This is a genomic window from Reyranella sp., assembly GCF_050185545.1.
Classification (GTDB): Bacteria; Pseudomonadota; Alphaproteobacteria; order Reyranellales; family Reyranellaceae; genus Reyranella.
Genome location: NZ_JBFWZI010000014.1, coordinates 7,343 through 64,727, shown reverse-complemented (window position 1 = coordinate 64,727; position 57,385 = coordinate 7,343). Strand labels below are relative to the sequence as shown.

Below are 57,385 nucleotides of genomic sequence, written 5' to 3'. Positions count from 1 at the left end.
CGAGCTCGGGCATGGGGCGACTTTCGTCGGCTCAGCCGTGCATGGTCAAGCCGCCCGATACGCTGATGGTCTGGCCGGTGATGAAGGAGGCGTCGTCGCTGGCCAGGAAGCAGACCACCCCGGGGATGTCCTCGGGCTGGCCGACCCGCTTCATCGGGATGGCACCGACCAGGGCCGCCTGAAACCGTTCGGCGCGCTCGCCGACGCCGGCGGCCGATGCCAGCAGGGGCGTATTGGTCGGGCCGGGGCAGACCGCGTTGAGGGTGATGCCGCGCCGCGCCACCTCGCGCGCCACCGTCTTGGTGAAGGCGATGATGCCGCCCTTGCAGGCCGAGTAGACCGCTTCCTGCGAGGAGCCGACGCGACCGGCGTCGGAGGCGATGTTGACGACCCTGCCGTGGCCGCGCGCCACCATGCCCTTCAGCACGAAATGACTCATGTTGAGCGGGCCGCGCAGGTTGATGTCTATGAGCTTGTCCCAGAGGTCCGGCGTAGTGTCTATGAAGTTGATGAAGGTGTCCCAGCCGGCGTTGTTGACCAGGATGTCGGTCGGGCCGATCTCGCTCTCGAAGGCGGCGATCGCCTTGCCGACGCCGGCGTAGTCGGCGATGTCGACGTCCGAGACGAACGCCCGGGCGCCGGCCTTCCGCACCTCCTCGGCGATTCGGTTGCCGCCCTCGAGGTTCTTGTCGAACACGCCGACATTGGCGCCGTAGCCGGCGAAGCGCCGGCAGATGGCGCCGCCGATGGCGCCGCCGCCGCCGGTGACGATGACGTTCTTGCCTTGCAGTCCACGCATCGCGCGCTCCGTCAGATGGGCGAGTAGGGGTCGAACCTGGGCTTGCGCTTCTCGAGATGCGAGGCGAGCCCTTCCTTCACCTCGGGGCCCAGGAAGCCCAGCATCTCGAGCGCCGTCGAGGCGTCGAAGGACGGTCCCATCATGCGCAGCCAGTTGTTGAGCGCGTACTTGGTGAAGCGGATCGAGGTCTGGGCACCTTCGGCGAGCTTGGTGGCGACCTCGAGCCCCTTGGCCTCGAGCTCGGAGTCCTCGACGCACAGCGAGACCAGGCCGATGCGCTCGGCCTCCTCGCCGTCGACCGCCTCGCACAGCAGCAGGTAATATTTGGCCTTGGCCATGCCGCAGAGCAGCGGCCACACGATCACCGCGTGGTCGCCCGCGGCGACACCGAGCCTCGTATGGCCATCGATGATCTTCGCCTTCTTCGAGGCAATCGACACGTCGGCCAGGATGCCGGCGACCAGGCCGGCGCCGACCGCGGGGCCACGCATGGTGCTGACGATCGGCTTGGAGCAGTTGATCACGTTGTAGACGATGTCGCGCGCTTCCTTCCAGGTCCGCAGCAGCGCGTTGTAGTCCTTCATGTTCTTTTCGATGATGTCGAAATCGCCGCCGGCCGAGAACACCTTGCCGCCGGCGCCCTGGATGATCACGCAATTGACCGTGTCGTCGCCGTCGATGTCGCGCCACACGTCGACCAGCTCGCGATGCATGATCGCGTCCGTGGCGTTGTATTTCTCGGGACGGTTCATGGTCACCCGCAGCACCTTGGGATGCGGGCGATCGAAGACCAGGCGCTGGTAGCGGTTTTGCCAATCTGACTTTGGTGGGGCGGACATCAGTTCCTCCATTGCCGCAGGAACCGATCTCTTCGTCTTCCGGACCGCGAGCGTCTCGCTCGCTCAAGCTTATGAGCGAGCGAGACGCTCGCGGTCCGGAAGAGGATGAGTTTCAGCTCCTCCGTTGCCGGAGGACCCTAGCCCGCTTCGCTGGCTGGGCTCAACGTCGCGTGTTGCCGGCGCTCCACTGGCCGGCATTGGCGAAACGCACCGCCTCTTCCGCCGCGCGAACCAGGGCGCGCGCCTTCTGCACGCTCTCCTGATACTCGGCCTCGAGGTCGGAGTCGGCGACGACGCCGACGCCCGCCTGCACGTACATCGTGTTGTCCTTCACCAGGCCGGTGCGCAGCAGGATGCAGGTGTCCATCGAGCCGTTGGCGGCGAAATAGCCGGCGCAGCCGGCATAGATGCCGCGGCGCACCGGCTCGACCTCGTCGATGATCTCCATGGCCCGGACCTTGGGGGCGCCCGACAGGGTCCCGGCCGGGAAGCCCGCCTTCAGGGCGTCGATCGCCTCCAGCCCGTCCTCCAGCTGGCCTTCGACGTGGCTGCTGATGTGCTGAACGTGGCTGTACTTCTCGATCGTGAACTGCTCGACCACGCGCACCGAGCCGATCCTGGCGACGCGGCCGACGTCGTTGCGCGCGAGGTCGAGCAGCATCAGGTGCTCGGCGCGCTCCTTGGGGTCGGCCAGCAGCTCCTCGGCCAGACGCTTGTCCTCGTCCGACGTGGCGCCGCGCGGCCGGGTGCCGGCGAGGGGGCGGATAGTGACGATGTTGTCGCGCAGGCGGACCAGGATCTCGGGACTCGAGCCCACGATGGAGAAGTCGCCGTAATCGAAGAAGATCAGGAACGGCGACGGATTGATGCGGCGCAGGGAGCGGTAGAGCGACAGCGGCGGCAGCTTGAAGGGAAGCGAGAAGCGCTGCGATGGCACGATCTGGAAGGCATCGCCCGCCCGGATGTACTCCTTGCAGGTCTCGACCATGCGCTTGAAATCGTCCTTCGACATGTTGGCCTGCGGCTCGGGCAGGCCGTCGAGGGCATCGGCGCTCTCGCGGCGGAACGGCAGCGATCGCTCGAAGTCGGACACCGCATCGGCCAGCCGCTCCTGCGCCGATTCGTAGGCCGCGCGCGCGCCGATCCCGTCCTGCGGCCATACCGGCGTGACCAGGGTCACGTTGTCCTCGAGGCGGTCGAAGATGCAGATCAGGGTCGGCCGCACCATGATCGCGTCGGGCAGGCCGATCGGATCGGGATTGGTGTCGGGCAGCCGTTCCATGTCGCGGACCATGTCGTAGCCCAGGAAGCCGAACAGGCCGGACGCCATCGGCGGCAGGCCGGGTGGCAGGTCCATCTGGCATTCGCGGATCAGCAGTCGCAAGGTCTCGAGCGGCCGCCCCTCGAGCGGCACGAAGGCGCGCGCGTCGCTGCGCGCCCGCCGGTTGATCTCGGCTTGTCCCTTGATGCAGCGCCAGATCACGTCCGGCTTGAAGCCGATGATGGAATAGCGGCCGCGGACCGAGCCGCCTTCGACCGATTCCAGCAGGAAGGAGTTGGCCCGCCCGTCGGCGAGCTTGAGATAGGCCGAGACCGGGGTCTCGAGATCGGCGACCAGCTTGGTCGAGACGAGCTGCGGCTTGCCGTCGCCATAGCACCGCTCGAAGGCGTCGAAGTCGGGCGAGATCGACATGGGCGCGCGCTTACTGCTGCTGCGGCCTGAACGCAGCCATGAAGGCAGGCTCGTCGACGGTGACGCCGAACTTGGCGCGCAGTGCACTGACCAGCTGCAGGATCAGGTCGTTGGCGACCATCGTGTCGAGTTGCTTGCCGAAGCGGTCGACCGCTTCCTTGTCCTTGGCGAGGTCGACCGGCTCGGTCTTGTCCAGGCGCACGATCACGCTGCCTTCGCCGGTGCGCACCGACTGGGTCTTGCCCGGCTCGAGCTTGAACAGCGCCTGAACGGCCGTCTGGTTGAGGTAGTTGCCCTGGTCGGCCTCGAAGCGCGTCACTGCGTTGGTGGTTCTGACTTCGAGCCCGAGGTCCTTGGCGATGGTCGCGAGGTCGGTGCCTGAATTGGCCTTCTCGACCGCCTCCTTGACCTTGGCCTCGGCGAGCTTGCGCCGCTCTTCTGCCTGCCAGGCATCCGTCACCTTGCCCTCGACCTCGGCGAGCGCCGGCACACGCGCCGGCGTGATGCGGTCCGTGCGCACGACGAAATATTCGCCCTTTTGCGTTTCCAGGAGCTCGCTTTCGGCGCTCTCGCGGGTCGAGAAAGCGGCCTGCACCAGCTCGGCCGCTGCCGCACCGATCACCACCTGCTTGCCCGACGCATCCTGGCCGCGCGAATCGACATTTTCGTAGGTCTTGACCTTGAGGCCGAGATCCTCGGCTGCAGCCTTCAGCGACTGCGTCTTGGACAGCAGGCGCTCGAAGTCGGTCACCAGCTTAATCAGGACATCGGGCGCCTGCTGCGCCTTGAGCTCGGCCTCGAGCTTGTCCTTGACCTCGTCGAACGACTGCGACGTGCCGGGCTCGATCTTGTTGACGCGCACCACGTGCCAGCCGAGCGGCGACTGGATGGGGGCCGGCGCCACGCCCTCGGGGATGCCGAAGACGCCGTCGGCCAGAGGGCCGGGCGGCAGGTCCTTCTTGGTGACCGTCCCCAGCTTGATCACGCCGTCGGTGGTGTCCAGGACCTCCTTGGCGGCGTCCTCCAGTGACTTGCCGCCCTTGACGCCGGCGATGACGGCCTTCGCCTTGTCCTCGCTGTCGGTCATGGCCTGGTCGACATCGCGCTTTTCGGGCGTGCCGAACTGGGCCGCGCGCGCGGCATACTCCTGCTTGAGCTGATCGGGCGTGATCGTGATCTGGGGCAGGATGTCGTCGACCGTGAGCAACACGTAGGAAAAGGCGCGAAACTCCGGGATCTGGAACCGGGTCTTGTTGGCCTCGAAATAGGTGTTGAGCTGGTCGGCCGTCGGCTTGGGCACGTCGGTAACGATCGCGTCGGGCACGTAGACTGTCTGGGCGACGCGCTTCTCGCCCTCCATCCTGAAGACGTCGTCGCGCAACGATTTCGGCGCGAGCCCCTCCGGCCGCACCACGCCGAACAGCTGGCTCGCCGCGATCTCGCGGCGTACGTCGATGACGTACTGAGCCTCGCTGATGCGCGCCTGCTGAAGGCGATTGCGGTAGAGCAGGGGATCGAACGCGCCGCCAGTTCCGGCGAATGCCGGATTGCGCGCGATTGCGGCGCGCACTTCGGCGTCGCTCACCACCAGGCCGAACTGCTGGATGGCGTAATCGAGCACCGTCCGCTGAATGACTTCTTCCAGGGCGCGGACGTGCAGGCCATAGCGCAAGGCCTGCTCGGGCTCCGGGCGCTGACCGGTCTGGCGCTGGATGGCTTCGAGCTGGCGATTGAACTGTTCGCGAACCTCGTTGATCGTCACTGGCGCGCCGCCGACCCAGCCGTACAACGGGATGTGCGTGCCGCCGACATGGGCTACTTCGACGCTGCGGCCGCCCATGCGCAACATGTCGCCGACACCCCACAGCCCGAAGCTGATGATCAGCATGCCGAAGAGAATGGTGAGGACGACGTACTTGGCGTACTTGCGGAAATTGTTCACGGTTTGCCGGGGCGGTTCGTTTGGGGCGCATGCCTAGCACCCGACCTGCGGACAGGCAACCAACGGCCCTTTGACCACTGCACCAGCGGCCGCTAGAGACGCCTCGTCTTTTCCTCCCCAGCCTTGCTGGGGAGGTGTCGCGTCTTACGCGGCGGAGGGGTCATGAGTCACGTGAGGAGGCTTGTGACCCCTCCGTCCGCGATGACGCGGACACCCAGCGAAGCTGGGGGAGGAGAATTGAAAAGGGAGAAACCATGGCGCGTTCGAGGCAACCCCTGATCGCCGGCAACTGGAAGATGAACGGTCTCAAGGCCGATGCCCTGGCGCTGGCAAAGGGCGTCGCGGATGGTGTGCGCCAGGCGGGCTGGCAGGATCGCGCCGTTCTGATCTGCCCGCCGGCCACCCTCCTGGCGGCCGTCGCCGACGCCGTGAAATCGAGCGGTGTCCTGGTCGGCGGCCAGAACTGCCATGCCAAGGCGAGCGGCGCCCACACCGGCGACGTCTCGGCCGAGATGCTGCGCGATTGCGGCGCCAGCCATGTGATCGTCGGTCATTCGGAGCGGCGGGCCGACTGCGGCGAGACGGACGGCATCGTCCGCGCCAAGGCCGAGGCGGCGTGGCGCGCCGGTCTGGTGCCGATCGTCTGCATCGGCGAGACGCTGGCCGAGCGCGAGGCGGGCAGGACGCTGGCCGTGCTCGAAGCCCAGCTGCGCGGCAGCGTGCCCTTGGGGGCGACCGCGGCCACTCTGGTCGTGGCCTATGAACCGGTATGGGCCATCGGCACGGGCAAGACTCCGACCACCCCGGAAGTTGCCGCAGCGCACGCGCATATTCGCCAGGTGCTGAGCAACCTCACGGCCGACGCCGGGTCGGTACGCCTCCTCTATGGCGGTTCGGTGAATGGCAGGAATGCCGCCGAGTTGCTGGCGGCAGGAGACGTCGATGGCGGCCTGGTCGGCGGCGCGAGCCTCAAGATCGATGAATTTTTGGCTATCGCCAAGGCCGCATAAAGCGGCTAGAAGCGCCGGCTTGCAGGCATCACCCTGCGATTCTGGACGGAAATGGACGCGGTAAGAGGCTTTCTGCACGATTGGCGGCTGGTGCTGCTGATCATCCATGTCGGCGTGACCGCCGCGATGATCGTCGTCATCCTGCTTCAGCGCAGCGAGGGCGGCGGTCTCGGCATGGGCCGCACGGATGCCCTGTTCTCGGTGCGTGGACAGGCCAATGTGCTGTCGCGCATGACGGCGATCTTCGCCGGCATCTTCTTCTTCCTGAGCCTGGTCATGGCCTGGAGCATGTCGGACCCCGGCAAGAACGCCCGCTCGATCATGGATCGCGTCCCGACGGCGCCTGCCGCACCCGCGCCGCCGCCGCAGCCGGCGGCGCCGACCCGCTAGAGCGATATCCGATTGAGGCGCGCCGGCGCGCCCCAATCGGGAAATGCGCGCCCTGGAGATGCTTGTTGCAGCAGGCACATTCCGGTCGGCTGTTCCAGCCGGGCGGAATGTGCTTTAGGAACATCACCCTTGTCGAGCCGTTCTCTCCGCCGAAGCTTCTCCGGCGGAGCGATATTCCCATGGCTGCGATCCATACGGTTTGGTAGGTTGTAGGCCCATGACGCGCTTTATTTTCATAACGGGCGGCGTGGTTTCCTCGCTTGGCAAGGGTCTTTCGTCAGCGGCGCTGGGCGCCCTGCTGCAGAGCCGCGGCTATCGGGTCCGGCTGCGCAAGCTCGATCCGTACCTCAACGTCGACCCTGGCACGATGAGCCCGTACCAGCATGGCGAGGTCTTCGTGACCGACGACGGGGCCGAGACCGATCTCGACCTCGGCCACTACGAGCGCTTCACCGGCGTCGATGCCCGGCAAAGCGACAACATCACGACCGGCCGCATCTATTCGACCGTGATCCAGCGCGAGCGTCGCGGAGACTATCTCGGTGCCACGGTGCAGGTGATCCCGCACGTCACCGATGCGATCAAGGAGTTCGTGCTGACCGACACGGCCGATGAGGATTTCGTCCTGGTCGAGATCGGCGGCACGGTGGGCGACATCGAAAGCCTGCCCTTCCTCGAAGCCATTCGCCAGATCGGCAACGAGCTCGGCCGCGAGCTCGTCATGTACGTGCACCTGACGCTGCTGCCGTGGGTGCCGACGGCGGGCGAGCTGAAGACCAAGCCAACCCAGCATTCGGTCAAGGAGCTGCTGAGCGTCGGCATCCAGCCCGACCTGCTGGTGTGCCGCAGCGGCGACAAGGAGATCCCGGCCAACGAGCGGCGCAAAATCGCCCTGTTCTGCAACGTGCGGACCGAGCGCGTGATCGAGGCACGCGACGTCGACACCATCTACCAGGTGCCAATTGCCTATCACGAGCAGGGGTTCGATCGCGAAGTCTGCCGATATTTCCGTCTCGAGGCCGACACCGAACCGAACCTCGACCGATGGCGCGGCATCGTCCGCTCGTGCCGAGAGCCCGAGGGCAAAGTGACGATCGCCGTGGTCGGCAAGTACACGGTCCTTCTCGACGCCTACAAGTCGCTGTCCGAGGCGCTGACCCACGGCGGCTTCGGCAGCAGCGTCAAGGTCGCGATGGAGTGGATCGATTCGGAGATCTTCGAGCGCGACGACGCGGTCAGCCATCTCGAGCACGTGAACGGCATCCTGGTGCCGGGCGGGTTCGGTGAACGCGGCACTGAGGGCAAGATCCACGCCGTTCAGTTCGCCCGCGAGCGCAACGTGCCGTTCCTCGGCATCTGCTTCGGCATGCAAATGGCGGTGATCGAGGCGGCGCGCAACCTGCTCGGCCTGGAAGGGGCGTCGTCGACCGAGTTCGGCCCCTGTGAGCATGCGGTGGTCGGACTGATGACCGAATGGATGAAGGGCAACGAACTCGAGAAGCGGGCGGCCAACGGCGACCTCGGCGGGACGATGCGGCTCGGCGCCTATCCGGCCCATCTGCGCCCCGGCACAAAGGTGCACGAGATCTACGACCAGGACGTGATCAGCGAACGCCATCGCCATCGCTACGAGGTCAATGTCAACTACAAGGACCGGCTGGAGCAGGTCGGCCTGCGCTTCTCGGGCATGTCACCCGACGGAATTCTGCCAGAGATCGTCGAGATACCCGATCATCCCTGGTTCATCGGGGTGCAGTATCACCCCGAGCTGAAATCCCGCCCGTTCGCCCCGCATCCGCTGTTCAGCTCGTTCGTCGGCGCTGCCAAGAAGCAGAGCCGCCTGGTGTAGGCTTGGGGCCGCATGGGCGGTGAATTACAATGGAACCTCACCCTGAGGAGCGGCCCGGAGGGCCGCGTCTCGATTCGGGCGACGCAACCTTCGCCCTTTGGTCGGCAACAGTGAGGGCGATGCGACACGGCTTTTCCAACGATCTCCTGTGCGGCCCATCCTTCGAGACGCCGCGCTATGCGCGGCCCCTCAGGACGAGGTTTCTACTTTGACGCCCTATGGAGCGCGCCGGCAGACCGGGTGCCGCCTGGGGGTCGTATTTCGGTCAAGTTTGTGGGCTGGAGTCGGGACTATGCATCGCCTGCTCGCTGTCGTCCTTCTCGCCGCCCTGACCGCCGCGCCGGGCGTCTGGGCCCAGCCTGCCGCGCAGTCGCCGCATGGCCGGGCAGAGCGGCGCGATCCGGTGTTCCTGCGCTTTCCCGAGATGGCGGAGCGCTACTGGGTCAACACCGAGACCAAAGCGGCGAATCACAAGGTGGTTGCCATCCCGATGCCGCGCCAGTGCGCGTTCGTCTATGCCGATGCCTACTCGAGAGGCCAGATGAGCGAGAGCGAGGTGCAGCAGGTCGCCCTCTCGAACTGCAACCGCAAGCTCGCCGAGCTGGGGCCGCTCGGCGAGAACTACGGTGTCGATTGTGGCTGCCAGGTCGTGATCAGCAACGAGACCTACGTCGTGCCGCGCAACGTGATGCCCGATGCCTCCTACGGTCCGGTCTCGATCTTCTATCGCGATGATCGCGGCAATGTTGCCCGGCTGAATGGCCTCGCGCGCTATGGCGCCCTGATCGGCCGCGACCGGTCGGTCACCTTCAAGGTCAACAACCCGCGCGGCGAGTCGGTCTGCGAGGGCACGTTCACCAACGAAGCACCGGGGAGCGGCCGCTTCTCGCTATCGTGCTTCGCCGGCAAGTTCTCGGGCAACGGCGGCTACCAGAGCAGGATGGGGGCCCCCAACGACCACATCGTGGGCCGCGGCCAGACCGGGCGCGGCCTGCCGATCGTGATGGTGATCGGCCTGCCGGCCCAGCTTGCGCTCAACACCTACGGCGGCATCTGACCATGCGACGCAGCACCGTTTCCGTGCTTGCCCTGGCGACGGTGCTGCCCGCTGTGGCGCTCGCCCAGAGCGCCAGCGAGGTCGAGCGCTGTTTCCAGAATCCGGCTGCCTGTCAGCGGGGAGGCGGCGGAACGCCCGCGCCGGCCCCGGCGGCACCCCCTGTCGTGGCGACCCGGCCGGCACAGCCGGCGGCTCCGGCGCCCGACTACGCGACGGTGCTGCAGAGCCCGGAGAGCGAGCGCAAGAAAATCCAGGAATCACTGCGGACGCTCGACAAGTACAATGGACCAATCGACGGCAATCTCCAGTCCGACGCCACGCGGAAGGCGATTGGCGACTGGCAGAAAGGTCGCGGGACCCCGCCGGTCGGCAAGCTGACTCCGCAGGAGGCGCAGCAGCTCAATGCCGAAGCGAGTCGGGCGCCGATCCGGCGCATCGAGCCGCCGACCCAGACCGCCACCCCAACGCCGCTTTCACCCGCGGCCCCATCGAACGCGGACGCACTGAAGTCGTTGCAGGCCAGGCTGGCCGAGCGGCGCAAGGCCGCCGAGCCCAAGGCCGAGGCGGCGAACCGCGCCCTGATGCGCGATCTCAAGGCCTACGTCGATGCCGACGGGAAAGGTATTGCCGGCGAGCAGTTCACGGCCTTCGCCAAGTGGTATGCCGACAACAAGGCGGCGGGCCGGACGATCGCCGACATCGCGCCGGCGGTCGACGACTACGGCGAGGCCAAGGCGGGTGCGGCCGTCGCGAGCGAGGTCAATTTCCAGACCAAGCAGGGCGACACGACCTTCGCACAGTGCCTCGTATTCGCCTGGGTGGAAGGCAACCCGCGCAAGAACCCGCAGGTCTTCTCCTGCGACGACGTCGCCGCCGTCGAGAAGTGGAAGACCGATCAGTCGCTGCGGAGCGCGTGGCGTTGAGTCATCCTCTTCCGGACCGCGGGCGTCCCGCCCGCTCATGAATCATGGGCGGGCGGGACGCCCGCGGTCCGGAAGAAAACTAAGCCAGCCGCTCCAAGTAACTCTCGAACACGCCGACATGGACGAAGGCGGGGTCGGCGGAGTTGGGCCACAGCTCCTCGGCGTTGAAGCGCACGTCGTAGGTCGGCTCGTCGGCGGCCGCGACGCCATGGGCGTGGGCGTCGGGGAAGGGGTAGGCGGGGGAGACGCCGACGACCACGCCGCTCTTGCCGCGAATGTATCCGGGCATGCGTACATGGCCCGGCACATAGTCGGAGCGCACGCGGACGCGGTTGCCGGGCTCGAGGCGTTGGCGACCAGCGACATTGCTGCGGCCGGAAGCGCTCGGCGAGGACAACGGGAACTGGCCCTGGGCGCGGCGCTCCAGCTCCTCGCGGGTCACGATTCCCTTCTCGACACACAGCGTCGCCAGGCTGGTCAAGGAGCGCTCGTAATAGCTCGCCGACAGGTAGTGCCGAGGCTCCATGCGTTCGATCGCATGGCGGTACTCGTCCATGTTGAAGATGCCGAGCTTCACGGCGAGCGAATAGAGCGCGTTGACCCGCTTCTCCCACGGTTCGTGAAAGGTCTGGGCCTTGAGCGAGTATCGGACCCGGCCGAAGCCCTGCTTGCCGCCGAGATCGTGCATGCCGTCCATTGAGTCTCTCCGGTTCTACAGGCGGGCGACGCCGATCATCGAATCCTTGGTGACCAGCCCGGCGAGCTTCTCCTCGGTCCAGCCTTCGGTCCCGGCCGGCCGGACGGGCAGCACCATGTAGCGTGTGTCCGCCGTCGTATCCCACACCCGAATTTCCATTTCAGGCGGCAGGTCGAGGCCCATCTCCTTCAGCACGGTGCGCGACTGGCGCACAACGCGTGCACGATACTCGAGATCCTTGTACCAGTCCGGCGGCAGGCCGATGATCGTGAAAGCAGTGCACGAGCACAGCGTACAGCAGATGACATTGTGCACCGTCGGCGTGTTCTCGAGCACCACCAGGTGACGATGGTGGGCCGGCATGGAGAGGCCGAGTTCGGCCACGGCATCGCGGCCGTTGCTCATCAGGCGCTGCTTGAAGGCGGGGTCGGTCCACGCCTTGGCGACGACGCGGGCGCCGTTCTCCGGCACCCATTGTTCCTCGGCCAGGTGCTTGAACTCCTCGACGAACTCACCGGCCTTCAGGCCGCGCTCCTCGAGCGCATCCTGGATGGCATCGACGCGGCGCTCGACGGAGGCGATCGTCTGCTGGACATGGGTTTGATCGGGCATGAGCCTCGCTCCCGCGATGGTCAGAGGGGTCTGGATGTTGGTTGGACTATAGAAAACTGCCACAGCGCCGTCACTTGCTCCCCATCCCCCGGCTCGCTAGACAAGCCGCGCCCCCAACAGGAGCCGTTTCCATGAGTGCCATTGCCGAAGTCCGCGCCCGTGAAATTCTCGACAGCCGGGGCAATCCGACGGTCGAGGTCGAGGTCGAGCTGGACAGTGGCGCCATGGGCCGGGCGGCCGTCCCGTCCGGCGCCTCGACCGGTGCGCACGAGGCGGTCGAACTGCGCGATGGCGACAAGACGCGTTATGGCGGCAAGGGCGTGCTCAAGGCGGTCCAGGCGGTGAACGGCGAGATCATGGATCTGCTGGCCGGTCTCGATGCCCTGGAGCAGATCAAGATCGACCGCGCCCTGATCGAGCTCGACGGTACGGCGAACAAGGGCCGGCTCGGCGCCAACGCCATCCTCGGCGCCTCGCTCGCGGTGGCCAAGGCGGCGGCGATGGAATGCGGGTTGCCGCTCTACCGCTACGTCGGCGGCAGCCAGGCCTCGGTCCTGCCGGTGCCGCTGATGAACATCATCAACGGCGGCGTCCATGCCGACAACCCGATCGACATCCAGGAATTCATGATCATGCCCGTGAAGGCGGATCGCTTCGCCGACGCCTTGCGCATGGGCTCGGAGGTCTTTCACGCCTTGCGCAGCCAGCTCCGCGAGGCTGGTCACAACACCAATGTCGGCGACGAGGGCGGCTTTGCCCCCAATCTCGCATCGGCCGACGAGGCCTTGTCTTTCATCATGAAGGCGATCGAGCGTGCCGGATACAAGCCGGGCGAGGATATCGTGCTGGCGCTCGATCCGGCCTCGACCGAGTTCTTCAGCGGCGGCAAGTACAAGCTGGTCGGCGAGAAGAAGGTGCTCGATGCCGGTGCCATGGTCGACTATTACGCCCAGCTGGTGCGGCACTATCCGATCGTGTCGATCGAGGACGGCATGGCCGAGGACGACATGGCCGGCTGGAAGATCATCACCGACCGCCTGGGCAAGAAGATTCAGCTGGTTGGCGACGACCTGTTCGTCACAAATCCGGAGCGGCTCGGCAAGGGCATCAAGGACGGGCTGGCCAACGCCATCCTGATCAAGGTCAACCAGATCGGAACGCTCACAGAGACCATGGAAGCGGTCTCGATGGCGCGCCATGCCGCCTACGGCGCCGTGATGTCGCATCGCTCGGGCGAGACCGAGGATTCGACGATCGCCGATCTCGCCGTCGCGACCAATTGCGGGCAGATCAAGACCGGCTCGCTGTCGCGATCCGATCGCCTCGCCAAGTACAACCAGCTGCTGCGCATCGAGGAGCAGCTCGGCACCCAGGCGCGCTACGCCGGCCGCTCGATCCTGCGCGGCGTGTAAGGGCTCATGTTCTTCCGGACCGCGGGCGTCTCGCCCGCTCAAGATCAGGATCATGAGCGGGCGAGACGCCCGCGGTCCGGAAGAGTATGAGATTCAGGGCTGAAAGGACGTCACGTCAAAGTGCGTGGCAAAGTCATCGAAGGCGGCGAGCACGGCGCGTGCTTCGGGCTCGACGATTGCGACGCTGATGTCCTGGCCGGCAAAGGCCTCGATGGCCTTTCGCGAGTCCCAGAGTGTCAGGACCCGGAGCTCGATCTTATTGTCGGCCTGGGCGCGCAGCAGATGGGCGCCGCGGAATCCCCCGAGGCGCCTCAGCGCCGGCACGACGGTCTCACCCAGGTGCCTGGCATAGGCGTCGGCATTGGCCGCGCCGATCGCCGCCCCGCGCCACATGCGACCAATCATGAAACACCTCGATGTTCCGTTTCTCCCGACAACGCCCGGGCGATGACGAGCCGCTGGATGTCGGACGTCCCCTCGTAGATCGAGCACACACGCACGTCGCGGTAAATGCGCTCGACCGGGAAGTCGTTGAGGTAGCCGTAGCCACCGTGGATCTGGATGGAGTCGGAACAGACCCGTTCCGCCATTTCCGAAGCGTGGAGCTTGGCCATCGAGGCTTCCTTGAGACAGGCCGTGCCGGCGTCGCGCAGGCGGGCGGCATGGAGCACCATCAGCTCGGCGGCCTGCAGCGACGTCGCCATGTCGGCCAGGCGGAAGGCGACAGCCTGGTGCTCGATGATCGGCTTGCCGAAGGTCCGCCGCTCCTTGGCATAGACCAGGGCCGCTTCGTAGGCGGCGCGGGCCATGCCGACCGACTGGGCCGCGACACCGATACGGCCGCACTCGAGGTTGGCGAGCGCGATCCGCAGGCCGTCGCCTTCCTCGCCGAGCATCTGATCCGGCGCGACCTCGCAATCCTCGAAGACGATCTGGCAGTGATCCGACGAGCGCTGGCCCATCGTGTGCTCGACCCGGGCCACCCGGTAACCCGGCACGCGCGTGGGCACGACGAAGGCCGAGATGCCGCTCTTGCCGGCAACGGGGTCGGTTACGGCGAATACTACGGCGAGATCGGCACTGGCCCCGGACGTGATGAACTGCTTGGTGCCCGATAGGACAAACCTGTTGCCGCGCCGATGGGCGCGCGTGGTGATGGCGGCGGCATCCGATCCCGCGCCCGGTTCGGTGAGGCAGAAGGCGCCGAGCTGCTCGCCGCGGGCGAGGGGACGCAGGTAGCGTTCCTTTTGCTCGGGTGTCCCATGCCGCAGGATGGTCTGGCAGACCAGCGAGTTGTGGACCTGGAAGGCAGTCGACGTGGCCCCGTCGGCAGCGGCAATCTCGATCACGGCGAGGGCATAGGAAACCTGGTCAACGCCCGCGCCATCGTACGCCGCAGGCACGGTCATGCCCAACAGGCCGAGCCCGGCCATCTGCTGGAAAGCCTCCCTTGGAAAGCGCGGGACACGGTCGCGATCGCCTGCCGTGGGAGCGAGCTCGCGCTGGGCGAACTGGCGCACCATGTCGCGCACCTGGCACTGGGATTCGCTCAACATGCCAACAGGCTAGGCGCCGGATGGTCGGGGGTATTGGCCAAAATTGCCGGTGCAGGTACGCTTTGGCGTGGCACGCATCGATCCCAGGAACGTCACCCGGTACTGGTGGGACCGGCACTTGCCGGGCCTCAGCCTGCTGCGCGCCGACTTCACCACCCACGAGTACCCGCCGCACACCCACCAGGCACTCGTCGTCGCGGTGACGGAGCAGGGCGGCTCGGTCATCAAGAGTCGGGGCCAGGTCGAGGACGCCGAGACCTCGCGCGTGTTCGTGTTCAATCCCGCCGAGCCGCATGCCGGATGGATGGGCCGTAGCGAGCGCTGGCAGTATCGCTCGCTCTACCTCACTCAACCCGCGCTCGACCGACTGGCCGAGAACCTCGATATCGAGTGCGTGCCGTATTTCACCAACAACGCCTTCGAAGATGCCGACCTGGTGAGCGGGTTTCTCGCCATGCATCGCGCGATCGAACAGGGGCGCGACGTCTTTCAGGAACGCGAGCTGCTCGTCGACACCTTCGGCTTGTTGTTTCGGCGCCATGGCAGCGGCGGCGGCCGGATCGCGCCGGCGCCGCGGGATCGGGCGCTCCTGTCGCGAACGACCGAACGCATGCGCTCCGACTATGCGCAGGATCTCCGTCTCGATGAGCTTGCGCGGGAGGTCGGCCTCTCGACGTTTCAGTTGATCGGCCTGTTCAAGCGCACCGTCGGCCTGACGCCGCACGCCTACCTGACCCAGGTCCGCCTGAGCGCAGCCTGCCGACATTTGCGGCACGCCCGGCCCATTGCCGAGGTGGCCGCCGTTGTCGGCTTCTACGATCAGAGCGCTCTCACCAAGCACTTCAAGCGCTGCTACGGGATCACGCCGCGCCAGTTCGCACGCGCTGCCGCAGCCTGACAATTTTCGCCAATACCGGCTGCGGGACGTCGGCTATCCGACTGTCATGCATCTCTATTGCCACGACCATCCCGAATCCTTGACCGTTCAAACCACGGTCGCCGCCGCCTGGCCGGGCAAGGTCGCGCTCGTCGATACACCGTTCTATCCCGGAGGGGGTGGACAGCTCGCCGACAAAGGCGTGCTGCGCTGGCACGGCGGTGAGGTGAAGGTCATCGGCTTCGAGGTCAGTGCCGGCAAGCTGTGGCACGTCCTCGACACCCAGGCCGAGCTCGACGGCGACGTCGAAGCTGCCGTGGATCCCGCCTTTCGCCGGACCATGCGCCAGCTCCACACGGGCACACACATTCTGAACGCCTTCGTCTTCCAGAGCTTCGACGGGGCGCTGGTGACAGGGGTGCAGATGGCGGACGATGGCACCGCGCGCATGGACTTCGATGTACCGGGAGCCGACAACGATCGGCTGCGGGCGCTCGAAGGGCCGATCAACGACGTGATCAGGCAGGATATCGCCGTGAGCTTTGCCTATGTGCCGATGGGGGAGGCGCAGGTCGAGCACGGGCTGATTCGCAGTCGCTCCGTTGCGCCACCACCGACACCCGATGGCAAGATCAGGATCGTCGAGATCGCCGGTCTCGATCGCCAGGCTTGCGGTGGTACCCATCTTGCCTCGACCGGCGCCTCGCCGCCGATCCGCATCCTGAAGGTCGACAACAAGGGCAGGCACAACCGGCGGGTCCGTATCGCGCTGGCACGGTGATTCATTGCTGGGAGTGCGCCACTCCGATGGCGCTCATGGGATGTGTAGTCACCGAAGAACGCCATCGGAGTGACGCGCTCCCAGCAGAGACCGCCCAAATCCGCTTGACGAGCTGACACCAGATGTTGCCTTATGGCCTCAGGAAATCAACATATGTTGTTGCGGCCGCGGCAAATTCTGGCTCCGATCATCTTCGCCACGGTGTTCGGGTACTTCGGCTATCACCTCGTGAACGGTGACCGGGGACTGCTGGCCATGGCGCACCTGCAACGCGAGGTCTTGATCGCCGAGCAGAATCTCGCCGAAGCCGAGGCGACACGGAAGATCTGGGAACGCCGTGTGGCCGCCCTGCGCAACCAGAGCCTCGATCCGGACATGCTCGACGAGCGCGCGCGCGTGCTTTTGAACTATGCGCGCAAGGACGACATCATCGTCTTCATTCCGACGCGCTGACACGTAATTCCGACACGCTGATACGTGCTCCCGACGTTCGCCTTGCGGCCGATCGAAAGAAACTGTCCGGCACGCCCGTCCGCTCGCAAACATTCGCTCAATTGCTGCGCCGCACTGTCCAACATTCTGGTTTTTCGTGTTGGATCAACCACATCGCCTTGCGCGATGCTATAAGCCCGAGCGTCATCAACGTGGGGGAATCGAATGGCGAAGCCGGCCACCAAGCCCAAGGTCGACACTGTCTCCGCCGGTTCGAAATCGCCAGGCAAGGCGCCCGGAAGCGGCGACAACAGCGTGAGTGCGGAGCAGCTCAAGGGCTTCTATCACGACATGCTGCTGATCCGGCGATTCGAGGAACGCGCCGGCCAGCTGTACGGCATGGGGCTGATCGGTGGTTTCTGCCACCTCTACATCGGTCAGGAAGCGGTGGTTGTTGGCATGCAATCCGCCATCGACAGCGGGGATGCGATCATCACGTCCTATCGCGACCACGGCCATATGCTGGCGGCCCGCATGGACCCGAAGGGCGTAATGGCCGAGCTGACCGGCCGGGGATCGGGTTACTCCAAGGGCAAGGGCGGCTCGATGCACATGTTCAGCCGGGAGAAGAACTTTTACGGCGGTCACGGCATCGTCGGCGCCCAGGTTCCGATCGGCACCGGCCTCGCTTTCGCACACAAATACAACGGCGACAAGAACGTCTCTCTGACCTATTTCGGCGACGGCAGCGCCAACCAGGGGCAGGTCTACGAAGCCATGAACATGGCGGCGCTGTGGAAACTGCCGGTCATCTACATCATCGAGAACAATCGTTATGGCATGGGCACCTCGGTCGAGCGCGCCTCGGCGACCACCGAGCTCTTTCGACACGGCGAAACCTTCGGCATTCCGGGTGAGCGGGTCGACGGCATGGACGTGCTGGCCGTCCGAGCGGCGGGCGAGAAAGCGGTCGAGCACGCCCGCAGCGGCGCCGGCCCCTACATCCTGGAAATGCAAACCTACCGCTATCGCGGCCATTCGATGAGCGATCCGGCGAAGTACCGGACCAAGGAAGAGGTCGACAAGTACCGCAACGAGCGCGACCCGATCGACCACGTGCGCAAGATGCTGCTCGACGACAAGCTCGCCGACGAAGGCGAGTTGAAGACGATCGACGCCGAGATCCGCAAGATCGTGAACGACGCCGCAGAGTTTGCCCAACACAGTCCCGAGCCGGATCCGTCGGAGCTTTGGGCCGACGTCCTGGTCGAGGCCTGATCACCATGTCCATTCCGGTTCTGATGCCCGCGCTGTCACCGACGATGACGGAGGGCAAGCTTGCCAAGTGGCACGTAAAAGTCGGCGATGCCGTCAAGTCCGGGCAGGTGATCTGCGAGATCGAGACCGACAAGGCGACCATGGAGGTCGAGGCAGTCGACGAAGGCACGGTCGCTCAAATCCTCGTCGAGGAAGGCGCCGAAGGCGTGGCCGTCAACACGCCGATCTGCGTCCTCGCCGCCGAAGGCGAGAGCGTCGCTGACGCGGCCAAGGCCGCTCCCGCTGCCCCGCCCAAGGCGGCGGCGCCCAAGGCAGAAGCACCCAAGGAGGCACCGCCTCCGGTTGCGGCTGCGGCGCCGCCTGCTCCTCACGTGGCCGCGCCGGCACCCGAGCCGGAGTGGAAGGGCGGCACCACCCAGATGACAGTGCGCGAAGCCTTGCGCGACGCCATGGCGGAAGAGATGCGCCGGGACGAGAAGGTCTTCCTCATGGGCGAGGAGGTCGCGCAGTACCAGGGCGCCTACAAAGTGAGCCAGGGCCTGCTCGACGAGTTCGGCGCGCGGCGAGTCATCGACACGCCGATCACCGAGCACGGCTTTGCCGGTTTGGGTGTCGGCGCGGCGTTCGGCGGCCTGAAGCCGATCGTCGAGTTCATGACCTTCAACTTCGCCATGCAGGCGATGGATCAGATCATCAATTCGGCCGCCAAGACGCACTACATGTCAGGCGGCCAGATGACCTGCCCGATCGTGTTCCGCGGCCCCAATGGCGCAGCCGCGCGCGTCGCCGCCCAGCATTCCCAGTGCTACGCCAGCTGGTATGCCCACGTGCCGGGCCTGCGCGTGCTGGCGCCGTGGAATGCCGCCGATGCCAAGGGCCTGCTCAAGGCGGCCATCCGCGATCCCAATCCGGTGATCTTCCTGGAGAACGAGATCCTCTACGGCCATTCGTTCGATGTGCCGGAGGATCCCGAGTTCATCCTGCCGATCGGCAAGGCCAAGATCGAACGGGCAGGGAAGGACGTCACCATCACGGCCTTCTCGATCATGGTCGGCAAGGCGCTCGCCGCTGCCGAGGAACTGGCCAAGCAGGGCATCGACGCCGAGGTCATCAACCTGCGCAGCCTGCGCCCGTTCGACACCGAAACGATCGTGGCCTCGGTCAAGAAGACCAATCGCCTGGTCTCGGTCGAGGAGGGATGGCCGTTCGCCGGCATAGGTTCGGAGCTCGCCGCGCAGATGATGGAGCAGGCCTTCGACTGGCTCGATGCACCGGTGAAACGCGTCCACGGGCTCGACGTGCCGCTGCCCTACGCCGCCAACCTCGAGCGCATGGCCCTGCCGCAGCCTGAGAACATCGTCGAGGCCGCGCGCGCGGTCTGCAATCGCTGACGCGGGGCCGACCATGTCCATCAACATCCTGATGCCCGCTCTGTCGCCGACCATGACCGAGGGCAAGCTTGCCAAGTGGCACGTGAAGGTCGGCGACGCGGTGAAGTCGGGACAGGTCATCTGCGAAATCGAGACCGACAAGGCCACCATGGAGGTCGAGGCTGTCGACGAAGGCAAAGTCGGCCAGATCGTCGTTCCCGAAGGTGCCGAAGGCGTGAAGGTGAATGCCGTCATCGCCATTCTGCTCGAGGAAGGCGAGAGCGAGGTTCCCAAGGGCGCGGCCGCACCGGCTCCGGCTGCCGCGGCAACGGCGCCGGCCGCCGCCAAGCCGGCTCCGCCTCCCGCGAGCGCGCCGGCAGCGGCCGCACCGGCGCCCAGGGCCGCACCGGCGCCAGCGGCCGGTTCGGCCAGTGCACCGGGCGGGGCACGCATCTTCGCCTCGCCGCTGGCCAAGCGCATCGCTGCCGAGAAGGGGCTGGACCTCGCGCGCATCAAGGGCAGTGGGCCGAACGGGCGCATTGTCAAAGCCGACGTCGAATCGGCCCAGCCTGCTGCCGCACCGCAACCCGTCGCCAAGCCTGCGGCGAAGCCGGCTATAGCACCGGCCGCGGCGCAGCCGGTGTTCACGGCGCCCGGCGACACGCGCGTGCCCCACACCTCGATCCGCAAGGTCATCGCGCGACGCATGCTCGAGTCGAAGCAGACCGTGCCGCATTTCTATCTCACGGTGGAACTCGAAATCGATGCGCTGCTGGCGGCACGCCAGGCGATCAATGCCGTGGTCGAGAAGAAGGGCACCAAGGTCTCGGTCAACGACATGCTCATCAAGGCCTGCGCCAAGGCCTTGCGCGACCATCCCGAATGCAACGCCTCGTGGACGGAAGACGAGATGATCCAGTATGGCGCCGTCGACATTTCCGTCGCCGTCGCCACCGATCGCGGCCTGATCACGCCGATCGTGCGCAACGCCGACATGAAGGGCCTGGCGCAGATAGCGACCGAGATGAAGGATCTCGCCGCACGCGCCAAGACAGGCAAGCTCAAGCTCGACGAGTTCCAGGGCGGCGGCTTCACGATCTCCAATCTCGGCATGTTCGGCATCAACGACTTCGCCGCCATCATCAATCCGCCGCAGGCGATGATCCTTGCTGTTGGCGCGGGCGGAGAGCGGGCGGTCGTGCGCAAGGGTCAGATCGTGGTGCGCAACATGATGAACTGCACGCTCGCGGTCGATCACCGCGTGGTCGACGGCGCGACGGGCGCGCAATGGCTGCAGACGCTGCGCGGCTATATCGAGCAGCCCGCGGCGATGCTGGCGTAGGAGCGCACGATGGCCGAGACGAACTTCGACATCATCGTGGTCGGTGGCGGGCCGGGCGGTTACGTCGCCGCGATCCGCGCCGCCCAGCTCGGTATGAAAACCGCTGTCGTCGAGCGCGAGCACATGGGCGGCATATGCCTCAACTGGGGCTGCATCCCGACCAAGGCCCTGCTGCGCACATCGGAAGTCTACAGCCTGATCAAGCATGCCGAGTCCTTCGGCCTGTCGGTCAAGGATGTCGCCTACGATCCGAAGAAGATCGTCGAACGCTCACGCAAGGTGGCGGGCCAGCTCAGCAACGGCGTCAAGGGACTGATGCGCAAGAACAAGATCACCGTGTTCGACGGCAGCGCCAAGCTCGCCGGCTCGGACGGTGGGCAGCGCAAGCTCGCCGTGGCGATGAACGACAAGAGCAACGTCACGCTCACCGCCAAGAACGTGATCCTGGCGACCGGCGCGCGTGCCCGCCAGCTTCCTGGCCTCGAGTCGGACGGCAAGCTGGTGTGGACCTACAAGGAAGCCATGGTGCCGCCGGACTTCCCCAAGTCTTTGCTGGTGATCGGCTCGGGCGCGATCGGCATCGAGTTCGCGAGCTTCTATCGCACCATGGGGTGCGAGGTGACGGTCGCCGAGGTCGTCGATCGCATCCTGCCGGTCGAGGACGAGGAGGTGTCGGCCTTCGCCAAGCGCGCCTTCGAGAAGCAGGGCATGAAGATCCTGACCGGCGCCACGGTCGGCAATCTCAAGAAGGCCAACGACAAGGTGACGGCCACCATCACCGCCGGCGGCAAGAGCCAGGAGATCACGGTCGATCGCGTGATCAGCGCTGTCGGCATCGTCGGCAACGTCGAGAATCTCGGCCTCGAAGACACCAAGGTCAAAGTCGAGAAGACCCACATCGTGATCGATGCCTGGGGCTTCACCGGCGAGCCCAATGTCTACGCCATCGGCGACGTGGCGGGCCCGCCGTGGCTGGCGCACAAGGCGATGCACGAGGGCGTGCTGGTGGTCGAGAAGATCGCCGGCGTCAAAGGCGTGCACCCGATGAACACCAACAACATCCCGGGCTGCACCTACTGCCAGCCCCAGGTCGCGAGCATCGGCCTCACCGAGGCCGCCGCCAAGGCCAAGGGCCTGCAGGTCAAGGTGGGAAAATTTCCCTTCATCGGCAACGGCAAGGCGATCGCTCTCGGCGAACCCGAGGGCTTCATCAAGACGGTGTTCGACGCCAGGACCGGCGAGCTGCTGGGTGCCCACATGATCGGCGCGGAGGTCACCGAACTGATCCAGGGCTACAGCGTCGCCAAGACGCTGGAGACGACCGAGGCCGAGCTGATGGCCACGGTGTTCCCGCATCCGACCCTGTCGGAAATGATGCACGAGTCGGTACTGGCAGCTTACGGCCGGACCCTCCATATCTAGGCAGTGATGGAAGGCTCTCTCGACAAGGTTCCGCTGAGCCGGGCCGAGCGCCATCCCGAGAAGGCGCACCGTCCGGACAATCCGATTCCACGCAAGCCGCCGTGGATCCGCGTTCGCGCGCCCAGTTCGCCCGAGTATGCCGAGACGCGGCGCCTGATGCGCCAGTACGGGCTCGCCACGGTGTGCGAGGAGGCGGCGTGCCCCAATATCGGCGAGTGCTGGAAGCAGAAGCACGCGACCTTCATGATCATGGGCGACACCTGCACGCGCGCCTGCGCCTTCTGCAATGTCGCCACCGGCAAGCCGGGCGCCCTCAATCCGCACGAGCCGGCAAATATTGCCGAGGCAGTCGGCAAACTCGGACTCGGCCATGTCGTGGTGACTTCGGTCGACCGTGACGATCTGCCCGACGGCGGGGCAGCGCATTTTGCCGCGGTCATCAGCGCCCTGCGCCAGGCGGCGCCCCACACGACCATCGAGGTGCTGACGCCCGATTTCCTGCGCAAGGACGGCGCGGTCGAGATCGTAGCCGCGGCGCGGCCGGACGTGTTCAACCACAATCTCGAGACCGTGCCACGTCTCTATCCGACCATCCGGCCCGGTGCGCGTTACTTCGCCTCCTTGCGCCTGCTCTCGCGCGTGAAGGAAATAGATCCGTCGAGCTTCACCAAGTCCGGCCTCATGGTCGGCCTGGGGGAATCGCGCGAGGAAATCCTGCAGGTGATGGACGATCTGCGCGCCGCCGACGTCGATTTCCTCACTGTCGGGCAGTATTTGCAGCCGACGCCCAAGCATGCGCCGCTGGATCGCTTCTGGGCACCGGACGAGTTCTATGAGCTGGCCGTGCTGGCGCGCGCCAAGGGCTTCCTCATGGTGTCCGCGTCACCGCTGACCCGGTCGAGCTATCACGCCGGCGACGATTTCGCGCGTCTGAGGGCCGCCCGCGTCGACCGTCTCAGGGGCTGACCGCGACGTGCTGACTCGCCATGCCGAGCGCAGGGTGGTGGCCTACGCGCCGCTGCAGCTGTTCGATCTGGTGGCCGACGTGCGCCGCTACCCCGAATTCCTGCCGTGGTGCCAGGCGGCGCGAGTGCGCAGCCGCAAGGATCAGACCGAGATTGCCGAGCTGGCGATCGGCTTCGGCCCCCTCCACGAGCGCTTCGTGTCGCGCGTCGAGCTGGCGCCGGATCGCGTGGACGGGCCGCGCATCGAGACGACCGGCATCGAGGGCCCGTTCCGCCGGCTGGCAAGCCGATGGACCTTTCATCCGCACGCCGACGGCACGGAGATCGAGTTCGAGCTCGAGTTCGAGTTCCGCTCGATGCTGCTGCAGCAGACAGTCAGGTTGCTGTTCGCCGAAGCCGTCCGCCGCATGGTAGCGGCCTTCGAAGCCCGCGCCGCGCAACTCTATGGCAGGCCTAGCGCTCGGCCAGTGCGGCCAGCATCGCAAGCGCCGTGAGGACGGAGACCCGGCGGATCGCGTCGCGGTCTCCCGGGAAGACGTGCCGCTCGACGACAGGATCGTGGCCCGCGCGCACCGCCGCCAAATGAACCAGCCCGACGGGCTTGTCGGGCGAGCCACCGCCGGGACCGGCTACACCCGTCACTGAAACGGCGATGTCGGCCGCGGAGCGGGCGAGGGCGCCTGCGGCCATGGCGCGCGCCACGGGCTCGCTCACCGCGCCATGTCCCAGCAGGGCGTCCCACGGGACGCCCAGCATCTCGCGCTTGGCTTCGTTGGCGTAGGTGACGAAAGCGCGCTCGACGACGTCGGACGAGCCGGCAATGGCCGTCAGCGTCGCGGCAATGAGGCCGCCCGTGCAGGATTCGGCAGTCACCACCTTGAGCCCGCGCCGGCGGCACGCCTGCAGCACGCGATCGGCCGCATCCCTCATTTCGTGATCGAACATCGTCCTTCCTCTTTAGTCTCTTCTGGACCGCGAGCGTTCATGGCTGGAAGAGCGCCACTCCGATGGCGCTCTTCCTGTTGATTGCAAATCCCATGAGCGCCATCGGAGTGGCGCGCTCCCAGCCATGAGCTCTCAGGGCCGTGCCTTCGGCATCTCTATCGTTGCGACAGCCTGAGCGGCAATGCCCTCGCGTCGGCCGGTAAAGCCCAGCCCCTCGGTGGTCGTCGCCTTGACGCTCACGCGGCCGGGCTCGACGCCAGTGATGCGGGCGATGGCGTCGACCATGGCCTGGCGATGCGGCCCGATGCGCGGCGCCTCGCAGATCAGGGTGACGTCGAGATGCACGATACGCCCGCCGGCTGCCTGCAGCAGTCCGACGGCGTGGTGCAGGAAGCGATCGGAGGACACGCCGCGCCACTGCGGATCGGATGGCGGGAAGTGCATGCCGATGTCGCCGGCGCCGATGGTGCCCAGAATGGCATCGGTGAGCGCATGAAGTGCAACGTCGGCGTCGGAATGGCCGACCAGTCCGCGGACGTGCGCGATGACCACTCCGCCCAGGGTCACCGACTCGCCGGGGCCGAAGCCATGAACATCGAAGCCGAAGGCCGTGCGGGTTTCCATGATCGAGGTCACATCGAGGTCGTCGGCGGTGGTGATCTTGCGATTGTCCTCGTGGCCTCGAACCATGACAACCCGCAGGCCGGCGCGTTCCGCCACTGCGGCGTCGTCGGTCAGCGCCGTGCCCTCGCTGGCGGCCAGCGTTGCCGCCGCGCGGTGTGCGTCGAGCAGGGGACGGAACCGGAAGACCTGGGGCGTTTGCGCACGCCACAGGCCGCCGCGCGGCACCGTGCCGGTGATGACTCCGCCGTCATCGGTGCGCTTCAACGTGTCAGCAAGTGGCACGCCGAGAACGGCGCCATCGACGACAGGATCACCCAGGGCGGCGAGGCAGGCTGCAATGTCAGCCGGCCTCACGAAGGGGCGGGCGGCATCGTGTACCGCCACGAGGTGGGGAGGGTCGTCGGCCAGGGCCTCGAGCCCGTTCAGTACGGAATGCTGGCGGCTGGCGCCACCCCGCACCGGCGGTGACAGGCCGAGATCACCGACGGCCGCCCCATAGCGGGCGTCGTCCTCATGGCCGATCACGACTTGCAGGCGGTCGATCCCCGGCACGTCGCGGAACGCCAGGACGGACCGGCGGAGCACGGATTCGCCCTCAAATAGGGCATATTGCTTGGGCAGTAGGCCGCCAAAGCGGGTGCCCCGGCCCCCGGCGACGATCAGAGCGGTACAGGTCAGCACGGATGCCTAGTTATCATCGGCGCATGTCTGGCGCACGGCGAACGCTTGCACCCGGGGCCGGGACCCGCTATTGCTCGATTAATTATTGTGCACTGCACAAGATGCCTACTTGTTGACCACACGACATGGACTGCACTCCTCGCCTACAGCCCATCGACATCGGCCCGGTTCGCCTGGAAGATCCCGTGATCCTGGCGCCGATGTCGGGTGTCACCGACATGCCGTTCCGCCGCCTCGTCAAGCAAGGCGGTGCGGGTCTGGTCGTGTCGGAGATGATCGCCTCGGCGGCCATGGTCCGCGAGAACCGCAAGACCCTCCTGATGGTGCAGAATTCGCCGGAGGAGTTTCCGATGGCGGTCCAACTCGCGGGCTGCGAGCCCGACACGATGGCCGAGGCGGCCAAGCTGAACGAGGATCGCGGTGCGGCCCTGATCGACATCAATTTCGGCTGCCCTGTAAAGAAGGTTGTGAACGGCCACGCCGGCTCCTCGCTGATGCGCGACGAGGTCCATGCCGCAAAGATCCTCGAGGCGACGGTGAAAGCGGTTAAGCTGCCGGTCACGCTGAAGATGCGCACCGGCTGGGACGAGAAAAGCCGCAATGCGCCCGGCTTGGCGCGCATCGCCGAGGCGTGCGGCATCAGGATGCTGACCGTGCATGGCCGCACGCGATGCCAGTTCTACGACGGCCACGCCGATTGGCAGTTCATCGCCAACGTCAAGGCTGCGACCCGCCTGCCGGTCATCGTCAATGGCGACATCGACAGCCTCGAGGCGGTTGACCAGGCGCTCACCCAGTCGGGAGCCGACGGCGTTATGATTGGGCGCGGCGCCTATGGACGCCCCTGGTTCCTCAATCAGGTGATCCACTATCTGCGCACTGGCCAGAGGACCGAGGATCCGACCCTGGCCGAGCAGTACGCGATCGTGCGCCAACATTTCGAGGCCATGCTGTCCCACTACGGCGAGGACACGGGCGTGCGCATGGCCCGCAAGCATCTGAGCTGGTATTCGAAGGGTCTGCCCGCATCGGCTGATTTCCGAGCCGCGGTGAATCGTGAAGCCGACGCGAACAGGGTGCGTGCCATGCTGGCCGCCTTCTTCCTGCCCGCGCTCGATCGGCAGGCGGCCTAGATGACCGTTCATCCCCTGAAGAGGACGGCAGCGCTGGGCGGACAGTTCCCGACCGCGATCCTCGACTCGCTGTCCGAAGCCGTCGTCGTCGTCGACGCCAGCGGACTGATCCACTACGCGAACCTCTCTGCCGAGCAGTTCTTCGGCGTCGGAAGGGCGCGCCTGATTGCCCATCCGCTCAGCGAGTTCATGCCGGAGGACGCGCCGCTGTTCTCGCTGCTGGAACAGGTGATCGCGACCGGCGGGGCGGTGGCGGAGAATGGCGTCACGCTCGTCTCGCCGCGCATCGGCAACCGGTTCTGCGCGCTCCGCCTGTCGCCGGTCGTCGACAGCGACGGCCTCGTCGCGGTGTCGCTGGTCGAGCAGACGATTGCCCGCAATATCGATCGTCAGATGTCGCACCGCAGTGCAGCACGCTCGGTGAGCGCGCTCGCGGCCATGCTGGCGCACGAGGTCAAGAACCCGCTGTCCGGCATTCGCGGCGCAGCCCAGCTGATCGAGCAGTCGGTCGCCGATTCCGAGCGCGAGCTGACCCGGCTGATCTGCGAGGAGACTGACCGTATCGTCGCCCTGGTCGACCGCATGGAGGCATTCGCCGACGGCCGGCCGATCGAGCGTGGCCCGATCAACATTCACCAAGTGCTGAACCACGTCCGCCGCATTGCCCAGAACGGCTTCGGCAAGGGCGTGCGCTTCATCGAGACCTACGATCCGTCGCTGCCGGATGTTCACGGCGACCGCGACCAGCTCATCCAGGTCTTCCTCAATCTGGTGAAGAACGCCTGCGAGGTGCCAGGTGACGGCGACAGGGAAATCGAGTTGTCCACAGCCTACCGGCACGGCCTGCGGCTGGCCGTGCCCGGCCAGCAGGCCAAGGTGAACCTGCCCCTGGTGGTGTCCGTCCGCGACAACGGCGGGGGCGTGCCCGAGGAGATCCGGGCCCACCTTTTTGACGCTTTTGTTACGAACAAACCGACCGGAACCGGCCTGGGTCTTGCTTTGGTGGCCAAGATCATCAACGACCACGGCGGGGCCATCGAGTTCGAGAGCGAGCCCGGCCGCACGGTATTCAGGGTCATGTTGCCGTTGCAGTTTCCCCAGGGCACGTCATGAGCACCCCCGCCACCATCCTGGTCGCCGACGACGACCGGGCGATCCGTACGGTTCTGCACCAGGCGCTCGGCCGGCAGGGCCACAATGTGCGCAGCACCGGCGCGGCCGCCACGCTTTGGCAATGGGTGCAGGAGGGGGAGGGGCAGCTCGTCATTACCGACGTGGTCATGCCGGACGAGAACGGCCTCGATCTGGTGCCCCGCATCCGCAAGCTCCGGCCCGACCTGCGCATCATCGTCATGAGCGCCCAGTCGACCTTGTTGACTGCCGTGCGCGCCAACGAGCGCGGCGCCTTCGAGTATCTGCCCAAGCCGTTCGACCTCAACGAGCTGATCTCGGTGGTGAATCGCGCTCTGTCGGCGCCGGCCGCCTCGATGGCGCGCACCCTCCAGCCCCAGGAGGAAGGCGAGCGCCTTCCCCTGATCGGCCGTTCCCCGGCGATGCAGGAGATCTACCGGGCACTGGCGCGCCTGATGTCGACCGATCTCACGGTGATGGTCACAGGCGAATCGGGTGCCGGCAAGGAGCTGGTGGCGCGCGCGCTGCACGACTACGGCAAGCGCCGCAAGGGCCCCTTCGTCGCCCTCAACATGGCGGCGATCCCGCGCGAGCTGATCGAGAGCGAGCTGTTCGGCCACGAGCGTGGCGCCTTCACCGGCGCCGTCCAGCGCTCGGCCGGCAAGTTCGAGCAGGCCTCCGGGGGAACGCTGTTCCTCGACGAGATCGGCGACATGCCGCCCGAGGCGCAGACCCGCCTGCTGCGCGTGCTCCAGGAAGGCGAGTACATGACGGTCGGCGGCCGCACGCCGATCAAGGCGAACGTGCGCATCGTCGCCGCCACCCATCGCGATCTGCGCCGCCTGATCAATCAGGGGCTGTTCCGCGAGGATCTGTTCTATCGGCTGAATGTCGTTCCGATCAGGCTACCGCCCCTGCGCGAGCGGCTCGACGACATTCCCGAGCTCGCCAACCACTACCTGCGGGCGGCCAGCGCCGACGGCCTGCCGGTCAAGGTGCTGTCGCCCGAGGCGATGGCACGGCTGAAGCAGCATCGCTGGCCGGGCAACGTGCGGGAGCTGGTCAACCTCGTCCGCCGGCTCTCGGCGCTCTATTCCGAGGAAGTCATCGGCGTCGAGACGGTCGAGGCCGAGCTGGCTGATGCGGTCGCCGCCGCCGATCCTGGTGCGCCAGCGAGCGACGTCAATGCCGCGGACCTGTCGCTGGCCGACGCGGTCGATCGCCATCTGCAGGCGCTGTTCGCCGCCCACGGCGATCACCTGCCGCCTGACGGCATGTACGATCGTGTCATTTCTGAGGTCGAACGGCCGCTGCTCTCGCTGGCGCTCGGCGCGACACGCGGGAATCAGTTGCGCGCGGCCCGCCTCCTGGGGCTCAATCGCAATACGTTGCGAAAGAAGATAAAGGACCTCGACGTCCCCGTGGTGCGCACGCCGCAGGTTCGCCGAGGCGGGTGATCTGTTGACAGCTGCGCTGGGCGTTTCGCGCTTGGGCGTCTTCACCAATGCAGTCCGCCGCGGGCTCGGCGGGCGGGCCGCGGCCGTGTCGCTGGGTGTCCTGGCGCTGCTGGCCGGGGCGGCGACCTACATGTGGCTGGCCGGCTTCGTGCCGGCGGCGTTCAACACGCCCGGCTGGATCACCGGTCTCCTGGTCGCCGATCTTCTGATCGCGGTGGCGCTGCTGGCCGTGCTGGCGGTGCGCCTGACCCAGCTCTGGCTGGATCGGCGACGTGGAGCAGCCGGCTCTCGCCTGCATATGCGGCTGGTGCTGGTGTGCAGCATCTTCACCATCACGCCGACCCTGATCATCGCCGTCTTCCTGTCACTGCTGGTCACCAGCCTCACCGACTACGTGGTCGGGCCCGCCAAGGACTCGTACGATGCGGCGCGGACGATCGGCGAGCCGGTGCGCCAGGCGCGCGAGGAGGAGATCCTCCGCGATATCGGCGCGATCTCCGGACCCTTGCAGGGCGTCGGGGTCGACGGCTTCGGCGACGTCGAGACCTTGACCCGCATGATGCAGCGGCTGCTCGAAGGCCGGCCGATGATCGAGGCGGTCATTGTCCATGCCAACGATGGCCTCGTCGCGCGCGCGGTTGCGCAGGGAGCGGAGGGGCTTGCCAATCCGGTGCCGCCGGCCCAGACGCTGTGGCGGGCGGTCAATCGGAATGGTCCCGTCGAGATGGAATCGCCGACCGGCGCCTATTTCGTGATGCAGCTGTTCCTCGGCGAGCCGTACTTCCTCGTCACCGGCCACGCCGTCGACCTGCGGGTCGTCGATTACATCAAGAAGATCGAGTTTGCCGGGTCGTTCTATGCCGAGATCGAGCAGAGGATGCAGCGCGGCCAGCTCATCATCCTTCTGGTCTGCGGAGCGATCGCCTTCCTGATGCTGCTGGCCGCCGTGTGGCTTGCGATCCTGTTCGCCACCCGTCTCACCGAGCCGATCGGCGGCCTGATGTCGGCTGCCGAACGGGTGCGCGGCGGCGACCTGACGGCGCGCGTCGAGGAGGGGCCGCCCGACGACGAGCTGGGCCAGCTCGCGCGATCGTTCAACCGCATGGCCAGCCAGATCGAACAGCAGCGCGGCGAATTGGTCGATGCCAACAAGGAGCTGGACACAAGGCGCCGCCTCACCGACGCCGTACTGGCCGGCGTCTCGGCGGGCGTGCTGAGCGTGGACACCGCCGGCATCGTGACGCGCAGCAACCGATCGGCGCTCGAGCTCCTGGCCCTGCCTGAGGACGGCGTGATCGGCCGGTCGTTGACCAGCCTGATGCCCGAGCTCGGCCCGCTGACGGAACAGGCGGCCGAACGGCCGGACCGGGTCACCCAGGGCCAGGTCGAGATCCTGCAGCGCGGCACGCGCCGCATCCTGCTGGTGCGCATCAGCGCCGCGTCGGACGCCGGCGCCGTCGTCACCTTCGACGACGTGACCGACCTCATGTCGGCCCAACGCATGGCGGCGTGGGGCGACGTGGCGCGGCGCATCGCCCACGAGATCAAGAACCCCCTGACGCCGATCCAGCTTTCGGCCGAGCGTCTGAAGCGCCGCTACCTGAAGCAGATCAAGGAGGATCCCGAGACCTTCTCGATCTGCACCGACACGATCATCCGCCAGGTCGGCGACATCGGCCGTATGGTCGACGAGTTCTCCTCGTTCGCCCGCATGCCCAGGCCGACGGTTCAGACCGAGGACGCCAAGCAGCTCTGCCAGCAGGCGCTTTTCCTGCAACGCAACGGCAATCCCGACATTCGCTACGTGTCGACCCTGCCCGACCACCCGGTGCCGCTCAATTGCGATCGCCGCCAGCTGGCACAGGTGCTGACCAACATCCTGAAGAATGGCGCCGAGGCGATCGAGGGCAGGGACGCTCCACCCGGCCAGACGTTGCCGCCCGGCGAAATCACCCTGACCCTGCGCGACGACGGCTCCACCGTACGGGTCGTCGTCGAGGACAATGGCAAGGGGCTGCCCAAGCAGGGGCGCGAACGGCTCACCGAGCCGTACATGACGACGCGCACCAAGGGCACCGGTCTCGGCCTCGCCATCGTCAAGAAGATCATGGAGGACCATGGCGGCCTGCTCGCCCTCGATGATCGCGAGGGTGGCGGGGCGCGCGTCAGTCTGGTATTTCGGCGTGACGCGAAGGAAATCGCGTCGGCACGCTCGCATGCGACGGCCGCACAATGATCCGCCGAAGACATTGCGGACAGCTTGAAGAGTCATGGGCCACGACATTCTCATCGTCGACGACGAGCGCGACATCTGCACACTGATCGCCGGCATCCTCGAGGACGAGGGGCACACCGCGCGCCGTGCCCACAACAGCACCGAGGCGATCGACGCCGTGCGTCAGCGCCGGCCGTCGCTGGTGATTCTCGATGTATGGCTGCAGGGCAGCGAGCTCGACGGCTTGCAGATCCTGGAGATCATTCGCCGCGAGGACCCTCCGGTGCCGGTGGTGATGATCAGCGGCCACGGCACGATCGATACCGCCGTGTCGGCCATCAAGACCGGCGCCTACGACTTCATCGAGAAGCCCTTCAAGGCCGACCGGCTGCTGCTGGTCGTCGATCGGGCGATCGAGGCGGATCGTCTGCGTCGGGAGAACGCCACGCTGCGGCGCCGCGCCGGCGGCGAGGTCACTTTCGTCGGCTCATCGAGCGCGGCTGCCAGCGTGCGCTCCCAGATCGAGCGCGTGGCGCAAACCGGCAGCAGGGTTCTGATCTCCGGCGCCTCGGGCTCCGGCAAGGAAACAGTGGCGCGGCTGATCCACCAGGGATCCCGGCGGGCCGACGGACCGTTCGTCGTCGTCAATTGCTCGGCATTGCCGGCCGAACGCCTGGAGCTCGAGCTGTTCGGCACGGACGGCGAGAGCGCGAACGACGCCCTGCGGGTCACCGGTGCCTTCGAGATGGCGCACGGCGGCACCCTCGTGCTGAAGGAGGTCGCCGACCTGCCCCTGCCGCTGCAAAGCCGGCTGGCCCGCGTGCTGCAGGAGCAGTCGTTCACGCGCAACGGCGGCAAGACGCGGGTCGAGGTCGACGTGCGCGTCCTCGCCTCGACCGCTCATGCGCTGCAGGAAGAGAGCGCCGCCGGAAACTTTCGCGAGGAGCTTTTCCATCGCCTGAACGTGGTGGCGCTGCGCGTGCCGTCGCTCAGCGAGCGACGCGAGGACATCCCGGAGCTGGCGGCCGATCTCCTGAAGCGCGTGGCCGATGCCACCGGCCTGGCGTCGCGCATCATCGGCGAGGACACGCTGGCCGCGCTGCAGGGCCACGACTGGCCGGGCAACGTGCGGCAGCTGCGCAACGTCATCGAACGCCTGCTGATTCTGGCGCCCGCGGGCGGCGGGCCGATCCGTGCGGATGTCTTGCCGAGCGACGTCAGCGAGGACGCGCCGTCGGTTCTGCGCTGGGAGAAGGGCGGCGAGATCATGCAGCTGCCCCTGCGCGACGCCCGCGAGGTATTCGAGCGCGAATACCTGCTGGCCCAGGTGACTCGCTTCGGCGGCAACATCTCGCGCACCGCCACCTTCGTGGGGATGGAGCGGTCAGCGCTGCATCGCAAGCTGAAATCACTGGGGCTCCATGGCGGCGGCGACGAGCGCGGTGAGCCCGCTACCGTGTAGAGTGATTTTCATGTCGATGGAGTCGCCCGCGTGGTCTTCCGGACCGCGGGCGTTTCGCCCGCTCATCATCATCATGAGCGGGCGAGACGCCCGCGGTCCGGAAGACCATGACCCCTTCACCCATCGGAATGTGCCCAGTCGCTGGAGTTGGCCATGGCGCGCTATGCGTATGTAAATGGACGCTACGTCGATCACCGCGAGGCCCACGTCCATATCGAGGATCGCGGATATCAGCTGTCGGATGGCGTCTACGAGGTCGTGGGCGTGCGCGACGGCAGGTTGATCGACGAGACGCCGCACATCGACCGCCTCGACCGCTCGCTCAGCGAGCTGCGCATCGCCTGGCCGGTCTCGCGCCCGGTCCTGGGCTTCATCCTGCGCGAGCTGATGCGCCGCAACCGGCTGCGCGACGGGCTGATCTACATGCAGGTCACGCGTGGCGTGGCCCGCCGCGATCACGCCTTCCCGAGCAAGCCGGTGAAGCCCGCGCTGGTCATCACGACCCAGCATCGCAAGCGTGCCGAAGCCGATCCCGGGCAGGGTGTCGCGGTGAAGACCACGCCGGACATCCGCTGGGCGCGTTGCGACATCAAGACTGTCGCGCTGCTGCCCAACGTGCTCGCCAAGCAGGCAGCCCGCGAGAGCGGCGCGTTCGAGGCCTGGATGGTGGACGGCGAGGGTAGGGTCACCGAGGGCGCCTCGACGAATGCCTGGATCGTCACCAAGGACGACGAGCTGGTGACCCGCCAGACCGACCACGGCATCCTGGCCGGGATCACCCGCCATACCCTGAAGTCGCTTGCCGGCGCGCTGCAGCTCAAGCTGGTCGAGCGTCCCTTCACGCTGGCCGAGGCCAAGAAAGCCAAGGAGGCATTCATCACCAGCGCTACGTCCTTCGTGACGCCTGTGGTCAAGATCGACGGCGTCCCCGTGGGCGACGGCCGGGTCGGCCCGACTGCCCGCCGGCTGCGCGAGGAATACGTGCGGTTTTGCGCCTCGGGCGAGGCGGTCACGTGACGCTGGCGGAGCGACAGGCGCGACCGCGCGCCCTTCTGTTCGACTGGGACAACACCCTGGTCGACACCTGGCCGACGATCGTCGAGTGTTATCATGATACGTTCACCACGCTTGGCCTCGCTCCGTGGACGGCCAACGAGGTGCGCGCCCGGGCGCACGGCTCGCTGCGCGACGTTTTCCCCAGCCTGTTCGGTGAGCGCGCCGGCGAGGCCGAGACGGTCTTCTACGAAACCTTCCATCGCATCCATCTGCAGCGCCTGCAGCCGCTGCCCGGCGCGGACGACCTGCTGGCGCGCTGCCAGGACCTCGGCTGCTACGTCGCCGTCGTCAGCAACAAGGTGGGCGACAACCTGCGCACCGAGCTGGCACATCTCGGCTGGCAGCGGTGGATATCGCGCGCGGTAGGCGCCCGCGACTGCCTGCGCGACAAGCCGGCGCCCGACCCGATCTTCAGGGCGCTCGACGGCACGGGAATTGCCCCGGACGAGACGGTATGGATGGTCGGCGACACCCCGGCAGACCTGAAATGTGCTCACGCGGCGGGCTGCCTTCCTGTGCTCGTCGGGGGGCCGGAGGCGCTGTCGGAGATGTTCCTGAGCCACCCGCCCAGGCTGCGGGCACGCAATTGTCATGAGCTTGCGGCATTGCTTTGAACCGTTCGTCCCCTATATTCCGCTGAACTCGGTCGCAGGTCCTGGCCTGCACCCTTCGAACAGGCACCCTCACGGTGGCCGGCTGCCCAACAAGAGGCCAAGAACATGAGCGAGAAGGCACAGAATGTTCAGGACGTCTTCCTGAACCACCTTCGCAAGAACAAGACGCCCGTCACGATCTTTCTGGTGAACGGCGTCAAATTGCAGGGGATCGTAACCTGGTTCGACAATTTCTCCGTCCTGCTGCGCCGCGATGGCCATTCACAGCTCGTCTACAAGCACGCGATCTCGACCATCATGCCGGTGACGCCGGTGCAGCTGTTCGACGGCGATAAAGCCGATGCAGCAGGCTGATTTGGACGAAGATCAAGGCAAAGAGCAGCTCAACGGTCAGAGACGCAGGCCGGTCGATACTACACGGCCGGCGACGGTGGCGGCGGTCGTCTGTCCGGTTGCGACCGGCACGCGCGGCGAGGGGCGGGACCGCGAGACGAGGCTGGCCGAGGCCGTCGGCCTGGCGCGCGCGATCGATCTCGACGTCCGCTTGGCCGAGGCGGTGCCCCTGCGCCGACCGACGCCCGCCACCCTGCTCGGCAAGGGTGTCGTGGAACGCCTGCGCGAGGCGGTGGAGGAGCAGGCGATCGGGCTCGTCATCGTCGACGACAAGCTCACGCCGGTGCAGCAGCGCAATCTCGAGAAGGCGTGGCAGGCCAAGGTCATCGATCGCACGGGCCTGATCCTGGAAATCTTCGGCGCGCGCGCGCGCACCCACGAAGGCCGTCTTCAGGTCGAGCTCGCCGCGCTCGACTACCAGCGCGGCCGGCTGGTGCGTTCGTGGACCCACCTCGAGCGCCAGCGCGGCGGCTTCGGCTTCCTGGGCGGCCCCGGCGAATCGCAGATCGAGATCGACCGCCGCCTGATCGGCGAGCGCATCGTGCGCATCAAGCGCGACCTCGAGGGCGTGCGCCGGACGCGCTCCGTCAATCGAGCCGGCCGCCGCAAGGCCCGTCTGCCCACAGTAGCGCTGGTCGGCTACACCAATGCCGGCAAGTCGACGCTGTTCAACCGCCTGTCCGGTGCCGAGGTCATGGCCAAGGACCTGCTGTTCGCGACGCTCGATCCGACGATGCGCGCCATCAAGCTGCCCAACGGACAGGGCTGCGTGATCTCCGATACGGTGGGCTTCGTTTCCGACCTGCCGACGCACCTGGTCGCGGCGTTCCGCGCGACCCTCGAGGAGGTCATCGAAGCCGACCTGATCGTCCACGTGCGCGACATCTCCCATCCCGACAGCGAGCGCCAGCGACTCGACGTCGAGGCAGTGCTGCACGAGCTCGGCGTGAGCGAGGAGGGGGCGGAGAGCCGGCCGATGATCGAGGCCCTGAACAAGATCGATGCCCTGACCGACGAGAGGCGCGAGACCCTGGAGGCGCGCTGCGCGACCGGCGCCGAGCGCGCCCGCCAGTATCCCGTCTCGGCGGCAACCGGGGAGGGCGTCGAGGCATTGCTCGAGGCGATCGGCGACATCCTCGGCCGCGCCAGCGAGACGCGCGAGGTGGCGGTGCCGCTCAGCGACGGCGCCACCATTGCCTGGCTCTACCGGCACGGCGAAGTCCGCAGCCGGCACGACGACGGCGACCTCGCCCGCCTGACGGTGGCGCTCGATCCGGCCGCCTCGGCGCAGCTCGAACGTCGGCTGGTGGAGCAGCGACCGGTCGAGCATTGACGGGTCGGGCATCGACCGGTCAACGACTGGCGCGTTGACACAACGCGCCGGCGCTCCCTATAAGCAGCCCGTTCCAGACGAGGAAAACGTCATGAAATTCAAGCCCTTGCACGATCGACTGCTGCTCAAGCCGATGACCGCCGAGACCAAGACCAAGGCCGGCATCATCATTCCCGACACCGCCCAGGAAAAGCCCATGCAGGGCGAGGTGATCGCGGTCGGCAAAGGCAAGCGCATGGAAGACGGCAGCTTGCACCAGCTCGACGTCAAGGTCGGCGACAAGGTCCTGTACGGCAAGTGGTCGGGCACCGAGGTCAAGCTCGATGGCGTCGACCACGTCATCCTGAAGGAAGAGGATCTGTTCGGCATCCTCGGCTGACGCCATGCTCGGCTCCGGTGATGCCGAGCGGGTCGCCGAGCTGATGCGCAGCATTGCGGCAGCCGAGCTGCTGCCGCGTTTTCGCACGTTGTCCAAGGACGACATCCGCCTCAAGCGGCCGGGCGACGTCGTCACCGTGGCCGACCTCGCGTCCGAGCAAAGGCTGGCCAGCGGTCTGGCGAAGATCCTGCCCGGCGTGCCGGTGGTCGGCGAGGAGGCGGTCGAGGAGGACCCTGGCCTGGTCGACCTGATCGGCCGCGCCGGCGAGGCCTGCTGGATCGTCGATCCGCTGGACGGCACGGCGAACTTCGCCGCCGGCCGGGACAGGTTCGCCATGATCGTTTGCTTGGTGCGCGATGCACAGGCGATCGGCGGATGGATTCTCGACGTGCCGCGCGGGCGTATGGCGATCGCTGTCAGAGGGCAGGGCGTCACTCTGGACGGCGCGCCGATCGCGCGGCCGGCCATGGATCGCGCGCCGATCGGCTATGTCGGCTACAAGATCCGCAAGACGTTCGACCGCAGCCTGCCGGCGGCGCAGCGCGGCCGGCTCGGGCGCGTGTCGACCCTGGCCTGTGCCGGCAACGAGTACCTCGACATCCTTGCGGGAACGGCCGATTTCAGCCTCTACCGCATGACCAAGCCATGGGACCACGCCGCCGGCACCCTGATGCTCGCGGAGGCGGGCGGTGGCGCGCTGCGCTTCGACGGCCAACCCTACAGCCCGGCGCAGCCGGTCAACGCCGGCCTGATCGCCGCGCCGTCCAATGAGATTCTGGCCGAGGCCCGGAGCCTGTTCGACGCGGTGCGCCAGCCCCTGCTGGCCAGCCTGACGGCGGAGGCGGGGTCTTAGCGTCATATCGAAGCCGGGACCGTTTCCACTAACTAAGGCGGAGCAATCTCCATCGGCTCTGGGCGCTCATGGCCGGGAGCGCCGCCACCTACACGCCGATCTTCGCCTCCTGCCAGAGCGCTTCCATCTCCTCCAGGGTGGCATCGCCCGGCGTGCGGCCGGTTTCGGCGAGGCGGCGCTCGATGTGGCGGAAACGCCGCTCGAACTTGTCGTTGGTCGCCCGCAGAGCCGCCTCGGGATCGACCTTGAGGTGGCGGGCGAGGTTGGCGATGGCGAACAAGACGTCTCCCAGTTCGTCGACCAGGCGGTCCTGGGCAATCGTGCCCTTCGACAGCTCGGCGCGCAGTTCGGCCAGCTCCTCCTCGATCTTGTCGATGACCGGGGCGGTTTCCTTCCAGTCGAAGCCCACCCGCGCCGCCCGCTTCTGGATCTTCTCGGCGCGAAGCAGGGCGGGCAGGGCGAGGGCGATCCCGTCGAGGGCGCCGGCCGGCCGGGCGTCGTCTCGCTTGGCCGTGCGTTCGGCTGCCTTGCGGGCCTCCCAGGACACGGTCTGGGCCTCGGCGGTCGCCACCTTGGCGTCGCCGAAGACGTGCGGATGTCGGTCGACCATCTTGTCGGCGATGGCGGCGGCGACGTCGGCGAAGTCGAAGGCACCGACTTCGCGCGCCATCTGGGCGTGGTAGACGACCTGCAGCAGGAGGTCGCCGAGCTCTTCCTTGAGTGCCGGCAAGTCGTCGCGCGCAATCGCGTCGGCGACCTCGTAGGCCTCCTCGATGGTGTACGGCGCGATGGTGCGGAAGGTCTGCTCGATGTCCCAGGGACAGCCGTGCCGGCGATCGCGCAGCCACGCCATCACCGCCAGCAGCCGCGCCAGGGGCTCCGCGGGCAGGGATTCTATGGTTGGGCGTCCGGCTGACATGGGTCCGCTTCCGATCTCCGATTATCGTATAATATACATTATGACAAATTGATTAAAGATTGAAACATCAAAATATTACCATGTTATCTGTAGATTCTGCTTTAACAGCGCCAGCAGCCGAAGGCCGCGGTCGGTCTGGCTTGCGGGCACGCCCAGGGTGACTAGGATGCCCTCCTTCGGATTCCCGGGCTTCTGCAGCACCAGGTCGAACACCGTGCGACCCTCGCTGTCGCCCTGCGCCCGGGCGACGTTCTGGTAGACGATCAGGAAGACGCCATCGCCGAGCTTGCGGGCGCGCGCCTGGACCGTCGGGCGGCGGGCCTGGATCGAGCCGCTCTTCATCGCCGCGTAGTGCTCGGCGTCCTTGGCGCCCTCGAAGGCGAAATCGACCCGCCAGATGATCAGGCGGAAGCGCTTGTCGGTGCTGTAGGCGACGCCCCGCTCCCAGTCCTCCGTGGCCTGCCAGCCGAGCGGCAGGGAGACGTCCACCCGGATCGAGGCGAACTGCACGCGCGCCAGACCGTTGGCCGCATCGACGCCGAGCACCCGTGACGACACCTGGTTGGGGCCGCCGGCGATCATCGGGTCACCCCGGTTGAAGCTCGCGCCATTATCGTTCACGGCAAAGTCCCGGAACGTCAGCCCGCCGGGGTCCAAAGCCTCCTGGGCTGCGGCCCGATCGGGCGCCAGTCCGACGGCCAACGCCGCCAGCAGGAACATTCGCCGGCCGGCCCGCCTTTGTCCCGCTTCGCGCGAACTACTAAGAATCGCCGCTAAACTGTTGGTATGAATGGATCAATCTCCATCCGCTACAATCGTCAATCCGTCGTGGCAGGGGCTGACGCGAGCCGGCGTCAGCCGATCGAGCTCGGCATAGTCCATGTCGACGTGGAGATTGGTCAAGAAGGCGCGCTGTGGATCGACACGCTCGATCCATTCCAGCGCCAGGTCGAGATGGGCGTGGGTCGGGTGCGGCCGGAAGCGCATGGCATCGACGATCAGGACCTCGACGCCCTTCATCGCCTCGAAGGCCTCCGCCGACAGGGAAACGACGTCGTTGGCATAGGCGATCGGGCCGAACCGGAAGCCCAGGGACACGGTCGTGCCGTGGTCCTGCGCGAACGGCACGACCGGAACGCTGGCCGCGGCCAGGAAGGGGCCCTCGATGGGCTGGTGCCGGTAGATCGGATTGTAAAAGCCGCCGCCTTCGGCCTCGAAGCAGTAGCCGAAGCGGCGGCGCAGGATGTCGAACGTCCGCCGGTCGGACCAGGCCTCGATCGGCCCCTGGCGCAGCGCATAGGGCCTGAGATCGTCGATGCCGTGCACCTGATCGGCGTGCTCGTGGGTCCAGATCACGGCGTCCACCCGCTCGACCTCGGCGCCCAGCAACTGGTCGCGCAGGTCGGGCGAGGTGTCGACCAGGATGGTGCGCCCGCGATCCTGGACCAGGATCGAGCAGCGCCGTCGGCGGTTGCGCGGGTCGGCCGGGTTGGCCGATCCCCACTCCCCCTTGCCGCCCTTCCCGCCCGGCCGTGGCACGCCGCCAGACGTGCCGCAGCCCAGGATCGTCACCCGCACCGGACGCGCTCCGCCTTGGCGAACAGCCGGAAGAAATTGTCGGTCGTCGCCGTGGCGAGCTCGGCCGGGCTCACGCCCTTGAGCTCGGCGACCTTGGCCGCAGTATGGGACATGAACGCCGGCTCGTTGGTCTTGCCGCGCTTGGGCACCGGCGCCAGAAAAGGCGCGTCGGTCTCGATCAGCAGCCGGTCGAGCGGGATGTCACGCACGATGTCGCGCAGCTCGTTGGCCGCCTTGAAGGTGACGATGCCGGAGATCGAGAGGTAGAGCCCGAGCGCCAGCGCCCGCTCGGCCACCCGTCGCCCGGAGCTGAAGCAGTGGATCACGCCGCCATAGGACCCGTTGGCGAACTCCTGCTCGAGGATGTCGCCGGTCTCGTCGTCGGCATCGCGCGTATGGACGATCAGCGGCAGGCCAGTCTGGCGCGCTGCGGCAATGTGGGCGCGAAAGCTCTCGGCCTGTTCCTCGCGCGGGCTGTGCTCGTAGTAGAAATCGAGCCCGGTCTCGCCGATGCCCACGACCTTGGGATGGCGCGCCGCCTCGATCAGCCGATCGGGGGTGCGCTGGCCCTCCTCCTTGGCTTCGTGCGGATGCACGCCGACCGAGCACCAGACGTTGGCGTGGCGCTCGGCGATCGCCCGCACGCCGTCGAAGCGGTCGAGCCGCGTGCCGATGGTCAGCATGCCGGCGACGCCGGCGGTGCGGGCGCGCGCCAGCACGCCTGTCTCGTCGGCAGCGAGCTCGGGGACATCGAGATGGCAGTGGCTGTCGATCAGCATCAGCTCGCCGCCTTTGCCGTCTCGACGAAGCGCGGGAAGACGCCCTGCGGCGGCGGCAGCGCCGTCCCGGGCTCGAGCGCGTGGTCGAACGCCGCGAAATGCCGGCGCGGCGCGGGCACGCCGAGCTGGTCGAGGATGCGGCCGGCCGCGTCGGGCATGAAGGGCTGAACCAGCAGGGTCACGCGCCGGATTGCCTCGGCCAGCACCCACAGCACGGTGTCGCGCCGCGCCGGATCGGTCTTGGCGAGTGCCCACGGCGCCTGCGCATCGACGTAGCGGTTGGCGTCGGCGATCACTTCCCAGATCGATGTCAGGGCGCGGTGGAATGCCTGTTCGGCGAGCTCGCCGCGCACCACATCGAGCAGCTTGCCGGCGCGCTCGAGCAGCGCCGTGTCGGCCTCGACCAGCGCACCCTTCGCCGGCACCTGGCCGCCGCAGTTGCGCGCGACGATCGACAGCACGCGTTGGCAGAGATTGCCGTAGGCGTTGGCGAGATCGCCGTTCAGACGGCCGATCAGCGCCCGCTTCTGGAAGTCGCCGTCATTGCCGAACGGCACCTCGCGCAGCAGGAAGTAGCGCACCGGGTCGAGCCCGTAGGTGTTCACCAGCTCGACCGGATCGATCACGTTGCCCAACGACTTCGAGATCTTCTGGCCCTCGTTGGTCCACCAGCCGTGTGCGAACACGCGTTGCGGTGGCTCGACGCCGGCGGCCATCAGGAAGGCCGGCCAGAACACGCAATGGAAACGAATGATGTCCTTGCCCACCATGTGCAGGTCGGCCGGCCAGTACTTCCAAAGCGGCGCGCTCTCGTCCGGGTAGCCGCACTCTGTGATGTAGTTCGTGAGCGCGTCCAGCCAGACATACATGATGTGGCTGGGATCGCCCGGCACCGGCACGCCCCAGCTGAAGCTGGTGCGCGACACCGAGAGATCCTGCAGGCCGCCCCTGACGAAGCTGATCACCTCGTTGCGCCGGCTCTCCGGCGCGATGAAGCGCGGGTTTCGTTCGTAGTAGTCGAGCAGACGATCCGCCCACGCCGACAGCCGGAAGAAGTAGGACGGCTCCTCGACCCAGTCGACCTCGGCGCCGGTCGAGACGGCGCGCCGCTTGTTGTCGGGCCCGACCTCGGTCTCGCTCTCGACGAAGTAGGTTTCGTCGCGCACCGAGTACCAGCCGGCGTACTTGCCGAGATAGATGTCGCCGGCCGCCGCCAGCTTCTCCCACAGCGCCTGGCAGGACGCGTAGTGCCGTTTCTCGGTGGTGCGGATGAAATTGTCCGGGCTGTAGTTCATCCTGGTGACGAGGTCGCGGAACGACACGCTCACCTTGTCGGCGAAAGCCTGCGGCGCAAGGCCGACGGCGGCGGCGGCCTTCTCGATCTTCTGGCCATGTTCGTCGGTGCCGGTCAGGAAATGGACGTCGCGCCCGTCGAGCCGCATGAAGCGGGCCAGCACGTCGCAGGCGAGCGTGGTGTAGGCGTGCCCGATATGTGGCACGTCGTTCACGTAGTAGATCGGCGTGGTGATGTAGTAAGTGTTGCGGCCCGACATGATGACTCGTCTCCGGACTGTCGCCCCTCCCGGAGCGCCGTTATCAGCGCCTCAACGCATCGCCGATTGGAATTCCAGGAAGCTGCCGAGCACCGTCTGCTTGCGGTCGAGATTGACGGCGTCGGCGCGGGACAACAAGAGGGCGACCTTGTCCCATGCCTCCATCCAGCGATCAAGGCTCGCCGCGGCCAGCAGCCGGGTGTGCAGGCCCGCCTCCGCCGGCGCGATGCCGGCGGATTGCGACGGAGAGTCGCTGCCCAGCGCCGCCCGCCGCGCCAGGCCCTTTATCCAGCCGTCGAGCAGGTAGCCGAGCGAGCGCCAGTCGGCATTCGCCTCCTCGCCGCGGCGCGCGAAGCGCTCGGCAAAGCCGTGCAGGCGCACCATATCGAGCTCGGGAAGCGTCGCCAGCACGCCGACCATCTCGCGGTAGAGCGCCAGGCTGCCCGCATTCGCGAGCTCGAGCGCGCGGCCGATGCTGCCGTCGCTCAGCCGCGTCAGCACGGCGCGCTCCTCGGCCGGCATCTGCGGTGCGTGCTCGCCCAGCAGGCGAACCACCACGTCGTCGGCGAGCGGCTTCAGGACGAGCCGGCGGCAGCGCGACCGGATGGTGGGCAGAAGCCGGCCGGGCGCGTGGGCGACGATCAGTAGCACGGCGTTGGGCGGCGGCTCCTCGAGGACCTTCAGCACCGCGTTGGCGCTGTTGCGATTCATCTCGTCGGCCGCGTCGACGATGGCGACGCGCCACTGGCCCATCGCCGGCGTCATGTGCATGAAGGCGCCGAGGCCGCGCACATCGTCGACGGCGATCTCCAGGCGCATGCGGCCGCTGTCGCCCAGCGTACGCCGGAGATGGAACAGGTCGGGATGCGAGCGCGCATCGACCAGCGAGCGGCCCGGCGCGTCGGCCGCGACGTCGAGGCCTTCGGGCTCGCCGCCGAACAGGCCGCCACCGCCCTGCCCGCACAGCAGGAAGCGGGCGAAGCGCCAGGCGAGGGTCGCCTTGCCGATGCCGCGCGGACCGGCCAGCAGCCAGGCATGGTGCAGCCGTCCCCTGCGATGGGCGGCGAGCATCGCCGCTTCCGCCTGCTCATGACCGAGCAGCCGCGCCGTACGCCACGGCGGCGGCCAGTCGTACGGCCATTCGAGCTTCTCCAGCTCGTTCGGATCGACGCTCGTCCTGGCGCGCGCCATCAATCTTCTCCGGACCGCGGGCGTCCCGCCCGCTCATGATTCATGGCTGGGAGCGCGCCACTCCAGTGGTGCTCATGGACGGTGCGACGACAAAGAATGCGCCATTGGAGTGGCGCGCTCCCAGCAGACCGATTCATGAGCGGGCGGGACGCCCGCGGTCCGCACGAGCATGAGCTGCTCATCGGACACCCAGCCGCTCGGCTACCGTGCGCGCGATCGCGGCGGCCGTGGCTTCGACGTCGCCGCTGGCGTCGATGATGGCACAACGCTCGGGGTATTGACGGGCGATCTCGAGGAAACCGGCGCGCACGCGGGCATGGAACGCCGCGGGCAGGCTCTCGTAGCGCGTTTCCGCGCCGCGCCGCCGGGCTGCCCGCGCCAGTCCGATCTCGATCGGCAGATCGAGCACCAGCGTGAGGTCGGGTCGGAAGTCACCGACCGCAATGCCATAGAGCCGGTCGAAGACACTGCGGTCGACGCCGTGCCCATGTCCCTGGTAGGCGAGCGTCGAATCGGCGAAGCGGTCGCTGATCACCCAGGTCCCCTCGTCGAGCGCCGGCCACACGGTCGAGCGCAGATGGTCGCGCCGGGCGGCGAAGTGCAGCATTGCCTCGGTCATGCCGTCCCATCGTTCGACTGGACCTTCGACCAGCAGCTTGCGGATCATCTCGGCGCCGGGCGAGCCGCCCGGCTCGCGCGTCGTCATGACGCCGAGGCCGCGCGCCTCGAGCCAGCCCTTGAGCCGCAACGCCTGTGTCGATTTGCCGGTGCCCTCGCCGCCTTCCAGTGTGATGAAGCGTCCGCGCGACGCTCCCGTCACGACCACCAGCCGAACAGGTAGTGGCTGATCATCGCCATCACGCGACCGAACACGCCCTTGCGCGGCACGTCGACGCCGGCCTCGAGCGGATACTCGATGACGCGGCCATCCGGCAGCGTGACCGCGGCCGTGCCGAGCCTGGTTCCCTTGGCGATCGGCGCCGGCAGCGGTCCGTCGTACTTGGCAACCACGCGCGGCGACACCGCCTGCCCGGTCGGTGCGGTGATCTGCACCGCACGCGGCACGACCAGCGGAACCGTGTCCTGGATGCCGAGCCACACCGGCGCCTCGGCCACCGTGTCGCCGGCGCGGAACACCGTGGCGTTGGTGAACTCGCGGAAGCCCCATTCCAGCACCCGCGACGTCTCGTATGCCCGCTCGGCCATCGAGGTCATGCCGTTGACCACCAGGATCAGACGCCGCCCGTCGCGGATCGCCGAGGCCGCCTGGCCATAGCCGCCCTCCTCGGTGTGGCCGGTCTTCAGGCCGTCGGTGCCGGCCGTCGTCCTGAGCAGCCGGTTGCGGTTGTTCTGCCTGATGTTGTTGTAGGTCCAGTTGGTCTCCGCATAGTACTTATAATACTGGGGGAAATCGTCGATGGTTCGCCAGGCCACCACGGCGAGGTCGCGCGCTGTCGTCCACTGCCCCTCCGCCGGCCAGCCCGACGAATTCTTGAACACCGTGGACGTCATGCCGAGCTCGCGCCCCTTCTTGGTCATGCGCTCGGCGAAGCTTTCCTCGGTGCCCGACATGCCTTCGGCGATCACCACGCAGGCGTCGTTGCCCGACAGCACGATCATGCCCTTGATCAGGTCCTCAACCGTGACCTCGCTGCCCAGCTCGACGAACATGCGCGAGCCGCCCATGTTGCGCGCCCGTTCGCTGACGCGGAAGCGCGTGTCGAGCTTCAAGCGGCCCGCCGCCAGCTCCTCGAAGACGATGTAAATCGTCATCATCTTGGCCATCGACGACGGATGCATCGGCTTGTCGGCATCCTTGAACAGCAGCACCGTCGAGGTCTGCGGATCGACCATGAAGGCCTGCTTGGCGAGCGTGCCGATGCCGATCTGCGATGGCGGCAGGGCCTCGGTCCTGCTGGCCATCGACTGCCCTGGCTTGCCCGGCCGCGGCTTGCCTTGCGGCTTCTGCTGTTGCGCCAGCTGGGTCGGCTTCCCGGGCGCATCGCCCTGCTGCGCGAGAACCTCGAGCGACGGCGCGGCGAGCGCCGCCACTGCAATCAGCCCCGCGAGGGGGCGCAGTCCATCAGTTAGCCACGACACGTGCATCACCATAGCCTGACCGCCTCAGCCGGTCGGCCACTATGCCGGCGGCATCCGGGGTTGTGTAGGGCCCGAGGCGGACGCGAAAGACGTCGCGCCCGCCGGCTGAACCCTGGGAAACTTCCGTCGAGCCGTAGCTGCGCACGGCATCGCGCTGGCGCTCGGCGTTCTCCGCCGTCGAGAAGGCGCCGGTCTGGACATAGAACGCGCCGGCCATGGGCGTCGACGAGGCCGTGCTGACCAGCGACGCCACGGTCACGCCGCTCGCCGGCGCGGCGGAATTCGTCTCCACCACGACCTGCTGCGGCGCACCGTTCCACACCATCTGCATGGGCCGCTGCTGCGGCTGCTGCGGTGGCGATGGTTGTGGTGGCGGCGAAGGCGGCGGAGGTGGAGGCGCCGCGGCGACCTCGACCGCGCGCGGTGCGGCCACCGGCGTGCGCCGGCCGTTGGTGAGCTGAGCCACCGCGGCATGCTGCTCGGCCGGGCCGCCGCCACCCAGGGCGACTTCCTTCACCGCCAGGCTCTCGGCCTGAAGCTGCTCGATGCGCACCCGCGCCGTGCCCTTGCCGACGACGTCGAGCTCCTCGGCGGCCGTGCGCGACAGGTCGATGACCCGGCTGCGTGCAAACGGGCCGCGATCGTTGATGCGCACGACCGTCGAATGGCCATTCTCGAGGTTGGTGACGCGGACGATCGAAGGCATCTGCAGGGTCCGGTGGGCGGCCGTTCGGTCACGCTGGTCGTAGCGTTCGCCGTTGGCGGTCGACTTGCCATGGAAGCCCGGCCCATACCACGAGGCGACGCCGGTTTCGACGCGGTTGAACTCTTCCCGCGGTGTATAGACGACGCCCTCGATCGTATAGGGATTGCCGATCTTGTAGGTGCCGCGCTGCGGCGCCGACGCCGAGGCGCCGCCCCCTCTGCTCGATGAGCCGCACGCCGCGAGCGAAATCGCCAGCACGGCGACCAGCCCGAGACGGACCGGGACCCCGGATACGGGCGCGAATCTAGCTAGGTCTAGAGGCATGCACACAAGATGATACAACATCTTGAGGCTGCCGAGGAGGCGTCACCGACGAAGATCATGCCGCGGCAATCTTGTCGGACAAGAGCCCGACGGCGAGGCCGAAGAAGTCCGACTGATTCCAGCGCAGGATGACGCGGAAATTCTCGGTCGTGGCGAAGGCCGGGCCGTTCGGACCTGCCGGCCGCACGACGCGCATGTCCTTGCCGACGCCCGTCCCGGGCGCCACTTCCTGGCCCCAGGCAAGGCCGGGACGCCAGCCGACCCGGCGCAGATAGTTGACGATCGAGGCGAACACGTCGGCCTTGTTGCCCCAGATATCCTTGCGGCCATCGCCGTCACCGTCGGCGGCGTAGGCCTGGAAGCTGGTCGGGATGAACTGGCACTGGCCCATCGCGCCGGCCCACGAGCCCTTCATGGCGTGCAGGCCGATATGGCCCTGCGACACGATCTTGAGGGCGGCGATCAGCTGGGTGCGGAAGAACTGGGCGCGGAAATTGTTGAACACCAGCGTGGCCAGGGCCGACACCACCTCGAAGTCGCCGAGCCGCGTGCCGTAGTTACTCTCGATGCCCCACAGGGCGGTGACGGTCGATGCCGGAATGCCGGCCGGCACGGCGAAGCGATCGATCAGCGCGCGGTTCTCGCGCAGCAGCGCCCTGCCCCGCTGCACGCGCTCGTTGGAGACGACGATTTCGAGGTAGCGCTCGAACGTCATCTTGAACTCGGGCTGGTTGCGCGCCTGTTCCATGACCACGGGCAGCTCTCGCGCCGAGCCCAGCGCCTGGTCGAGGGTGCCGGCATCGACGCCGGCCTTCAGGGCCTCCGCGCGCAGCCCCTGCAGGAAGGCTGAGAAGCGGGCGTCGCTCGACTGCGCGCGCGCGGACAATGGCAACAGCGTCGCCGCCCACAGTCCCCGTCGAGTGATCGTCAAGGATCGTCGCGTGATCATGGAGGCGGCCCGCCAGTGTTTGCATCCAGGATTAGGAAGGATAACCAACTATCTCTAAACCTTGCAAGAATTATGGTAGCTCTACGACGGGCTCGTAGGACGCCGAACCGCGAGAGCCTCGCGCGCCCACGACGATGAGGCGAGCGAGGCATTCGTGGTCCGCAAGACATGACTTCGGCGACGGGAGGCTTCACCAAGGCAGAGGCGTGAAGGCGCCGCGCTGCCATCGTCGGACAACCGGTCGGCCGTGCTCGGCAAGGCGGGTGACCTGGTTGAGTTGCTCTGCGGCACGGCAGAACGCCGGCGTCAGATCGATGCCCGTCACATGGCACTTGAAGGTCGTGGCGAACCAGCGCGCCGGCCCGCCGATCCCGCTGCCGATCTCGAGGAGCCGCTCGCCCGCTTGCGGCTGCAGCGCCGCCACCAGATCGCGCGTCGAGGCGGGGCCGCCGCCGTGAAAGTGATTGACCTGCGCGCCAGCACGTCGGGCGTGATCGGAGCCTCCTCGCCGATCGCCTTGCGCACCGCCTCGACAATACGGCCCGCAATATCGTCGGTCGTGTAGTGCGCCTGCACGAGCGCGCTGTTGTCTTGCTGTCCGCTCATCGCGTTCCCCCTGTGCCCGTCACAGCGCCTACCGTTGGCCCCTGTGCTGTGGACCACGGGGCTGGACGGAGAGCCAGTGCCGCCAACAGCGCTTGCCGTCGGAAGCAAGAAACCGCGAAAGCACCCGATCTGATGGGTGGATACGATGCGTCGCCGTCCGGCAAGGCAAACTCTTCCAGGAACTTCCTCGTAACCGTCCCGCTCGCTTACGAAGCCACGTCCTGGAGTGGATCCACAGCCTCCGCGGCAACGACTGGGTGCTGCAGTTCCAGCCGATCGTCGATGCCGTAGCATGCTGCCAATGAAACGCGTCGTGATCGACGGCGAGGCGGTGGTGCCGAGCGAGAACGGCCTCGTCGGCTTTCAGGGCTAGACGTGCGACGCGATTATCACCTCGGCGTTCTTGATGCCGGCCAGAACGGTCTGGGCGTCGGCGCTGACAGCATCCAGCAGGATTGTCGCTACCGCGCTGTCGTTTGCCCCGGACCACGCCGTGCCGTGCTCCTGCTGCTCGTGCACGTACGCAAGGCTGACGGCGACCTTGCTCATCAGCGTGGTGATGTCCTTGCCTGCGGCCGTGTCCTGTGCCCCGCTCATGATGTCGATCAGCACCGAGCCCACGAACTGGCCGCCCTGCAGCGTCTGCTTGATCTGTCCCGTCCAGTAGGCCAGCCCGCCGGCGTCAGACGAGCGGTCGAACAGGTTGTTGTAGACGCTGTCGAGGAAGGCACCGATCTGGCTGTCGCTCGCGCCGAACGGATTGCCCAGGAACGAATAGAGCGCCTTGGCCTCGGCGCTCATGCCGAAGGCGTTCGCGATGTTGGACAACAGGACCGAGGGAGCCTGCGTTGCCTTGCCCACATCGAGCTCGTTCACCCAGAACTCGAAGCCATCGGCGTCGCTGCCGCGGCCCAGGAAGGCCAGGTAGGTCGCGGCGACCTGCTCCTCCGTAGACAGCGCCACCAGATTCAGGGTCGTCGCTGCCCCGGCCAGCACGGGAACGACATAGATCAGGGCCTGGCTATCGCCGGCGCCATTCGCACCGCTGGCGTGATAGGTGAAGCTGTCGATACCCGAAAAGCCGGCGCTCGGGGTGTAGGAGACGGCGCCATCGGCCGTTACCGCCAATTGCCCATGCGCCGTCGTGCCCTGTACCGTCGCCGTCGCCGGCGGCGAGACGTTGTCGTTGGCCAGCACCCCGTCCGATGCCTGGGCCGCAATCATGTCGCCCTGGAGGATCACATAGGCATCGTCACGCGACCTGAAGTAGTTGTTCGGGGCCGTGAACGTGAAGTCATCCACGGTAAGGGACGTCTTTGAGACACCTGACAGGGTCAAGGTGTCGCCCCCGCCGAAATCGATGACCGCGTTCGCTCCCACCTGGGTGGTCATGCCAAGCAGGGTAGCAATGAAAAGGAGGTCGGAGGCAATGACGATGAGGTCGATTGGGCCATTCAGTGCGATCCGGTCAGTGCCTGGCGTAAAATCGACGAAGACGGTTGCGCCGTTACCGGCAGCATAAGCAAAGATATCGGCGCCGGGACCACCGATCATGGCGGCGCCGCCGGCCGGGTCGGTGAGGGTGTCGCTGCCTGCCGTGCCAATGATCAGCTGATCCGCACCGGCAAAGGCTGCGATCAGCGCGGCGCTGAACGAGCTGCCGTTGAAGAACAGTGGCTGCTCTACATTGGTGAAGGTGTTGCCGTGAATGTCGATGTCGTTCAGCAGATCGATGCCGGCATTGACCGGGTTGCCGACGCCGTCGGTCCAGCGCTGGAAGGCGATTGCGCCATCAGGCGTCGAGATGTTGCTGAAGGTGTTGCCCGCCACCGTCACGTTGGAGACGGCACTTCCCCCGCCCCACCACGCGTTCTCGAATGTCAGGCCGCGGTGATGATCGCCGTTGGCGGTGAAGGTCCCATCGATGTTGCGGAAAGTGTTGCCTGCGACCGTGGCATTCTCGACGCCGTTCAGCGCGATGCCTTGCCCATTGAAGTCATTGTTCTCGATCGTCACGTCGGTAAAGGCGGAGACGTAAAAGTTGCCGCCGCCCGACGTCCGGGAGTTGATGAGACTGAGCGCGCCCGGCAGGCCGCCGGTTTCCATGTTCCACTGGGCTCCCTGGCCGCTCGCCGAGACCGTCCCCGAGAGGTCCACGTTGTCGAGCACCAACCTCGCACCATGCACCGTCATGTAGGACAGCACGTTGCCGTCCGGGTTTGTCACCGTATGGCCGTTGCTCCTCAGCGTGACCTCGCTGAAGGTGAGGCCCGCTCCGTCGCCGTCGCCGTCGACCAGCCCGATCGAGACGCCATCATCGCCATTGCCGATCGGCGGCGTTTGATCGTTCTCGTGGTCCTGGGTAAGGGCGAAGGTCACCTGGCTGAACACCACATCGGTCAGCGTGTTCGTATTCCTGAGGTTCAGCAGCAGACTTGAGGGGGCGGCGCTCTCCACCGTCAACTTGCTTACGGTGACGTCGTTCAGCGTCGCCGGCGTGATCAGCGTGCCGACTAGCACGACGACAGCCTCCCCTGCCCCCTCGAGGTCGACATTGCCCTTGAGCGTGACGTTCTCGGTGTAGGTCCCCGCCGCGATCAGGACGGTATCGCCCGCCACAGCCGCATCGATCGCCGCCTGGATCGTGGCATAGGGAGAGCCACCGCCAACCTGAAGAATTGCCATTTTAAACCCCTCGGACCCAAACTCGTGAAAGCCATAGCTTAGCTGTCATAGAGGAAGTGATGTATGCCGTGCAATTTCGCCCAGGAGAGTTGCCGGCAGCGCTGATTGCTTCGTTTCCTCCGCAACGGCGCATTTGAAGTTGCCGGATCCGACCGCCGGTACGTCTTACCGGCCTGGACGTCGTCGCTCCCGAACTTTTCTTCTGCTGGTCCTTGCCACGATGACCGTCGATAGCGTCCAACGGCGCCGCTTGAGTTCGTGACAGCTTGTTGGCCTGATTCAGCTTCCCCTTCAGTCCCCTGCCCGCCGTCGCCGCGATTGCCCGCGTCCAGCGACAGCATCGCGCCAGTCAGCGCCGGAACAGCCCTGTCGAGGCTGTCGAGGAAATCGTTGAAATCGTTGCGCCGGCGCCGATGGACCGCCGCGGTGTTGCTCGCACGGCTATTGCCAAAATAGCGCCGCGCCGGCGGAGACTCCTGGCGCGGTTGCGCGGGGAGGTTGCGGTCGACCGCGCGCCCGTTACGTTCATCGGCGATGTCGACCTTCAATGCCGGTCACGTCTCATTGCCACAGCCGACGATTCGCTCGCGTAGCGTCGAGAGGACATATTGAGGGTCCACACCATTGGCGAGGTCAGCCGTTATTTGCTGGGCTACCGGTGGGCTTCGCGATGAGGCGGGCCGGCGCGTCGATCCAAGCACCGGCCCTCGCCACTTTCATGCGTGCGCCGTGATCAGCACATCGGCATTCTTGACGCCCGTCAGGACAGACTGCGTGCCGTCGGTCACGTCAAGCAGCAAGGCTGTCGCCGCCACCACATCGATCGCTCCCGCCCACTGCGTATTGTGCGCCTGCTGCGCGTGGACGTACTCCAACCCGACTGCCACTTTAGCCATCAGGGTGGTGATGTCCTGGCCCGCCGCCGTGTCCTGCGCGCCGCTCATGATGTTGACCAGCACCGAGCCCACGAACTGGCCGGCCTGCAGCGTCGCCTTGATCTCGCCCGTCCAGTAGGCCAGCCCGGCGGCGTCCGAGGAGCGGTTGAACAGGTTGTTGTAGACGCTGTCGAGGAAGGCGCTGATCTCGCTATCGCTCGCCCCGAACGGGTTGACCAGGAACGGATAGAGCGCCTTGGCCTCCTCACTGACGCCGAAAGAGCTCGCGATGTTGGCGAACAGCGCCGCCGCCCCCTGGCTGGGCAGGTGTTGGACGAACTGGTCGACCCAGAACTCGAAGCCGGCGGCATCGGCGGCGCGGCTGAAGAAGGCCGCATAGGTCGATGCGATCTGTTCATCCGCCGTCAGCGCCACCAGGTTCAGCGTCGTCAACGTCGGACCGGCCGACACGGGCGCGACATGGATCGTCACCTGCGCCTCGTCCATCGAGCTTCCGGCATTGCCGGCCTGGTAGGTGAACGTGTCGATGCCGAAGAAGCCCGCCGCCGGCGTGTAGGTGAACGTCCCGTTGCCGACCAGCTGCAGCGTGCCGTGATCGGGACCGTCGAGCAGCGAGGCAGTGGAGGCGTTGAAGTCGTTCGCCAGCAAGCCCGTGTCCTCCGGCAGCGTCGGCGCGAGCACCTGGCCTTGCTTCACGACATAGGCGTCGGCATGGGCAGTTATGGCGGTTTGGCCCAGCGACGTGGCGACGAACTGCCCCATCAGGTCATGCAGCTTCGCGGTTGCGTGAATGGCGTCGATGAAGGCGGTCTGGTCGGGCGGAGGGGCCAACGGGTTGGGGCTGACGTCGAAAGTCACGCCAAGCAGGGTCGGTTGGGCGAGGTCCTGGAATCCAAACGCCGCCGGATCTGCATCGATCTGGGCTGTGAACGCCGCGAGATCGACCACGCGGACATCGCGGCCTTGCGAGACCAGTTGCGCCGCATCGGCCTGGATCCCCTGATTGATGCTGGCGATGGCGGCATCGCCGATTGTCTGGAGTATGGGAGCGAGCGATTTACCCAGCGGGAAAAAGCTGGTCTCCGGCAGCGTCACGAAAATGACCGTGCCGATTCCCTGGGCGAAGGCAGTGTTGGCGACGTCGAGGTAGGCCTGGATGATTCCCGCAACCGCTTGTGCCGCGGCGGCAGCCGCGGCCTGCGGATTGTTCGGGTCGGCAGACCCAGCGATTGCCTGCAGGTCGTTGAGCCCCATCAGGCACATCAGGGCCGAATTGGCCGACGGCGCATTTGCCGAGGTCTGCGTGACGAAGTCGGCCATCTGGCCGGCAAGATTGATGTTCGTGTTCAACACCGCGTCGATCGGTGCCTGCAGGCCGGGCGGGAGCGCGTCGATCGCAGCCATGGCCTCTGCCGAGATGGCCGGAGCGGCGACGGCGCCGAACGTCAGCGTGCCGAGCGCCTGGGCGCCGCCGAGGGCAAAATTGAAGAGTTCCGCGCCGAGAAGCTCCGCGGTGTATTCGGGCAGCACTGGCCCGTTGGAAAACCTGGCCGCGTAAGGAATGACGGGAAGGGGTTCTATCCCCTCGGTGTCGATACCCGCGGCCGTGGCAAGCGACAGCAGCTGGCTGCTGAGCTGGAAAATCCCCCCATTGTCGGACAAGCTGTCGCCGACCATGTAGAGCTGATCGAAAACGGACTGGTTCGCCATTGTCCCTTCCCCTTCGTTGGCTCCCCGTCTCCGAAATACACGCAATGCCTGTGCCGATCAATGCCGGCTCGCCTGGCCGAGCACGGGCTCTGGCAGGTGGGGCCTCGCCCGGCGCGGGTGCCCCAACCGTGCCGGTCGCAGCCTGCCCATCAGCGGCGAGGTTGGCCCGACTTCACTGCGATTTGGGCCATGCGCCGGCCCGCGGAGGCGATGGCGCAGGCTGCCGCCGGGCTCATGGTTCGCCTCCCACTAATGGACCCTTGCGAGTCCCACAGAGTATCCGCCCGCGTTCCCGTGTCACCAATAATTGATCTTGACGGCTGCGCCCGAATTCGGTGGCACCGTCACACTCGCGGTCGCACCCACCGGGACCGTCGGGGCTTCATCGCAACCCACCGGGATCTGACCGTCATCGTCGATATCGACCCTCGCCTGCTTCGGCTGCAGCCATGGATTCTCAGCCGAGACATCCTCGCCCTCGCGGCGCCGCGTCCGCACATGGAACGCCGCGGTTGCATGCCACCGCGCGAGCCCGGGGTTCTGGGCGCGCACCGTGACCGCGTCCCTGCGACTGCTTGCGCGCCAATCGATATGATCGAGGTCGATCGGTGTCAGACGGTAGAGCCGCAGCGGGTCGAGCGCCAGGCAAGTCAGCTCGATACGGCGGGGGATCTCGAGTTGGCCGTCGAGATAGCGATCCACGGTCGCTCGGCCGGCGTCGAGAATGGCGGCGGCCTGCCCGGCGTTTAGATTGTGGCGATCGAGCCAAGCGCGGAACTCAGCGGGCTTCATGGTAGGCGATCCAAGCCGGGCAAGGCTGTGAGCAGTGTGCCACAGTCGACCGGAGCGGTCGCAAGGCCCGGCTATGGCCCGGAAGCGTGATTCGACCTCGGGACAGCCCGCCAGCTCAGCGGACGCTCCGCGCACTCGACGTGACCAGATCGAGACCAATTCAGCTTTCGTTCCGGTACGACCTTCGCTAAAAGGCCCGGAATTCCGCGACTTTTTTTGATCCGGATGGGTGGCCGAGCGGTTTAAGGCACCGGTCTTGAAAACCGGCGTGGGTTCACGCCCACCGTGGGTTCGAATCCCACCCCATCCGCCAGAACCCTATTTCTCCACCCTCGACGCAGCTTGTGCCATCCAGTGCCATGCCGTGCCAAAACGTCTAAAGTGTTGACCTGTATGCAATAGATGTTCCGGCTCCTAGCGGCTGGGGCTCGCCATCGCCGAGGGCATCGAAGACGCGCTGAGCATGGCCGAGGCGACCGGGCTTGGCGCGTGGGCAGCCGGTGGCGCGTCGAGGCTGGCGGCGCTGGCTGGCGCGGTGCCGCCGGAGGTGAAGCGAGGCGCTCGACCTCTGGTTCCGCGCCTCGCCGGTCGCGGCACCGCCCGCCGCACAGCCGCAACCGCCCGACCGGCCCAAGCCGCACGCATCCTGACAGGCGGTGCTGACCGCGCCTTGAGCTGCTATCATCCGCTCTGGAGAATCGGGCAATGATCCGGCGAAACTTCGTCCTTGCGTCTCTGGCGGCGTACACGGTCGTGCCAGCGCGCGCGAACCAGCAAGTGATCGGCTGGGTCTCCCCGGAGAATCCGGAGACCGTGAAGCCCTTCTATGACGCTTTCATGGCCGGACTGCACGCTCTTCCCGGAGGCAATCAGGTCCAGGTGCTCGACCGCTATGTCTTGGGCGGCGGCGCGGAGCAGTACGCGGCCGTGGTAAACGAACTTCAGCAGAAGGACGTTGCCCTGATCATCGCCCAGGGCGCCGCCACGCCGGGCGTGGTCCGGGCCAACCCCACCGTCCCTGTGGTATTCGCCTACAGCGGCGATCCCGTGGTCGGCAAGATCGTAGAGTCGCTGGCGCGACCCGGCGGCAAAGCCACCGGCGTCACCTTCATGTCGGTAGAACTCAACCCCAAGCGCATCGACTTCGTGCGAACCGCCCTGCCAAAGGCGCGCAAGATCGGCCTGCTGTCCAACGTCAATCACTTCGGCGAGGAAAACGAGATCGCCGCCTGCCAGACCGCCGTACAGCAGGCGGGTGTAGAGCTCACCGTCTATCGCGTGAGCGCCCTCCCCGAGATCCAGCCCGCAGTCGTGCGCGCGCTCGATGACGGCATCGAGGTCCTGGTTGTCTTGCCCAGCGCCGGCATGGTGCGCTATTCACCCGAGATCATTCGCCAGTGCCTTGCGCGCAAGGTGCCGGTCGTTTCCGGCTGGAGTTCGTTCGCGCATGCGGGTGCTCTCCTCACTTACGGTCCCAACCTCGGAGAGGGCATGAAACGCGTGGCCTGGTACACCATGCGCGTGCTGGACGGCACCAGACCAAGCGACCTGCCGGTCGAGAAACCAACAAGGCTGGAACTCGTCCTCAATCGCAAGACCGCGGCCCAGCTCGGGATCGACTTGCCGCTCGTATTGCTCGCACAGGCCGAAGAGATCATCGAGTGAAGCGTCGCCACGTCCTATGGCGGGCGTTAGAAGTTCTTCAGCGCGAATTGGCCAAGATTATCAAATATCGCCTTTAGCAGCCCGATTGCAGCAGTGCAGGCAATGCATGATTCCGCCCGCATACGGCTAAATGCAGGGCGTGCCGCCCGACCCTGTATAAAACAGCCACCTCGGGTTCGAATGTCTGGCTGCACCGCCAGCCAGTCTGCACATGGCGGTAGTTGCTGCGCATCCGCTTTCGAGCGTGAGACGGATATGCGGCGGCGAGACCTGAATGTCGGCTTGTGGGCCCCATCTCCGACGAACCCGCGCGATGTCCCCGAGGTCTGCAGTCGAGGTCAAAGCCGACACGGGTCGGCACAGCTTAATGGGTATTGGCACTAGTAGCGAGGCCGGCCGCGTCGCTATCGAAGAGCCCGGCCGCCGCGCCGCCGGCCACGCCCATTCCGAGCTGAACCGTGGGCACGTCTCCGATCAAGCCGACCCCCTCCCCCATCGATCGGAAAGGGTGCCCAATCCGTCGAGCCTCGGCGCGGGGGGTATCCACGGATGTACCGGGGACAGTCAGACCAATCTGCTGTCGCTCCCCCAACCCTGAGAGCCCCGTTTTCGCGCCGGCCGTGGGGCGCACTGTGGGGGTGGCCACAACTTTGCCTCGTTCGGATTCACCAAATACGAGCTTTTCACCCCTGCATGCGGCGGACACCCCATCCGCCATTGATCTTAGGGAAAACACTCTCCGTTTGGGATGGCAGGAGCGAAAAGCCCAGCATTTGCGGGCTTTTCGGCATGGGCCTGATGTTGCCGAATGCGGCTGGGAGCACGGCCCAGGCGTCACAGCTTCGAAGACGGGGACAAGCCGGGGCCTGTCGATGACGGCCGACCAGTCGCTCGACGAAGAAAGGATTGCGCTGGGGGCAATGAGCGATAGCCATGAGCGTTGGGCTTGTAGGAAAGGCTCGGCATTCGGCCAGAAGCGTTCCTTCAGCTGGTTCGATTTGCCGTCGACGAAGTCGCGGATGGTGTCGTCGACGACGCTGGGTGGCCTCGGCGCTTTCAACGCGTGGCGACGTGAACATCGTAGAACTTGCGCCGCACGTGACGCTTATGCCGAGCGCGGCATAAGAATCATGTTCGTCAGCAGTTCCATGAGCTTGCGGCTCCTGGCCCGTCGCCGAATGCCGCCGAGGCGCTGAACCGTATCGCGGCCCTCTACCGTATCGAGGACGAGATGCGCGGCCGCTCGGCCGAGCAGCGACAAACGGTTCGCCGGGCACGCACCAGTCGAAGCTCTCGAGGCCTGGCTGCGCCACAAGCTCCAGCTCATCAGCCGGAAGAGCACGCTGGCCGAGGCGATCCGCTACGCCCTGTCACGCTGGCAAGGCCTGTGCCTGTTCCTCTACGACGGTC

The 57,385-nt window shown here is 66.7% G+C and carries 54 protein-coding genes, 1 tRNA gene and 1 pseudogene (1 of these 56 only partly in view); 30 read left to right on the top strand and 26 right to left on the bottom strand.

Annotation, left to right across the window (positions count from 1 at the left end):
- The 5 genes from AB7O82_RS06155 to AB7O82_RS06135 form a co-directional block, all read right to left on the bottom strand.
- On the bottom strand, positions 1-13 hold the 5' end (the start) of the coding sequence (locus tag AB7O82_RS06155; protein ID WP_428538842.1) for a DUF350 domain-containing protein. 398 nt of this gene lie to the left of the window's left edge; only the first 13 of its 411 coding nucleotides appear in the window; it begins with the start codon at positions 11-13; its stop codon lies beyond the left edge, outside the window.
- 18 nt (positions 14-31) lie between these two features.
- Complete coding sequence (locus AB7O82_RS06150; RefSeq protein ID WP_428538840.1) at positions 32-799, bottom strand: SDR family oxidoreductase; 768 nt, start codon at positions 797-799, stop codon at positions 32-34.
- An 11-nt stretch (positions 800-810) separates the two neighbouring features.
- The gene (locus tag AB7O82_RS06145) at positions 811-1,638 is read right to left on the bottom strand and encodes an enoyl-CoA hydratase/isomerase family protein (protein WP_428538838.1); all 828 of its coding nucleotides are present in this window, start codon (positions 1,636-1,638) and stop codon (positions 811-813) included.
- Positions 1,639-1,798: 160 nt separating this feature from the next.
- On the bottom strand, positions 1,799-3,331 hold the full coding sequence (gene trpE, locus AB7O82_RS06140) for an anthranilate synthase component I (RefSeq protein WP_428538836.1): 1,533 nt from the start codon (positions 3,329-3,331) through the stop codon (positions 1,799-1,801).
- Positions 3,332-3,341: 10 nt separating this feature from the next.
- Positions 3,342-5,273 carry a SurA N-terminal domain-containing protein gene (locus AB7O82_RS06135; protein WP_428538834.1) on the bottom strand — a complete coding sequence of 644 codons (1,932 nt, stop codon included), beginning with the start codon at positions 5,271-5,273 and terminating at the stop codon, positions 3,342-3,344.
- A gap of 254 nt (positions 5,274-5,527) precedes the next feature.
- Here AB7O82_RS06135 and tpiA point away from each other — a divergent pair, with 254 nt between their 5' ends.
- The 5 genes from tpiA to AB7O82_RS06110 all read left to right on the top strand — a co-directional run bounded on the left by tpiA (position 5,528) and on the right by AB7O82_RS06110 (position 10,502).
- Positions 5,528-6,283 carry a triose-phosphate isomerase gene (gene tpiA / locus AB7O82_RS06130; protein ID WP_428538832.1) on the top strand — a complete coding sequence of 252 codons (756 nt, stop codon included), beginning with the start codon at positions 5,528-5,530 and terminating at the stop codon, positions 6,281-6,283.
- Positions 6,284-6,334: 51 nt separating this feature from the next.
- Positions 6,335-6,673: a preprotein translocase subunit SecG gene (gene secG / locus AB7O82_RS06125; RefSeq protein ID WP_428618924.1), complete on the top strand. Its 339-nt coding sequence runs from the start codon at positions 6,335-6,337 to the stop codon at positions 6,671-6,673.
- A 217-nt stretch (positions 6,674-6,890) separates the two neighbouring features.
- A complete protein-coding gene (locus AB7O82_RS06120; RefSeq protein WP_428538828.1) occupies positions 6,891-8,522 on the top strand; it encodes a CTP synthase in 1,632 nt (543 codons plus the stop codon).
- 292 nt (positions 8,523-8,814) lie between these two features.
- Positions 8,815-9,579, top strand: a complete 765-nt coding sequence (locus AB7O82_RS06115; RefSeq protein ID WP_428538826.1) for a hypothetical protein — start codon at positions 8,815-8,817, stop codon at positions 9,577-9,579.
- Between the two features lie 2 nt (positions 9,580-9,581).
- Positions 9,582-10,502, top strand: coding sequence for a peptidoglycan-binding domain-containing protein (locus AB7O82_RS06110; RefSeq protein ID WP_428538824.1), 921 nt, complete (start codon positions 9,582-9,584; stop codon positions 10,500-10,502).
- Positions 10,503-10,581: 79 nt separating this feature from the next.
- Here AB7O82_RS06110 and nthB read toward each other — a convergent pair whose 3' ends face one another.
- Both nthB and nthA read right to left on the bottom strand, forming a co-directional pair.
- Positions 10,582-11,199: a nitrile hydratase subunit beta gene (gene nthB, locus AB7O82_RS06105; protein ID WP_428538822.1), complete on the bottom strand. Its 618-nt coding sequence runs from the start codon at positions 11,197-11,199 to the stop codon at positions 10,582-10,584.
- Positions 11,200-11,214: 15 nt separating this feature from the next.
- On the bottom strand, positions 11,215-11,811 hold the full coding sequence (nthA, locus tag AB7O82_RS06100) for a nitrile hydratase subunit alpha (RefSeq protein WP_428538820.1): 597 nt from the start codon (positions 11,809-11,811) through the stop codon (positions 11,215-11,217).
- Positions 11,812-11,942: 131 nt separating this feature from the next.
- On the opposite strand from nthA, the gene eno reads away from it, so the two are divergent.
- Positions 11,943-13,223, top strand: coding sequence for a phosphopyruvate hydratase (eno, locus tag AB7O82_RS06095; RefSeq protein ID WP_428538818.1), 1,281 nt, complete (start codon positions 11,943-11,945; stop codon positions 13,221-13,223).
- A 93-nt stretch (positions 13,224-13,316) separates the two neighbouring features.
- Here the strand turns inward: eno and AB7O82_RS06090 are convergent, their stop codons facing one another.
- Positions 13,317-13,628 (bottom strand): antibiotic biosynthesis monooxygenase, encoded by a 312-nt coding sequence (locus AB7O82_RS06090; RefSeq protein WP_428538816.1) that lies wholly within the window; start codon positions 13,626-13,628, stop codon positions 13,317-13,319.
- The gene (locus tag AB7O82_RS06085; protein WP_428538814.1) at positions 13,625-14,779 is read right to left on the bottom strand and encodes an acyl-CoA dehydrogenase family protein; all 1,155 of its coding nucleotides are present in this window, start codon (positions 14,777-14,779) and stop codon (positions 13,625-13,627) included. The genes AB7O82_RS06090 and AB7O82_RS06085 overlap by 4 nt, the downstream gene beginning before the upstream one ends.
- A gap of 67 nt (positions 14,780-14,846) precedes the next feature.
- On the opposite strand from AB7O82_RS06085, the gene AB7O82_RS06080 reads away from it, so the two are divergent.
- The 9 genes from AB7O82_RS06080 to AB7O82_RS06040 all read left to right on the top strand — a co-directional run bounded on the left by AB7O82_RS06080 (position 14,847) and on the right by AB7O82_RS06040 (position 23,740).
- Positions 14,847-15,677: a helix-turn-helix domain-containing protein gene (locus tag AB7O82_RS06080; RefSeq protein WP_428538812.1), complete on the top strand. Its 831-nt coding sequence runs from the start codon at positions 14,847-14,849 to the stop codon at positions 15,675-15,677.
- Positions 15,678-15,756: 79 nt separating this feature from the next.
- Positions 15,757-16,437: an alanyl-tRNA editing protein gene (locus AB7O82_RS06075; RefSeq protein ID WP_428618921.1), complete on the top strand. Its 681-nt coding sequence runs from the start codon at positions 15,757-15,759 to the stop codon at positions 16,435-16,437.
- A gap of 132 nt (positions 16,438-16,569) precedes the next feature.
- Complete coding sequence (locus AB7O82_RS06070; RefSeq protein WP_428538808.1) at positions 16,570-16,890, top strand: FtsB family cell division protein; 321 nt, start codon at positions 16,570-16,572, stop codon at positions 16,888-16,890.
- Between the two features lie 204 nt (positions 16,891-17,094).
- On the top strand, positions 17,095-18,147 hold the full coding sequence (gene pdhA, locus AB7O82_RS06065) for a pyruvate dehydrogenase (acetyl-transferring) E1 component subunit alpha (RefSeq protein WP_428538806.1): 1,053 nt from the start codon (positions 17,095-17,097) through the stop codon (positions 18,145-18,147).
- 5 nt (positions 18,148-18,152) lie between these two features.
- Complete coding sequence (locus AB7O82_RS06060) at positions 18,153-19,538, top strand: pyruvate dehydrogenase complex E1 component subunit beta (RefSeq protein WP_428618919.1); 1,386 nt, start codon at positions 18,153-18,155, stop codon at positions 19,536-19,538.
- 13 nt (positions 19,539-19,551) lie between these two features.
- Positions 19,552-20,859 (top strand): pyruvate dehydrogenase complex dihydrolipoamide acetyltransferase, encoded by a 1,308-nt coding sequence (locus AB7O82_RS06055; RefSeq protein WP_428538802.1) that lies wholly within the window; start codon positions 19,552-19,554, stop codon positions 20,857-20,859.
- A 9-nt stretch (positions 20,860-20,868) separates the two neighbouring features.
- Positions 20,869-22,281: a dihydrolipoyl dehydrogenase gene (gene lpdA, locus AB7O82_RS06050; protein WP_428538800.1), complete on the top strand. Its 1,413-nt coding sequence runs from the start codon at positions 20,869-20,871 to the stop codon at positions 22,279-22,281.
- A gap of 6 nt (positions 22,282-22,287) precedes the next feature.
- Entirely contained in the window at positions 22,288-23,247 is a 960-nt protein-coding gene (lipA, locus tag AB7O82_RS06045; RefSeq protein ID WP_428538798.1) for a lipoyl synthase, read from the top strand.
- Positions 23,248-23,254: 7 nt separating this feature from the next.
- Positions 23,255-23,740, top strand: a complete 486-nt coding sequence (locus AB7O82_RS06040) for a type II toxin-antitoxin system RatA family toxin (protein WP_428538796.1) — start codon at positions 23,255-23,257, stop codon at positions 23,738-23,740.
- Here the strand turns inward: AB7O82_RS06040 and AB7O82_RS06035 are convergent.
- Entirely contained in the window at positions 23,700-24,191 is a 492-nt protein-coding gene (locus tag AB7O82_RS06035; RefSeq protein WP_428538794.1) for a CinA family protein, read from the bottom strand. The two genes, AB7O82_RS06040 and AB7O82_RS06035, sit on opposite strands and share 41 nt — an antisense overlap.
- A gap of 132 nt (positions 24,192-24,323) precedes the next feature.
- The gene (locus tag AB7O82_RS06030; protein WP_428538792.1) at positions 24,324-25,496 is read right to left on the bottom strand and encodes a bifunctional 2-C-methyl-D-erythritol 4-phosphate cytidylyltransferase/2-C-methyl-D-erythritol 2,4-cyclodiphosphate synthase; all 1,173 of its coding nucleotides are present in this window, start codon (positions 25,494-25,496) and stop codon (positions 24,324-24,326) included.
- A 125-nt stretch (positions 25,497-25,621) separates the two neighbouring features.
- Between AB7O82_RS06030 and dusB the strand changes: the two genes are divergently transcribed.
- From dusB to AB7O82_RS05975, 11 genes are all read left to right on the top strand, one after another.
- A complete protein-coding gene (gene dusB, locus AB7O82_RS06025) occupies positions 25,622-26,629 on the top strand; it encodes a tRNA dihydrouridine synthase DusB (RefSeq protein WP_428538790.1) in 1,008 nt (335 codons plus the stop codon).
- Positions 26,630-27,742, top strand: a complete 1,113-nt coding sequence (locus AB7O82_RS06020; RefSeq protein ID WP_428538788.1) for a two-component system sensor histidine kinase NtrB — start codon at positions 26,630-26,632, stop codon at positions 27,740-27,742.
- On the top strand, positions 27,739-29,217 hold the full coding sequence (ntrC, locus tag AB7O82_RS06015) for a nitrogen regulation protein NR(I) (RefSeq protein WP_428538786.1): 1,479 nt from the start codon (positions 27,739-27,741) through the stop codon (positions 29,215-29,217). The genes AB7O82_RS06020 and ntrC overlap by 4 nt, the downstream gene beginning before the upstream one ends.
- A 4-nt stretch (positions 29,218-29,221) precedes the next feature.
- On the top strand, positions 29,222-31,453 hold the full coding sequence (locus AB7O82_RS06010; protein WP_428538784.1) for a sensor histidine kinase: 2,232 nt from the start codon (positions 29,222-29,224) through the stop codon (positions 31,451-31,453).
- A gap of 34 nt (positions 31,454-31,487) precedes the next feature.
- Positions 31,488-32,894 carry a sigma-54-dependent transcriptional regulator gene (locus tag AB7O82_RS06005; RefSeq protein WP_428618917.1) on the top strand — a complete coding sequence of 469 codons (1,407 nt, stop codon included), beginning with the start codon at positions 31,488-31,490 and terminating at the stop codon, positions 32,892-32,894.
- A gap of 153 nt (positions 32,895-33,047) precedes the next feature.
- On the top strand, positions 33,048-33,911 hold the full coding sequence (locus tag AB7O82_RS06000; protein WP_428538780.1) for a D-amino-acid transaminase: 864 nt from the start codon (positions 33,048-33,050) through the stop codon (positions 33,909-33,911).
- Positions 33,908-34,564 (top strand): HAD family hydrolase, encoded by a 657-nt coding sequence (locus tag AB7O82_RS05995; RefSeq protein WP_428538778.1) that lies wholly within the window; start codon positions 33,908-33,910, stop codon positions 34,562-34,564. Before AB7O82_RS06000 ends, AB7O82_RS05995 begins: the two co-directional genes overlap by 4 nt.
- A 105-nt stretch (positions 34,565-34,669) precedes the next feature.
- Positions 34,670-34,918 carry an RNA chaperone Hfq gene (gene hfq, locus AB7O82_RS05990; RefSeq protein WP_020696000.1) on the top strand — a complete coding sequence of 83 codons (249 nt, stop codon included), beginning with the start codon at positions 34,670-34,672 and terminating at the stop codon, positions 34,916-34,918.
- Positions 34,905-36,290, top strand: coding sequence for a GTPase HflX (gene hflX, locus AB7O82_RS05985; RefSeq protein WP_428538775.1), 1,386 nt, complete (start codon positions 34,905-34,907; stop codon positions 36,288-36,290). The genes hfq and hflX overlap by 14 nt, the downstream gene beginning before the upstream one ends.
- Before the next feature lie 91 nt (positions 36,291-36,381).
- Positions 36,382-36,669, top strand: coding sequence for a co-chaperone GroES (locus AB7O82_RS05980; protein ID WP_428538773.1), 288 nt, complete (start codon positions 36,382-36,384; stop codon positions 36,667-36,669).
- Between the two features lie 4 nt (positions 36,670-36,673).
- A complete protein-coding gene (locus tag AB7O82_RS05975) occupies positions 36,674-37,522 on the top strand; it encodes an inositol monophosphatase family protein (RefSeq protein ID WP_428538771.1) in 849 nt (282 codons plus the stop codon).
- An 88-nt stretch (positions 37,523-37,610) separates the two neighbouring features.
- Here AB7O82_RS05975 and mazG read toward each other — a convergent pair whose 3' ends face one another.
- The 15 genes from mazG to AB7O82_RS05900 all read right to left on the bottom strand — a co-directional run bounded on the left by mazG (position 37,611) and on the right by AB7O82_RS05900 (position 54,220).
- Positions 37,611-38,441, bottom strand: coding sequence for a nucleoside triphosphate pyrophosphohydrolase (mazG, locus tag AB7O82_RS05970; protein WP_428538769.1), 831 nt, complete (start codon positions 38,439-38,441; stop codon positions 37,611-37,613).
- Positions 38,442-38,516: 75 nt separating this feature from the next.
- On the bottom strand, positions 38,517-39,161 hold the full coding sequence (locus AB7O82_RS05965; RefSeq protein WP_428538767.1) for a hypothetical protein: 645 nt from the start codon (positions 39,159-39,161) through the stop codon (positions 38,517-38,519).
- Positions 39,162-39,236: 75 nt separating this feature from the next.
- Complete coding sequence (locus tag AB7O82_RS05960) at positions 39,237-40,019, bottom strand: MBL fold metallo-hydrolase (protein WP_428538765.1); 783 nt, start codon at positions 40,017-40,019, stop codon at positions 39,237-39,239.
- Positions 40,010-40,798 (bottom strand): TatD family hydrolase, encoded by a 789-nt coding sequence (locus AB7O82_RS05955; protein ID WP_428538763.1) that lies wholly within the window; start codon positions 40,796-40,798, stop codon positions 40,010-40,012. Before AB7O82_RS05955 ends, AB7O82_RS05960 begins: the two co-directional genes overlap by 10 nt.
- On the bottom strand, positions 40,798-42,351 hold the full coding sequence (gene metG / locus AB7O82_RS05950) for a methionine--tRNA ligase (RefSeq protein WP_428538761.1): 1,554 nt from the start codon (positions 42,349-42,351) through the stop codon (positions 40,798-40,800). The genes AB7O82_RS05955 and metG overlap by 1 nt, the downstream gene beginning before the upstream one ends.
- Positions 42,352-42,402: 51 nt before the next feature.
- Positions 42,403-43,542 carry a DNA polymerase III subunit delta' gene (locus tag AB7O82_RS05945; protein WP_428538759.1) on the bottom strand — a complete coding sequence of 380 codons (1,140 nt, stop codon included), beginning with the start codon at positions 43,540-43,542 and terminating at the stop codon, positions 42,403-42,405.
- A 178-nt stretch (positions 43,543-43,720) separates the two neighbouring features.
- Positions 43,721-44,362, bottom strand: a complete 642-nt coding sequence (gene tmk / locus AB7O82_RS05940) for a dTMP kinase (RefSeq protein WP_428538757.1) — start codon at positions 44,360-44,362, stop codon at positions 43,721-43,723.
- Positions 44,359-45,642 carry a D-alanyl-D-alanine carboxypeptidase family protein gene (locus AB7O82_RS05935; protein ID WP_428538755.1) on the bottom strand — a complete coding sequence of 428 codons (1,284 nt, stop codon included), beginning with the start codon at positions 45,640-45,642 and terminating at the stop codon, positions 44,359-44,361. Before AB7O82_RS05935 ends, tmk begins: the two co-directional genes overlap by 4 nt.
- Positions 45,626-46,606 (bottom strand): septal ring lytic transglycosylase RlpA family protein, encoded by a 981-nt coding sequence (locus AB7O82_RS05930; RefSeq protein ID WP_428538753.1) that lies wholly within the window; start codon positions 46,604-46,606, stop codon positions 45,626-45,628. The genes AB7O82_RS05935 and AB7O82_RS05930 overlap by 17 nt, the downstream gene beginning before the upstream one ends.
- 121 nt (positions 46,607-46,727) lie before the next feature.
- Complete coding sequence (locus AB7O82_RS05925) at positions 46,728-47,603, bottom strand: lytic murein transglycosylase (RefSeq protein WP_428538751.1); 876 nt, start codon at positions 47,601-47,603, stop codon at positions 46,728-46,730.
- A gap of 208 nt (positions 47,604-47,811) precedes the next feature.
- Positions 47,812-48,045: an SAM-dependent methyltransferase gene (locus AB7O82_RS05920; protein ID WP_428538749.1), complete on the bottom strand. Its 234-nt coding sequence runs from the start codon at positions 48,043-48,045 to the stop codon at positions 47,812-47,814.
- 551 nt (positions 48,046-48,596) lie between these two features.
- Positions 48,597-50,846 (bottom strand): DUF4214 domain-containing protein, encoded by a 2,250-nt coding sequence (locus AB7O82_RS05915; protein WP_428538747.1) that lies wholly within the window; start codon positions 50,844-50,846, stop codon positions 48,597-48,599.
- 104 nt (positions 50,847-50,950) lie between these two features.
- Positions 50,951-51,460, bottom strand: coding sequence for a hypothetical protein (locus AB7O82_RS05910; RefSeq protein ID WP_428538745.1), 510 nt, complete (start codon positions 51,458-51,460; stop codon positions 50,951-50,953).
- A gap of 168 nt (positions 51,461-51,628) precedes the next feature.
- On the bottom strand, positions 51,629-53,518 hold the full coding sequence (locus AB7O82_RS05905) for an SGNH/GDSL hydrolase family protein (RefSeq protein ID WP_428538743.1): 1,890 nt from the start codon (positions 53,516-53,518) through the stop codon (positions 51,629-51,631).
- 297 nt (positions 53,519-53,815) lie between these two features.
- Positions 53,816-54,220: a hypothetical protein gene (locus tag AB7O82_RS05900; protein WP_428618914.1), complete on the bottom strand. Its 405-nt coding sequence runs from the start codon at positions 54,218-54,220 to the stop codon at positions 53,816-53,818.
- 313 nt (positions 54,221-54,533) lie between these two features.
- Between AB7O82_RS05900 and AB7O82_RS05895 the strand changes: the two genes are divergently transcribed.
- The 4 genes and pseudogenes from AB7O82_RS05895 to AB7O82_RS05880 form a co-directional block, all read left to right on the top strand.
- A tRNA-Ser gene (locus tag AB7O82_RS05895) sits at positions 54,534-54,623 on the top strand.
- Between the two features lie 392 nt (positions 54,624-55,015).
- Positions 55,016-55,975, top strand: coding sequence for an ABC transporter substrate-binding protein (locus AB7O82_RS05890; protein ID WP_428618912.1), 960 nt, complete (start codon positions 55,016-55,018; stop codon positions 55,973-55,975).
- Positions 55,976-56,847: 872 nt separating this feature from the next.
- A complete protein-coding gene (locus tag AB7O82_RS05885) occupies positions 56,848-57,171 on the top strand; it encodes a hypothetical protein (protein WP_428618909.1) in 324 nt (107 codons plus the stop codon).
- Positions 57,162-57,385: pseudogene (locus AB7O82_RS05880) on the top strand (IS66 family transposase); the annotation flags it as partial. The gene AB7O82_RS05885 and the pseudogene AB7O82_RS05880, both read left to right, overlap by 10 nt.

Bases quoted from the DNA above. Each gene is read 5' to 3' on its own strand.
- pdhA (WP_428538806.1), top strand. From the start codon at position 17,095: ATGGCGAAGCCGGCCACCAAGCCCAAGGTCGACACTGTCTCCGCCGGT.
- tpiA (WP_428538832.1), top strand. From the start codon at position 5,528: ATGGCGCGTTCGAGGCAACCCCTGATCGCCGGCAACTGGAAGATGAAC.
- AB7O82_RS05945 (WP_428538759.1), bottom strand. From the start codon at position 43,542: ATGGCGCGCGCCAGGACGAGCGTCGATCCGAACGAGCTGGAGAAGCTC.
- AB7O82_RS06120 (WP_428538828.1), top strand. From the start codon at position 6,891: ATGACGCGCTTTATTTTCATAACGGGCGGCGTGGTTTCCTCGCTTGGC.
- AB7O82_RS06110 (WP_428538824.1), top strand. From the start codon at position 9,582: ATGCGACGCAGCACCGTTTCCGTGCTTGCCCTGGCGACGGTGCTGCCC.
- AB7O82_RS06020 (WP_428538788.1), top strand. From the start codon at position 26,630: ATGACCGTTCATCCCCTGAAGAGGACGGCAGCGCTGGGCGGACAGTTC.
- AB7O82_RS06090 (WP_428538816.1), bottom strand. From the start codon at position 13,628: ATGATTGGTCGCATGTGGCGCGGGGCGGCGATCGGCGCGGCCAATGCC.
- AB7O82_RS06000 (WP_428538780.1), top strand. From the start codon at position 33,048: ATGGCGCGCTATGCGTATGTAAATGGACGCTACGTCGATCACCGCGAG.
- eno (WP_428538818.1), top strand. From the start codon at position 11,943: ATGAGTGCCATTGCCGAAGTCCGCGCCCGTGAAATTCTCGACAGCCGG.
- nthB (WP_428538822.1), bottom strand. From the start codon at position 11,199: ATGGACGGCATGCACGATCTCGGCGGCAAGCAGGGCTTCGGCCGGGTC.
- AB7O82_RS05975 (WP_428538771.1), top strand. From the start codon at position 36,674: ATGCTCGGCTCCGGTGATGCCGAGCGGGTCGCCGAGCTGATGCGCAGC.
- dusB (WP_428538790.1), top strand. From the start codon at position 25,622: ATGGACTGCACTCCTCGCCTACAGCCCATCGACATCGGCCCGGTTCGC.
- trpE (WP_428538836.1), bottom strand. From the start codon at position 3,331: ATGTCGATCTCGCCCGACTTCGACGCCTTCGAGCGGTGCTATGGCGAC.
- lipA (WP_428538798.1), top strand. From the start codon at position 22,288: ATGGAAGGCTCTCTCGACAAGGTTCCGCTGAGCCGGGCCGAGCGCCAT.
- AB7O82_RS06005 (WP_428618917.1), top strand. From the start codon at position 31,488: ATGGGCCACGACATTCTCATCGTCGACGACGAGCGCGACATCTGCACA.
- AB7O82_RS06115 (WP_428538826.1), top strand. From the start codon at position 8,815: ATGCATCGCCTGCTCGCTGTCGTCCTTCTCGCCGCCCTGACCGCCGCG.
- lpdA (WP_428538800.1), top strand. From the start codon at position 20,869: ATGGCCGAGACGAACTTCGACATCATCGTGGTCGGTGGCGGGCCGGGC.
- mazG (WP_428538769.1), bottom strand. From the start codon at position 38,441: ATGTCAGCCGGACGCCCAACCATAGAATCCCTGCCCGCGGAGCCCCTG.
- AB7O82_RS06150 (WP_428538840.1), bottom strand. From the start codon at position 799: ATGCGTGGACTGCAAGGCAAGAACGTCATCGTCACCGGCGGCGGCGGC.
- metG (WP_428538761.1), bottom strand. From the start codon at position 42,351: ATGTCGGGCCGCAACACTTACTACATCACCACGCCGATCTACTACGTG.
- AB7O82_RS06060 (WP_428618919.1), top strand. From the start codon at position 18,153: ATGTCCATTCCGGTTCTGATGCCCGCGCTGTCACCGACGATGACGGAG.
- AB7O82_RS05965 (WP_428538767.1), bottom strand. From the start codon at position 39,161: ATGTTCCTGCTGGCGGCGTTGGCCGTCGGACTGGCGCCCGATCGGGCC.
- AB7O82_RS06070 (WP_428538808.1), top strand. From the start codon at position 16,570: ATGGCCTCAGGAAATCAACATATGTTGTTGCGGCCGCGGCAAATTCTG.
- secG (WP_428618924.1), top strand. From the start codon at position 6,335: ATGGACGCGGTAAGAGGCTTTCTGCACGATTGGCGGCTGGTGCTGCTG.
- AB7O82_RS06055 (WP_428538802.1), top strand. From the start codon at position 19,552: ATGTCCATCAACATCCTGATGCCCGCTCTGTCGCCGACCATGACCGAG.
- hfq (WP_020696000.1), top strand. From the start codon at position 34,670: ATGAGCGAGAAGGCACAGAATGTTCAGGACGTCTTCCTGAACCACCTT.
- nthA (WP_428538820.1), bottom strand. From the start codon at position 11,811: ATGCCCGATCAAACCCATGTCCAGCAGACGATCGCCTCCGTCGAGCGC.
- AB7O82_RS06085 (WP_428538814.1), bottom strand. From the start codon at position 14,779: ATGTTGAGCGAATCCCAGTGCCAGGTGCGCGACATGGTGCGCCAGTTC.
- AB7O82_RS06145 (WP_428538838.1), bottom strand. From the start codon at position 1,638: ATGTCCGCCCCACCAAAGTCAGATTGGCAAAACCGCTACCAGCGCCTG.
- AB7O82_RS06035 (WP_428538794.1), bottom strand. From the start codon at position 24,191: ATGTTCGATCACGAAATGAGGGATGCGGCCGATCGCGTGCTGCAGGCG.
- AB7O82_RS05885 (WP_428618909.1), top strand. From the start codon at position 56,848: ATGACGGCCGACCAGTCGCTCGACGAAGAAAGGATTGCGCTGGGGGCA.
- ntrC (WP_428538786.1), top strand. From the start codon at position 27,739: ATGAGCACCCCCGCCACCATCCTGGTCGCCGACGACGACCGGGCGATC.
- AB7O82_RS05890 (WP_428618912.1), top strand. From the start codon at position 55,016: ATGATCCGGCGAAACTTCGTCCTTGCGTCTCTGGCGGCGTACACGGTC.
- AB7O82_RS05980 (WP_428538773.1), top strand. From the start codon at position 36,382: ATGAAATTCAAGCCCTTGCACGATCGACTGCTGCTCAAGCCGATGACC.
- AB7O82_RS05905 (WP_428538743.1), bottom strand. From the start codon at position 53,518: ATGGCGAACCAGTCCGTTTTCGATCAGCTCTACATGGTCGGCGACAGC.
- hflX (WP_428538775.1), top strand. From the start codon at position 34,905: ATGCAGCAGGCTGATTTGGACGAAGATCAAGGCAAAGAGCAGCTCAAC.
- AB7O82_RS05955 (WP_428538763.1), bottom strand. From the start codon at position 40,798: ATGCTGATCGACAGCCACTGCCATCTCGATGTCCCCGAGCTCGCTGCC.